The organism is Amycolatopsis sp. NPDC114504, assembly GCF_055633595.1.
The window spans coordinates 165,190-222,113 of sequence record NZ_JBVKDU010000001.1 but is presented as its reverse complement, the minus strand read 5'-3'; the positions used below and the strand labels follow the sequence as shown (position 1 = coordinate 222,113).

Genomic DNA, 56,924 nt, shown 5'->3' with positions numbered 1-56,924 from the left:
GGATGAGCGCGACGGCCGCGGCTTTGACGGCGGTGGGTTCGGTCGGCGGGAGTGTGGCCGTGAGAACACTGCCGAAGAACGCGGCGGCTTTCGGGTTGGTCAGGTTGCTGACCACGCCGCGGCGGAAGTGGTTCGGATTTTGCGTGACGGGTTCGTGGTTCGCCGTCTCCTCCGCGGCTTCCGGTCGGCGGGCCCGCAGCCACAGCCGCACGCCGAGCCAGGCGAGATAGCCACCGCAGACGACGCGCAGGCCGGCGGCCAGCCAGGGCGCCCGAGCCAGCAGACTGCCCAGCCCGAAGACGGCAACGGCGGCCAGCACCCCACCGGCGGCGACGACCCCGACCGCGACGGCCACCGCGGCCCGCCGGCTCCCGGCCGCGGCGGTGTGCGCGATGAGCACGAAGTTGGGCCCGGGGGAGACGGCCGCGGGAAGGTAGGCCAGCAGCACGGTCCCCAGGGTGGCAGCGGGGGTCACAGGTTCAGCCTGACACGGCGGCCGGCAGCGCCCGCCCCGGCCTGGCAAGGGGCACCGCGCCTTGCGGTCCTGCCGGCTCAGTGCCCGGTGAACGGCACTGCTTGTGCGGCCCGGCCCACTCAGCTCCGAGAAACGCCGGAGGTCACGCCGCGCGGCCGCCCCCGCCGACCACCTGGTCACGCATCGTCCGCAGCGCCTGGTGGTCCACTGTGGACGGGTCGGCGGCGAGCCACTCGCCGATCTCGTGCAGGAACTCCTCCGGCGTCATCGGCGCCGCGGGCAGGTCGCCCGGGTCGGCCGTGGTCAGGTCGCCGCTGCGGCTCGGGTACACGATCATCGCGCCGCGCAGTGCCACGCCCGGTAGCAGGTCGCGGTAGGCGGCGAGGCTTTCGGCGAGCCGGCTGCCGCCGCCGCGGAACGGACGGCCGTTGCGCAGCAGCCTGCCGTCCTCGGCCGTCTCGTAGTGGCCGGGCAGCCACAGCTTCGACTCGATCAGCACCAGTCGCTTCCCGCACAGCACCGCGTGGTCGACGTCGGCGAAGACCGAGCCCGGCCAGGCGAGTCCGTGGAAGATCCGCGCGCCGGGCAGCCGCGTCAGGTAGGTCTCGAGCAGGTCGGCGGTGAGCCGCTCGGCCAGCTCGTCGCGCTCGGTGCCGGGCGACCCGAACACGGTGCGCCCGCCGAACTCCTCCGCGTACGCGTCGCGCGCCTTGTTCGCCCGCAGGTACCCGCGGGCCAGGCGCTGGACGAGCAGCGCGGTGCCGGCGGTCAGCAGCAGCCAGACGATGAGCACCGGCGTGCTGAACCCCACCCCGCTGACCAGCGGCAGCAGCACGAGCACCATCCCGCCGACCGCGGCGACCACCGGCGTGTGCCCGGGCCCGCGACGGCGCCCGTGACGCATCCGCGTGTCCTCACCGGCGAAGTGCCACCAGCTCAGGTCTTCGGCGTCCAGGTCGGGCAGGTCGGGGACGAAGCCGGGCTCGTCCCCGAAGCGCCGCCGGGCCCGCGGCCGGACCGGCACGGCCACCACGGTCGCGCCGCCGGAGTCGTAGCGCGCCCGGGCGACGGGGTCGCTCAGGACGTCGTAGGCCTCGCGGAGCAGCCGGAACGTGCCGACGGTCCCGCCGCCGTCGGGGTGCATGGTCTTCGCCAGCCGGCGGTAGGCCGTCTTGACGTCGGCCGCCGTGGCGGTTCGGCGGACGCCGAGCACCTCGTAGTAGTCGACCTCGGGCACGCGGGCGTTCACCTCCGGATGGCTGCGCGAAGACTTTATGGGACCGGGTTTCCGGGCCGGCCACCGCCTCGGCGGCGCGTCGGGGTGATCCTCCTCCGGCGCAGGTCAGTGCGGTGTCAGGAGTTCTATCGCCGACGGCGGGCGATTCGCACACCCGGTTCGGCGACGCCGCTGGGGCGCGTGACGGGGCTCCGGACGGGGGTTCCGGCGCGTTTGCCGTGGTCCGCGAGTGTCCATTGAGGACTTTGTGTCACCCGGAAGTGTTGTCGCGGCGCGAAACGTCGGGATCGCGGTGACGTTTCGTAGCCGGATTTCACCCAAAGGGAGGGGAACAGGTGTTCGAGTCCGCGGCTAGGATGGAGGCATGTCCACGGCACTCCCCAGACGTGACGGGCCCACCGCCACCCCACCTCGGCAGCGGGCCCGTCACCCCCGTCACCGCTCGCGCAGCAGGAAGCGCTGCAGCTTCCCGCTCGCGTTGCGCGGCAGCGCGTCGATGAACCGCACCCGGCGCGGGTACTTGTACGGCGCCGCAACGGCTTTGGCGTGCTCCTGCAGGGCGTGCACGAGGTCCGGACCCGCGGTGACGCCTTGTCGCGGCACGACGAAGGCGGTCACGACGGCGCCCCGGTCCGGATCGGGTGTGCCGACGACCGCGCACTCGTCGACGTCCGGGTGGCTCAGCAGCACCTCTTCGACCTCGGGAGCGGCGATGTTGTAACCGGAGGAGACGATCATGTCGTCGCTGCGCGCCACGAACCGGAAGTAGCCGTCGGGTTCGCGGAGGTAGGTGTCGCCGGTGATGTTCCAGCCGTCGCGGACGTAGTCGGCCTGTCGCGGGTCCTCGAGGTAGCGGCAGCCGGTGGGGCCTCGCACGGCGAGCAGCCCGGGGGTGCCGTCGGGCACGGGCGAGCCGTCGATGTCCAGGACGGCGGCGCGGAACCCGGGTACGACGGTGCCGGTCGTGCCGGGGCGGGCGGCGTCGTCGGCCGCGGAGATGAAGACGTGCAGCATCTCCGTGCTGCCGATGCCGTCGATGAGCGGGCGGCCGACGAGGTCGCGGTACCGCTCGGCGACGGTGGCGGGCAGCGCCTCGCCCGCGGAGACGGCTCGGCGCACGCCCTTGAGGAGAGGGCCGTCGCCGGAGCCGAGGATCGCGCGGTAGGCGGTCGGCGCCGTGAACAGCACGGTCACCGACCGCTCGGCGACGATCGAAGCCAGCTCCCGGGGTGTGGCGCGCTCCAGGAGGAGCACGGACGCGCCGGCGTGCAGCGGGAAGACGAGGAGGCCGCCGAGGCCGAAGGTGAACGCGAGGGGAGGGGTGCCGCAGAAGAGGTCGTCCGCGTCGGGTCGCAGGACGTGCCGGGAGAACGTGTCGGCGATGGCGAGCAGGTCGCGGTGGAAGTGCATCGTCGCCTTGGGGGTCCCGGTGGTGCCGGAGGTGAAGGCGAGCAGGGCGACGTCGTCGGCGGCGGTCGGCACGTCGTCGAAGGTCGCAGGGTGCCGCGCGCAGCGTCCGGCGAGGTCGGTGCCATAGGAGACGGCGGGCAGCCCGGGCGGCAGCTCGTCGAGCAGACGCTCGTCGCACAGGGCGACGGCCGGCCGGGCCCGGTCGACGATCTTGTCGAGCTCGTGGCGGCGCAGCATCGGCATCGTGGAGACGGCGACCGCGCCGGCCTTGAGGACGCCCAGCCAGCAGGCCGCCAGCCACGGCGTGTTGGTGCCGCGCAGCAGCACGCGGTTCCCGGGGACGACCCCGAGTTCGTCGGTGAGGACGTGCGCGATCCGGTTGGCGCGCGCGAGCACGTCGCCGTAGGTCCACGTCTCGTCAAGCGAGCGCAGGCAGGGCCGCTCGGCGCCGAAGCGCTCGACGGCGCCGTCGAGCAGGGCGGTGGCGGCGTTGAGCCGGTCGGGGTAGTGCAGCTCGGGGAGGTCGAAGACGAGCCGCGGCCACTGCTCCCCGGGCGGCAACCGGTCCCGGCAGAACGAGTCGGTGTGAGCGCTGGGAGTAAGCCTCATCGCAGCTCCTCGGATCGACTTCGACCCTGGGAAACGTAGCACTCGTTGCGACCGTCGAGAAGACGCTATGCCGCACCGATGACGGCGGCGACGAGGAAGCGATATCACTCCGTGACTTCACCCCGCGGGCGGCGCGACGGAGGCATCCGGCTGGTTGGCGCGGCGCAACGCGTCGGCGACGAAGCCGTTCGCCTTCAGCTCTTCGACCAGTTCACGCAGGAACGCGATGGTCGAAGGCTGCCGCGCCGGCGTGGTCCCGACGGCCTGCTGGATCTGCATGAACCGTTCCGAAACGACCCGCGTGCCAGGGTGCGCGGAGACATAGGCGGTCATCGGCTGCCGAATCCCGGCAGCGACGTCCAGGCCCTGCTCTTCGAAGGCGACGACCCCGTCCGAGCCACGCACGATCGTCGCGTGCGCAAGGGTCCGCGTCAGGAAGAGGTCGTAGGCCGACCCTTCCTTCACGCCGATCCGGACGCCCGGCCGGTCGACGTCCGCAGGCGAGCGAAAGGGCGAATCGTCCGGAACGACGTACACGCCTTCGATGACGACATAGGGCGCGGTGAAGGCAACCGAGGCCGCACGCGCAGGCTCGATCGCCAGAAAACAGAGATCGGCGGCACCCGAGGTCAGAGCCTCGAAAGACTTCCGTGCGGCATCAAAGCAGACGAACTCGACGGGCACGTCAAGCCGCGCGGCAACCTCACGCGCAAGATCGACGGTGACACCCCCGGGCGCCTCCGGAGTCCCGTGGGCAAGCACCGGATTCCCAAGGTTGACGGCGGCACGCAGCACCCCGGTGGGCGCGAGGTCAGCGGAAAGATCTCCCATGAGGGGCGAGGGTAACGCCGCAACCAGCACCGGGCGCCCGAGTGTCGCTCACACCACCACGTGGCGAAAGCCGCTCGCGCAGCCGACCGGCCGCAGGTCAGCCACACCACCCGGCGCTGCGGGCGTTGCTCACACCACCGGCTGGGCGGCGCAGGTTCGTCGCGGCACTCGGCGCGGCGAGCAGTGCTCACCCGGCCGGCCGCCGCGGCGAAAGTCGCGTTCGCCACGTCGCCCGGCGCGGCGAAAGTCGCTCGCGCAGCCGGCCGGGCGCGGGGTCGCCCACACAACCGGTGCGGCGAGCATTGCTCACACCACCGGCCGACCGGGCGCGGCGAACCTCTTTCACTCCACCGGCGGCCGATCCATCGTCCCCAGCTCGAAGACCGTCTCCTGGTGATAAACCTCGCCCGGCCGGAGCACCGTGCTCGGGAAGTCCGGCCGGTTCGGTGAATCCGGGAAGTGCTGCGCCTCCAGCGCGAACCCCGCGCCGGGAGTACCGAGGTAGTTACCCGAATAAAACTGCAGACCCGGCTCAGTAGTCCACATCGTCAGCAACCGGCCGGACGTCGGCTCCCAAGCCCGCGCGGCGAACGGTGCCCCCTCGTCGAGGACCCAGTTGTGGTCGTAACCACCCCCGATCACCAGCTGTGGGTCGGGATCGCCGATGCGGGCGCCGATCGCCGAGGACCTGCGGAAGTCGAACGGCGTACCGATGACCGGCACCGGGCCGCCGGCCGGGATCAGGTTCTCGTCCGTCGGGCAGTACGACTGCGCCGCGATCGACAGCGTGTGGTCGTACACCGACCCGGCGCCCGCCAGGTTCCAGTACGTGTGGTTCGTCAGGTTGACCACCGTCGGTGCGTCCGTCGTCGCGCGGTACGTCAGGTGCAGCCGCGCGTCGAGGCGGTACGTCACCTCCGTCGTGAGCCGGCCGGGGTAGCCCTGGTCGCCGTTCGGGCTTACCAGCGTCAGCCGGACTCCGTCCGGGAGCGGGGTTGCCGACCACATCCTCGTGTCGAACCCGGACGGGCCGCCGTGCAGGCTGTTCTTCCCGTCGTTCGCCGGCACGCGATGCAGGACGCCGTCGAGGGCGAACGTGCCGCCCGCGATGCGGTTGGCGAAGCGGCCGATCAGCGCGCCCAGGAACACCCGGGCCGCGCCCGGCCGGTTGTTCGCCACGTACCCCTCGAGGTCCGGGTAGCCCAGGACGACGTCGGTGCCGTCCGGGGTCTCCACCGACTGGATGACGCCGCCGTAGTCGAGCACGCGGACCGTGAGCCCGCCGGGCCGGGACAGCGTGTAGCGGTGGACGTCGGTGTCGCCGACGCGGCCGAAGAACTCGCGGGTGAGTTCGGTGTGCGTCATCGACAGGCCCCTCCGCCAACGCTGTTAGCGCTAACAGCATGCGGGAGGACGCACCGCACGGTCAAGGGTCAGTGCTCGCCCGGCGGCGGCGTGCCCAGCAGCTGGTGCGCCCGCAGGGCCATCTGGATCTCCAGCCGCCGCGCCGGATCGCTCAGCCGGTCGCCGAACAGGCCGCTCAGCTGGCTCACGCGGTAGCGGACCGTCTGCGGGTGGACGCCCAGCGCCTGCGCGATGTCCGGCGTGTTCCCGTTGTGCTCCAGCCAGCTCAGCAACGTCTCCGCGAGACGGACCTGCTGCTTCACCGTCAGGCCGGCGAACGGCGACAGGGTCTTCGCCGACAGCTGGTCGAGCAGGAACCGGTCCAGCAGCAGCCAGTGCGTCGCCAGGTGGTCGGCCGTGTGCGTCACCGCGTGGTCGCCGAGCAGGCCGCGGCGGACGAGATCCAACGTTCGCCGCGCCCACAGTGCCGACGTCGCCGCGTCGGCCGGCCGGACCCGGGGGCCGACGGCCGCGCGCCAGCCCGGCAGCCGGCCTTCGAGACCCCGCAGGTCGCGGTCCGGGTTCGGGGTCAGCAGGCAGGGCTCGGTGCCTTCGAGGTCGAGCAGGACGTCGTCGGCGACCTGCGGGGCGGGCGTCAGGTGCTGTTCGCTGCGCGGGTCGAGCGCGACGACCGTGACCCACTCCGGCATGGTCCACTTCGCGGCCTTCGCCATCGTCGCGATCGTCGCCGGGGACGACGGCGGGCTGGCCAGGAGGAGCTCGAGCAGCCGGCGGCGACGGCGTTCGAGCGTGCCGGTCGCCATCGCCTGCGCCAGCGTGTACCCCTCGACCGAGTGGGACGAAATCTCTTCCACATAAGCGAAGATCGCCTCCGCGCCGACGCACAGCACGGCCGCCGGGAAGCGGTGGGCCTGACCCAGCTCCGCCACGTACCGCCACGCCGCGCGCCCGCCCGCGCGGTAGGCGGCCTGGAGCGAGTTCAGGCTGCCGCCGTCGTGGTGAACGCGCTTTCCGACCTCACGGAACAACTTCGGCCAGTTGTCCTCTGTGGACGGTGCCGCGTCGATGCTGTCGATGCAGCTGAGCACGGCCTGCTCGATCGCCAGCACGATCATCTTCCCGAACTCGCCCTCCAGGGGCTTGGCGTACTCGGGCACGGCCCGCTGGATCTCTTCGAGGATCCGCCGGGCGAGCGGGTCGGCGTGCGGCCGGAACCGCCGCGCGAGCTCGGTGGGCAGCGAGCCCCAGAGCTGGTGGGCCCGGCCGGTGCCACGGGGGTGCGGGACGGTGATCGTCCGGGTCATGGCCACCCCTTTTTCCGCATCGTCGCGAAGGTCATGAACGCACACGAAAACGAGATTGGCAACTGCCGGGCCTGCGTCCGGACCCGGTTCTGTCATGCCGGGACCAAGGGTCGCACACGTCTTTGTCACACGGTCGACAAGCGGGGAGAACACTCACGGCCGCAAGGGTTTCCGAAATGGGATTTGTGTTCCCGGCCCGTATCTTCGCGGACCATTCCGTTGTTAGCGTGATCAACAATCGGTTGCGGAAGGAGAGCGGGATGACGGCCGTCGTTTCGTGGTCTTTCCGCTGGTCCGGCGTGGTGGTCGCGGTGTGGCTGACCGCGCTGGCGGGGCTCGTCGCGGCCGTCGTGCAGATCGGCGCGGACTTCCGCGACACGGTCGACCTGCCGGCCGCGGACAGCACCGCCGCCGCCCGGCTGCTGCACAGCGCCGGCACCGGGGAACGCGTCGTCGTCCGCGTGCCGGACGGCCCCGTCGACACCGGCACCGGCCGCGCCCGGCTCGACGCCTTCGCCGCCCGGCTGGCGGCGTTACCGCACGTCGTGGCCGTCGGCCCGCTACCGGGCGAGGTGTCGGACGACCGGCGGACGGCGGTCCTGCCCGTCCGGTTCGACGCGTCCGCCGCGGACCTCGGCCAGGGCCCGGCGGACGCCTTCGCCGACGTCGTCCGGGACGCCGGCGACCTCACCGCCGGGGCGTCGGGGGAGCTCGCCGCGATGACGGCGGCCGCGCCGGACCTGGGCAACGCCGCGTTCGGCCTGCTCGCCGCGGCCCTCGTGCTGCTGGTGACGTTCCGTTCGGCGGCGTGCGTCCTCCTCCCGGTCCTCACCGCGTCGGTGTCCGCCGGCTGCGCGCTGGCCGTGGTCACGCTGCTGTCGCACGTCATGACCGTCCCGAAGATCAGCACGGAGATCGCCGCGCTGCTGGGCCTCGGGGTCGGCGTCGACTACGCGCTGTTCGTGCTCACCCGCTTCCGGCAGGGCCGCCGCGAAGGCGCGGAACCCGCGCGGGCGCTGGCCGTCGCGGCGGCGACGTCGGGCCGCAGCGTGGTCTTCGCCGGGATCACCGTCTGCGTCTCGCTGGCCGGGATGCTGACCGTCGGCCTGCCGTTCCTCGACGGGATCGCCGTCGCCGCGGCGGTTTCCGTGCTGCTCACCGCCTTGGCGGCGCTCACCCTGCTGCCCGCGTTGCTGCGGCCGGTCGCCGCGCGGATGCGGATCCCGGCGGAGGGAAGCGGCCGCCGCTGGGCCCGGCTCGCGCGGTCGGTGACCGGCCGGCCGGGCCCGTACACGCTCGCCGCGCTGCTGGTCGTGGCCGTGCTCGCACTACCGATGACCGGCCTGCGCCTCGGCGTCCCCGACGCCGCCCTCGACCCGCCCGGCAGCATCACGCGGACCGCCGCCGAGCTCTCGCACGACGGCTTCGGCCCGGGCGCCGACGCTCCGCTGCTGGTGGTGGGCACGGGCGACGCGGCACTGGGCACGCTGCGCGAGGCACTGCTCGCCCACGCCGACGTCGGCCCGCCCGCGACGCTCCCCGGTGGCGGCCGGCTGCTCACGGTCACCCCGCGCACCGCGCCCGGCGACCCGGCCACCGGCGAGCTGCTGGCCTGGACCCGGGCGATGGCCACGACGATCGCCGGGCCGGACACGCACGTCGGCGGGCTCGTCGCGGCCCGGGCCGACTTCTCCGCGGCCATCACCGCGCGGCTCCCGCTGTTCCTCTTCAGCGTCGTCGGCATCTCGGTGCTGCTGCTCGCCTGGGTGTTCCGCAGCGTCGCGATCCCGCTGACGGCGGCGGTGATGAACCTGCTGACCGCGGCCGCGACGACGGGCGTGGTCGTGTTCGCCTTCAGCGGACCGATCGAGCCGTACCTGCCGGTGTTCCTCTTCGCCGGGCTGTTCGGCCTGTCGATGGACTACGAGGTCTTCCTCATCGCGCGCGTCCAGGAGGCGTGGCGCCGCCGCGGTGACACGCGGGCCGCGGTCGTCGACGGCGTCGCGGCGACCGGCCGGACCATCACCGCGGCCGCGCTGATCATGGCGCTGGTGTTCGTGGCGTTCGCCTTCGTGGACGCCCGCGTCGTGCGCGAAGCGGGGGTGGGGCTGACCGCCGCGGTGCTCCTCGACGCGGTCGTCGTCCGGTGCGTGCTGGTCCCGGCGGTGATGGCGTGGCTCGGCGAAGCCAACTGGTGGTTCCCGCGGCGCTCGCGCGTCCCGGCCGCCCGCGAGCTGGCCGGGAGCGCGCGATGACCCGGCGGACCCTGGTGCTGATCGCGCTCGGCGCGTTCGTCACGACCCTCGACAACACCATCGTCGCGGCCGGCGCGCCCTCGATCGCCCGCGACCTCGGGCTGGACCTCGGGACGCTGTCATGGGTCGCCCTCGGCTACATGCTCCCGTTCGCCGGCCTGCTCCTGGTGGCGGGCACGCTGATCGACCGCTGGGGCCGTCGCCCGGCACTGCTGGCCGGGCTGCTCGCGTTCGGGATCGGCGCGGCCGCCGGTGGGCTGGCCGGCTCGGTCGGGCTGCTCGTCGCCGCCCGCGTGCTGCAGGGCGCGGCCGCCGCGTTCCTGGTGCCCGGCCTGCTGAGCCTGCTGCGGTCGAACCTCGACGCGCGGGGCCGGACGCTCGCCGCCGCCGTGTGGACCGCGTGCCTGGCCGCCGCGCTCGCGCTGGGTCCGGCGCTCGGCGGGCTGCTGAGCGAATACCTCGGCTGGGCCTGGATCTTCTTCGTCAACCTGCCGTTCGTGGCGGCGATGCTCGCCCTGCTGCCGGGGACGGTGCCGGCCGGCCGCGAACCACCGGGGCCGCGCCTGGCCGCCGGGGCGATGGCCATCGTGACGGCGGGCCTGGTCCTGCTCACCGCGGCGCTCGTCGAACTGGGCGAGGACGCGCGGACCGGGATCGTCCTGCTCGTCGCGGGCACCGCGCTCGGCGTGGCGTTCGTGCTCCGGGAACGTCGCGCGTGCGACCGGCTGGTGCCGGCAGACCTGACCGGCAACCGGGTGTTCGCGGGCTCGCTCGCCGTGCAGGTGCTGTGGGGCCTCGGGATCTCGGGCATCGTCTTCTTCACCCCGTTGCTGCACCAGGAGTTCCTCGGCCTCGACCCGGTCGTGGCGGGGTTGCCGCTGGCGCTGGTCGCGGTCGCGGTGGTGGCCGCGACGCCGCTGGTCCCGTGGGCGGTGGCGCGGTTCGGTCCACACCGGACGGTCGCGGCCGGGCTCGCGGTGGTCGCCGGCGGACTGCTCGCCCTCGCCGTCGTGAACCACGTCCCGGCGATCGTCCCGCGGGTGCCCGGGCTGGTGCTGATCGGGGCCGGTTCGGCGTTCACGACGCCGTTGACGTCGCACGCGCTGGAAGTCGTGGCGGAACGGCGGTCCGGCCTGGCGTCCGGGCTGCTCACGGCGTCCCGCGAGCTGTCGAGCGCGCTCGGTGTCGCGCTGATCGGCGCGGTGCTGACGATGGTCCGGGCGGTGCGGCTCGACGCGGGCGCGACGCCGGGGCCGGCGTTGGCCGCGGGCTACACCGCCGGTCTCCTCGCCGCGGCCGGGCTGACGCTCACCGGCGCGCTGCTGGCGGTGCGCGTGGTGCGGAGCCCGTCCGCCGTGACCTCGTCGCCGCGTGACAAACGCGCGGTGCCGTAATCCGTGTGCCGGTGAGCATCGGAATTCCCTTGATTGACAACCGACCGGGAGCAGCTATTCACTGCGCCGGCAAACGCTATCTGCGAGGAGCCATGGAAACCATTTCCCAGCCGGTTCCCGTCACCGGGGAAACCGCCGCCGACCGCGCCTCACTGGCGACCCTGCTGGGCCGGTGGGCGCGGGTGCTCGGCGACGAGGTCGCCCTGACCCACCTCGACCATCGCGGCAGCGCGGACGCCCGGGCGGTCACGCTCACCTGGCGCGAGCTCGACGACCGCGTCAGCGCCGTCGCCGCGCGGTTGAGCGGGATCGCGGTCCCGGGAGACCGGGTGGCGGTGCTCGCCGGGCAGTCCGCCGAGTACGTCGTCGCGTTCCTCGGCGCGATCCGGGCGGGGCTGGTCGCCGTGCCGCTGTTCGCCCCCGGCCTGCCCGGGCACGCGGGCCGGCTGACCGCGACGCTCGCCGACTGCGCCCCGCGGGTCGTGCTCACCACGACCGAAGACCTCGGCGCGGTGCGCGATTTCCTCGCGAACTCCCCGCCCGCCGTGATCGCCGTCGACACGCTGACCCCGGCCGGTCCGCGGGAATGGCCCGCGCCGGATCCCGAGGCCATCGCGTACCTGCAGTACACGTCGGGCTCCACCCGCTCGCCCGCCGGGGTCGTGCTGACCCACCGGAACGTCCTCGCCAACGCCCGCCAGGCGTGCACCGCGTACGGCGTCGAGAGCCGCGCCACCTCGGCGGTCAGCTGGCTTCCGCTCTTCCACGACATGGGCCTGATCCTCGGCATCGGCGCGCCGATGGTCGGTGGCATGGCGTCGGTGCTGATGGACCCGCTGGCGTTCCTCGAGCGGCCGTCCCGGTGGCTGCGCGCGCTCTCGGCCAGTCCCGGCGCGATCAGCGCGGCGCCCAACTTCGCTTACGCCTACTGCGCTTCCCGCGTTTCCGAAGCCGAGAAGAGCTACCTGGAACTGAGCCGGGTCGTCTCGCTGATCAACGGCAGCGAGCCGGTGCTGCCGGCCACGATCGCGAAGTTCCAGGACGCCTTCGCCGAGTGCGGGCTGCGGCCGGAGGTCCACCGGTCGTCCTACGGGCTGGCCGAGGCCACCGTGCTCGTTTCCGTTTCGGACGCCGGAAAACCGGCTCGCCAGGTCACGTTCGACCGGGACCGGCTCGCCGCCGGGTTCGCGGAGCCGGCCGCGTCCGGGTCGACCCTCGTTTCGTGCGGCCGCCCGGCCGGGCAACGGGTGCGGATCGCCGACCCCGGCACCGGCGAACCCCTCGACGTCGGCGAGGTCGGCGAGATCCGGGTCAGCGGCCCCAACGTCGGCCGCGGCTACTGGGGCCGCGACTCGACCGCCACCTTCGGCCTGCCTCCGCTCGACCCGGACACCGGCGACGGCTGGCTGGCGACCGGGGACCTCGGCGTCGTCTTCGACGGCGAGCTGTACGTCACCGGCCGGCTGAAGGACCTGGTCGTCGTCGACGGCCGCAACCACTACCCGCAGGACATCGAGCAGACCGTGGAAGACCATCCGGGCGTCCGGCCGCACTCGGCGGCGGTCTTCGCGATCGCCACCGGCGACGGGGAAGCCGCGGTCGTCGCGCTGGAACGGGCCAAAAACTCGGAGGCCGACGTCACCGAGGTGACGGCCGCGCTGCGGGCGGCCGTGTCGGCCGGGCACGGCCTGCGCCTGCACGACGTCGTGGTACTGGCACCCGGGGAGGTGCCCCGGACGTCCAGCGGCAAGATCAGCCGGGCGCACTGCCGGGTGTCCTACCTGGACGGTTCGCTGGCCGCGCGGCGGCTCGCATGACGACGGACGCGGTGCGCGCCTGGCTCCTCGCCCGGCTCGGCCCGGTGGACCCCGACCGGCCGCTGAACGAGACGGGACTGTCCTCTCGGGACGCGACGGCGCTGGCGGCCGATCTCGGGCAGTTCGTGGGCCGTCCCCTGGACGCGACTCTTGTCTGGCAGTACCCGACGGTCACTGCGTTGTCCTCCTATCTGTCCACAGGGGACACTTCGGTCGTCTTGCCGCTCGAGAGCGCTGTCGAGGAGCCGATCGCGATCGTCGGCCTCGGCTGCCGGCTGCCCGGCGGCATCGACTCGCCGGAGGCGTTCTGGCGCTTCCTCGACGCCGGGGGCGACGGCATCGGCGACGTCCCCGAAGGGCGCTGGGAGACGTTCGCGCCGGCCGCGGATCTCGCGGGACTGCCATTGCGGGGCGGGTTCCTCGACGACGTCGCCGGGTTCGACGCGGAGTTCTTCGGCATCACCCCGCGCGAGGCCGAAGCGATGGACCCGCAGCAGCGGATCCTCCTGGAGGTGGCGTGGGCGGCGCTGGAGCACGCCGGGATCCCGCCGTCCGGGCTGCGCGGCAGCCGGACCGGCGTGTTCGTCGGGCTGTCGGCGACCGAATACGGCTCTCTGACGATGACCGACGTCGGCGGGGTCGACGTCTGGTCGGGCACGGGCGCGGCGGCGAGCATCGCCGCCAACCGGCTGTCGTACCTGCTCGACCTGCGCGGGCCGAGCCTGACGCTCGACACGGCGTGTTCGTCGTCGCTGGTCGCGGTGCACCAGGCGATGCAGAGCCTGCGCCGCGGCGAGAGCGAGCTCGCGCTGGCCGCCGGGGTGAACGTCCTGCTCTCGCCCGGCATCACCGCGGGCTTCCACCGCGCCGGGGTGCTGGCCGCGGACGGGCACTGCAAGCCGTTCGACGCGGGCGCGGACGGCATCGCGCGCGGCGAGGGGTGCGGGGTGGTCGTGCTGAAGCCGCTGCGGGCGGCCCGCCGCGCGGGCGACCGGGTGCTGGCGGTGCTGCGCGGCAGCGCGGTCAACTCCGACGGCCGGTCCAACGGCATGACGGCCCCCAATCCGCTGGCGCAGGCCGACCTGTTGCGCTCGGCTTACGCGTCTTCGGGGGTCGATCCGTCCGGTGTGGACTACGTCGAGGCGCACGGGACGGGCACACCGCTGGGGGATCCGCTGGAGGCCGGCGCACTGGCGACGGTGCTCGGGCGCGAGGGTGATCGTCCGCTGCTCCTGGGGTCGGTGAAGAGCAACCTGGGCCACCTCGAAGGGGCGGCCGGCATCGCGGGGCTGCTGAAAGTGGTGCTGGCGATGACCCACCGGCGGCTGCCGCCGAGCCTGCACTTCCGGGAGCCGAACCCGCACATCGACTTCACCGGGCTGCGGGTGGTGACGTCGGGCGTGGAGTGGCCGCGCTACTCGGGGACGGCGCGGGCCGGGGTGTCGGCGTTCGGCTTCGGCGGGACGAACGCCCACGTGGTGCTCGAGGAGTGGCCGGCGGCGTCGTTCCCGGTGAAGGCGCCGGGGATCGAGGGCCCGTCGGTGTTCGCGCTGTCGGCCCGGTCGGCGGAGGCGCTGCGGGCGCGGGCGGGCGAGCTGGCGGACTGGGCCGAGACGTCGGAGGTACCGCTGGGAGCGGTGGCCTCGACGCTGGCCCACGGGCGCGAGCACCTACCGGTCCGCGGCGCGGCGGTGGGGGAGAGCCGCGACGAGGTGGTGGCGGGGTTGCGGGAGCTGGCCGCGGGCCGCGGCATCACAGGCGACCCTCGCGGGCCTGCGGTCGGCGGAATCGGCGGGATCGGTGAGCCGCCTGCCGGCGATCGTGGGGTGGCGCGTGGCCCGGCCGCCGGTCGTGGGGTGGCGCGCGGCCCGGCTGCCGGGCGGGGCGTCGCCGGTGCGGGGAGCGGGAGCGGCGGGCAGGTCGCGTCGACGGCGGACCCGGGAGTGGTCTTCGTCTTCTCCGGCTACGGCTCCCAATGGCCCGGCATGGGCCGCCGGTTCCTGCGCTCCGAACCCGCCTTCCGCGCCGAGGTCGAGGCGCTCGATCCCGCTTTCCACGCCGAAACCGGCGCCTCCCTCCAAGACCTCCTCGAACGCGAACCCGACGACCTAGCCACCACCCAGCTCGCCCTCTTCGGCATGCAGCTCGCCCTGGCCGGGCTCTGGCGCGCTCACGGTGTCACGCCCGTCGCGGTCCTCGGCCACTCCATGGGCGAGGTCGCCGCGGCCGTCGTCGCCGGGGCGCTGGACGTCGCCGATGGCCTGCGCGTCATGAGCACCCGGGCCCGGCTGCTCGCCGAACTCGACCAAAGTGGTGACGGCGCCATGGCGGTCGTCGAACTGACGCCTGCCGAACTGGCGAAGTTCCCCGAAGTCACCGTCGCCGTGTACGCGTCGCCCAGCCAGTGCACCGTCAGCGGGGCCGCCGACCAGGTCGACGCTCTCGTCGAGCACGCCGAAAGCCTCGGCAGGCTCGCCCGGCGGCTCCCGGTCGGCGGGGCCGGGCACTCCGCCGCCGTCGACGCCGTGCTCGACCGGTTCCGCGCCGAGCTGGAAGTTCGGCCGAAGAGTCCGCAAATCCGTTGCTACACCACAGTTCTCGACGATCCGAACGAGACTCCCGCGTTCGACGTCGAGTACTGGGCGGCGAACCTGCGCCGTCCGGTGCGGTTCAGCCAGGCCCTCGCCGCCGCGGCCGGGGACGGGCACACCGTGTTCGTCGAAGTGTCCCCGCACCCGGTCGCCCTCGCCGCCGTCGAGCAGACCACCGGTGAACCGGGCCTGCCCTCCGCGAGCCGCCGGATCGACGAACGGACCGCGTTCCTCACCAGCCTCGCCCGGCTGCACGTCCGCGGCCGCGCCGGCGCGCTGGTCGCCCGGCCGCGGACGGCGCCGGTCGACCTACCGGGCCCGGTCTGGCGGCACCGGCGGTTCTGGCCGAAGCGCCGCACCCCGGCCCCGGGCGGCCACCCGCTGCTCGGGGTCCACATCGAGCACCCCGGCGGCCACCTGTGGCGCGGCGACGTCGGCGTCGAGCCGCTTCCGTGGCTCGCCGACCACACCGTGCGCGGGACGCCGGTGTTCCCCGCCACCGGCTTCCTCGAACTGGCGCTCGCCGCCGCGCGCACCGGGCGGATCCGCGACCTCGAACTGCGGGAAGTCCTGGCGCTCGACGAGCACACCGAGGTCACGTCCAGTGTCACCGGCACCGAGTTCAGCGTCCACGCGAAGTCCGCGCAAGGTGAGTGGGTCCGGCACGCCACGGCCCGGATCGACACGGGCGGCACGCCGTCGGCACCGTTCGGCGAGGTCGGCGGCGAGCCCCTGGACCTGTACCGCGTCCTGAGCGAGCTGGGCCAGGACTACGGTCCGGCCTTCCGCGGCCTGCGCCGCGTCACCGCCTCCGCGGGTAAGGCGTCGGCGTCGATCGCTCTGCCCGACGCCGATCATCCCGCCTACCTGCTGCACCCCGCCCTCGCCGATGCCTGCCTGCACGCGCTCGCCGCCGCCGTCGGGGACGCGGACGCCCTCTACCTCCCGCTCACGATCGGCGAGGTGGTGCTCGCCGGCGAACCCCGTGACGGCGTCCGCGTGGACGCCGTCCTCACGTCGAAGGACCCCTCCGGCGACGGCCTGCTCGGCAGCGTCCAGCTCGTCGACGCCGACGACGCCGTCCTGGTGGAGTTCCGCGACGTCTACTGCCGCCGGTTCCGCGACGCGGCCCTGGACCGCCTGCTGTACGAGGCGGCCTGGCAGCCCGCCGACCTGCCCGCCGGGGAACGGGACGGCCGCTGGATCGTGCTGTCCGAAGAGGACGACGCCCTCGTCACCGCCCGGCTCGGCGACCGGGCCGCCTTCGCGAAGCAGCTGAGCGACGGCGACGCGACCGCGGTCGTCGTCCTGCTCGGCGGCGAGGCCACCCCGGATCCCGGGCGGGCCGCACGACTGGTCGCGACGCTGTCCGAGGTCGTCGCCGAACTGGCCGAACTGCCCGCGCCGCCCAGGTTGTGGCTGGTCACCACCGGGGCGCAGAGCGTCGAACCCGGCGAACGCGGCGACCCCGACCTGGCCGCGCTGCGCGGGCTCGTCCGCGTGCTCGCCTTCGAACACCCCGAACTCCGGGTGAGCGTGGTCGACTTCGACGCCGGCCCGGACCCGGCCCGGCTGTGGGCCGGCCAGCTGCGCGAGGAGGTCCGCGCGGACGGGCCGGACGACGAGGTCGCCTGGCGTGAAGGCGTCCGGCACGTGCGGCGGCTGGGCCGTCCCGAGCCCGGTGACGCGGTGCGCGAGCCGGTCCGCGACGGCGCCTACGTCATCACCGGCGGGCTCGGCGGCCTCGGCCTGGTCGCGGCGAGGTGGCTGGCCGAGCGCGGCGCGACGCGGGTGGTGCTGAACAGCCGCCGCGCCGCTCCCGCGCCGGACCTGGGGATCGACGTCCGCGTCGTGGCCGGCGACCTCGCCGCGCCCGGCACGGCCGAGGCACTGGTCGCGGCGGCCGTCGACGGCGGGGTGCCGCTGCGCGGGGTGCTGCACGCCGCCGGCGTCCTGGCCGACGGTGCCGCGATCAGCCTGGACCCGGGTGCGCTCGACGCGGTCTGGCGGCCGAAGGCGCTGGGTGCGTGGCGGCTGCACGAGGCGACCGCCGGGCACGATCTCGACTGGTGGCTGGTGTATTCGTCGGCGGCCGCGCTGTTCGGCTCGCCCGGACAGGCCGCGTACGCCACGGCGAACGCGTGGGCCGACGGCCTGGTCGCGTGGCGCCGGGCCCAGGGCCTCCCGGCCGCGACGATCGGGTGGGGCGCCTGGGGTGAGGTCGGCGCCGCGGCCGGGTCGCGCAACCCGGTGCTCGAGCCGCTCGGCACCGAGGAAGCGCTGTCGGCGCTGGACGTCGTCCTCGCGCGCGACCGGGCGGCGACCGGCGTCGCCCGCGTCAACGCCGAAACGGTGCTGGAGCTGTTCCCGCGCCTGGCGGACCGGCCGTTCTTCGGGCTGTTCGCGCCGCGGACCGGACCGTCCACTTGGGACGGTATGGCAGCGCTGCGAGCCGGACCGGCCGACAAAGCGAGAAAGGCGATCGCCGACCACCTGGCCGGGCTCGTCGCGGGGCTGCTGGGCTACGCCGAAGTCGAACGGGACGTGCCGCTCACCCGGCTCGGCCTCGACTCGCTGTCGGCGATGCGCGCCCGGGGTGCGGTGGAACGCGACTTCGGCCTGCCGCTGCCGATCCCGTTGCTCCTGCGCGGCGCCAGCCTGGCCGAGCTGGCCGGCCACCTCGCCGAGCAGGCCGGCTTCGGACCGGCGAAGGCCGAACCGGTCACCGCCGGGCCGCGTGACCCCGCCGAGCGGTGGGTCGCCCGCCACTGGCGAGCCGAGCTGGGCGGCCCGGAACCGGGTGTGCACGACGACTTCTTCGCCGTCGGCGGCGATCCCGAACGCGCGCGGCGGCTGCGGGCGGTGTTCGCGGAGCAGCTGGGCGCGGTGCCCGCGGTGGACCGGCTGTTCGCGACGCCGACGGTCGCGGCGATGGCCGACCTGCTGCGCGCGGAGCTGGAAGGACACGGCGGCGGCCCGGTGCGGCTGCTGCGCGACGGCGTCGGTGAGCCGGTGTTCCTGTTCCACCCGGCCGGCGGCCCGACGAGCGTGTACCGCGAGCTGGTCCGGCTGCTGCCGGAGGGACACCCGGTGTACGGGCTCGAGCGGATCGACGACGAGGACACGGTCGAGGCCAAGGCCACGTGCTACGTCGAGCTGATCCGGGAGATCCAGCCGCAGGGCCCGTACCGGCTGGGTGGCTGGTCGTTCGGCGGCTGCCTGGCGTACGAGACAGCCCGGCGGCTGGACGGCCCGGTCGACCTCGTGTTCCTGATCGACACGATCCTGCCGCTGCCGGCGGCGGGCAAGCCGGCGGACCTGCTGCTGGACCGCTTCGACCGGTTCGCCGAGCACGTGTCGCGGACCTACGGCGTCCCGTTCGCGATCCCGCGCGAGGACCTGGCCCGGCTCGACGAGGACGCCCAGATCCGCTGGGTCCTCGACCGGCTGACCGAGAAGGTCCCGGACCTCGGCGCCGGCGTCCTGCGCCACCAGTACGAGTCCTATGTGGACGCTCGCGTGGCCGAAAGGTACACGCCGGAACGGTACGACGGGCGGGTGTTGTTGCTGCGCGCCCAGGACCCGCACCCGTTGACGACCACTTTGGACCCGCGCTACCTGCGCACGGACGACACCCTGGGCTGGGACGAGTTCTGCCCCGAGCTGGAGGTGGCCCGGGTCCCGGGCGACCACGTCTCGATGATCGACCCGCCGCACGTGGCGGCGCTCGGCGCGGCACTGGCCGCCCGGCTCGGAGTGGGGGTGCGGTGATGGACGAGCTCACGCCGACGACGGCGTTCCGGATCGCCGATCTCGAGGCGCGCCAGGACGAAGCCGTCCGGATCGCCGAGAAGCGGGCCGTCGACCGGCAGCACGCCAAGGGCAAGCTCACCGCCCGGGAGCGGATCGCGCTGCTGCTCGACCCCGGCTCCTTCGTGGAGCTCGACCAGTTCGCGCGGCACCGGTGCGGCGAGTTCGGGATGGACGCCAACCGGCCCTACGGCGACGGCGTCGTCACCGGGCACGGGACGGTCGACGGGCGGCAGATCTGCGTCTTCTCGCAGGACTTCACCGTCTTCGGCGGCAGCATGGGCGAGGTCTCCGGCGAGAAGGTCCTCAAGGTGATGGACCTGGCCATGGCGCTGGGCTGCCCGGTCGTCGGGATCAACGACTCCGGCGGCGCGCGCATCCAGGAAGGCGTCGTCTCGCTGGCCTACTACGCCGAGCTGGGCCGGCGCAACGCGCACGCGTCCGGGGTCATCCCGCAGATCTCGATGATCATGGGCCCGTGCGCCGGCGGGGCCGTCTACGCGCCGGCCATCACCGACTTCACCGTGATGGTCGACGAGACCTCGCACATGTTCGTCACCGGGCCGGACGTCGTGCACGCCGTCACGGGCGAGCGGGTCACCGCGCAGGAACTGGGCGGCGCGGCCGTGCAGAGCGAGGTCGCCGGCAACGCCCACCACCGGGCCGCCGACGAACAGGACGCCATCGAGTGGGTGCAGACGCTGCTCGCGTACCTGCCCGCCAACAACCTCGACCCCACCCCGGAGTACGCCGACGACACCAGCCCCGTCGTCACCCCGGCCGATCTCGAGCTCGACCGGCTGGTGCCCGACTCGCCGAACCAGACCTACGACATGGCCGAGCTGATCGCCGCGCTGGTCGACGACGGCGAGTACACCGAGGTGCACAGCGCCTTCGCGGCCAACATGATCTGCGCGTTCGGCCGCGTCCAGGGCCGCACGGTCGGCATCGTGGCCAACCAGCCGCGGCACCAGGCCGGCGTCCTCGACATCGACGCGTCTGAGAAGGCCGCCCGGTTCGTGCGCTTCTGCGACGCCTTCTCGATCCCGCTGCTCACCCTGGCCGACGTCCCCGGCTACCTGCCGGGCAGCGACCAGGAACGCGGCGGCATCATCCGCCGCGGCGCCAAGCTGATCTACGCCTACTCCGAAGCCACCGTGCCGAAGGTGACGGTGGTCGTCCGCAAGGCCTACGGCGGTGGCTACGCGGTGATGGGCTCCAAGCACCTCGGCGCCGACGTGTCCCTGGCCTGGCCGACCGCGGAGATCGCGGTGATGGGCGCGGAGGGTGCGGTGCAGGTGCTCTACCGGCGCGAGCTGGCGGAGCTCCCGCCGGAACGCCGGGCCGCGGCGCGAAGACGGCTCACCGAGGAGTACCGCAAGCGCCACACCGGCCCGTACCTGGCCGCCGAGCGCGGCTACGTCGACCAGGTCGTGACGCCGTCGCAGACCCGGCTGCAGGTCGCGCGCGCCCTGCGCACGCTGCGGACCAAACGGCAGACCCTGCCGGCCAGGAAACACGGAAACATCCCCCTGTGAAGGAGACTTCGATGAGAGCCACCCTGCTGATGCTGGCCGTCGTGGTCCTGCTCGCCAGTGGCGTCACCGCCGCCCAGGCGAGCCCCGCCGTGGCCGACGACGGCGCGAAGGTCGTCCAGGAGACCTGGCTCGACGCCCGGACCGTGGACCTGAAGATCGACTCGCCGGCACTCGGCACCACCGGGATGGTCCGGCTGATCGTGCCGACCGGCTGGGCCGCGCAGCCCACGCGGACGTGGCCGGTGCTGTTCCTGCTGCACGGCTGCTGCGAGCCCGTCGACTACAAGTCGTGGGACCAGTTCACCGACGTGAAAGCGTTCACCGCGGCCAAGGACGCGCTCGTCGTGATGCCGACGGACGGGCCGGCCGGGATGTACACGAAGTGGTGGAACTTCGGGCTGTCGAGCAAGCCCGACTGGGACACGTTCCACACCGCGGAAGTGCGCCAGATCGTCGAACGCGGCTACCACGGCGGCACGCGACGGGCGATCGCCGGGCTGTCGATCGGCGGCTACGGCGCGCTCGCGTACGCCTTCCAGCACAAGGGGATGTTCGCCGCGGCCGCGTCCTACAGCGGCGTGCCGAACACGCTCTACCCCGGGATCCCGGTCTGGATCATCGGCATCCTGGCCCGCGCCGGGATCTTCAACTACCTCAACCTCTGGGGCGACTCGTTCGGGATGCAGCCGATCTGGTCCTCGCACAACCCGTACGACCACGTCCAGGACCTGCGCGGCACGGCGCTCTACATCTCCTGCGGCAACGGGCAGACCGGGCCGCTCGACCCGCCCGGGCAGTCCGACGTGCTGGAACCGTCGGCGCTGATCTCGTCCCGGAGCTTCACCGACAAGCTGCAGCAGGCCGGCATCCCGGCGACCGTCGACTACTACGGCCCGGGCACGCACAGCTGGCCGTACTGGCAGCGGGCCCTGCACAACTCGTGGCCGGTCCTGGCCGGCGCGCTGGGCCTCCCGGCCTGAGCGTTCCCCCTTCCCCGATGGAGGTTGTGGTGAAGTCCGTCCCTTTGCGACGTTGGGTGTCCGCGCTCCTGGGCATCTCCCTCGCGGCGCTCGGCGTCGTGGCCGCGAGCCCGCCCGCCGGCGCCGCGCCGATCCTGCCCGGCCCGTTCGACGACTCGTTCTACACGCCGCCGTCGCCGCTGCCGGCCGGGAAGCCCGGTGACGTCCTGCGCTGGCGCCCGTCGGTGCCGCTGCTGAACGCCGCCAACGCCGACGCCTGGCAGGTCATGTACCTCTCGACCAACGCCCAGGGCCGGCCGGACGCGGTGACCGGGACGATCCTGGTGCCGAAGGGCAAGGACCCGGCCACCGCGCCGATCGTGGGTTACGCCGTCGGGACGCAGGGCCCGGCGTTCAAGTGCACGGCGTCCAAGGCGATGGAGCGGGGCACGCTCTACGACCAGCCCGCCATCAACGACTCGCTGTCCAGCGGCTACGCGGTAGCGGTGACCGATTACGAGGGCTACTCGCCGACGACCGTGCCGACGTACATCACCGGGCAGTCCATGGGACCCGCCGTCATCGACTCGGTGCGGGCGGCGCAGAACCTGCCGTCGGCTCGCCTGGCGAAATCGGCGAAGGTGATCTTCCAGGGGTACTCCCAAGGTGGCGGCGGATCGATGTGGGCGGGGGAGAAGCAGCCCACCTACGCGCCGGAGCTGAACGTGGTGGGCGTCGTCGCGGGCGGGGTGCCGGCCGACCTGACCGAGGTCGCCAAGGGGCTCGACGGCTACATCGGTTTCGGGTTCCTCGCGTTCGCCGCGGTCGGCCTCGACGCCGCGTACCCGGACCTGAAGCTCGACTCGTTCCTCAACGACACCGGACGGCAGCAACTGGGCGACGCCAAGAAGAACGCGTGCGTCGCGGAACTGCTGCTGAACTATTCGTTCAAGAAGATCAGCGACTACACGACGACGAACCCGCTGGGCACGCCGCAGTGGCAGGCGCGGCTGGCGCAGAACAAGCTGGGCGCCAACCCGCCGCGGGTGCCGGTGTTCCAGTACCACGCGAGCACCGACGAGATCGTCAACACCCCGCAGGCGGAAACCCTGCACCGGACGTATTGCGCCGCCGGGGTCCGGGAACAGTGGCAGACCTACATCTCGGACCACGCCACGGGAATCCTCGCCGGGAACGGGGATGCCCACCAGTGGATCGTCAAGCGGTTCGCCGGTGAGCAGGCCCCGTCCAACTGCTGAGGTGTCAGAACTTGCCCGCGGCGAAGGCGGCGGCGTCGGAGGCGTCGCCGCCATAGCTCAAGTGGGCCAGGAAGTTCGCGCCGCCCGGCTGGCAGACCGGGTCGCCGTCGGCGCAGTAGTCCTTGGTGCGGCTCTGGTAAGTGCCGGTCACCTGACGGCCGAGCGCGCGGATCGGGTTGCCGAACAGCAGCACCGCCGCGACCCGCGGGGCCAGCTCCGCCGGGACGGTCGCGACGATCGGGCCGCCGACGACCGCGCCGTCGCTGCTGACGCCGATCGAGTTGTCCACGACGTTGGCGCCCTGGGAGTAGCCGACCAGCACGAACCGCTGCTGAGGACAGGCCGCGGCCTGCGTTTTGACGTGGTTGACCAGGTCGGTGTTGCCCTTCTGGACCGACGCGGGCTCGCCCAGGTCGGCCGGGTAGTCGACGCGGTAGCCGCTGAGCGTCCGAGGCCGCAGGGCGTTTTGCACGGCCTGGTAGACGGGGTCGCCGACGATGAGGCCCAACGTGCCCGGCTCGAACGTGCCGCGGGCGACCGGCACGTCGACGTCGGTGCACGGCGCCGCCGACGCGACCGGTGCGGTGGCGACGGCGAGCCCGGCGGCGGCGAGGCTGATCGTGACGGCGGAAGAAAGCAGGCGATTCATGGCTGATCCCACCTCTGCTGGGAAACGGAATGTCCGCAAACGCTTTCTCGAAATGCGGGCAAAGGCAAGAGGGTGGTCGATCAGACGGGAATTGTTGTTTCGCCGGTGACAATCGGTCCGATGTGGACGCTCAGGTGGCGCACTGCCCGGCGTCGATGTGGTCCAGCAGGGCGGGGTCGAGACCGCGCAGGGCGGCCATGACGAACCCGGTGGCCAGCTCGCCGGCCGCGATCGGGTCGACGCCGGGGGAGTGGGAGACGTGCATCGCGGCGCGGCCGACCAGGCCCACCATCATCGCGGCGAGCAGGTCGGCGCCGGGACCCGGCGTGCGGCCGTGGGCGAGCAGGTGTTCGCGGATCCGGTCGACCACGTGCGTGGTGACGGTGTCGGCCAAGGCGCGGCGCTCGTTGGACATCTCGTCGACGGCGGAGTCGAACAGCATCCGGAAGCCGGCCGGGTGGGCGCTCGCGTAGCTGAACATGGCCATCACGGCGAGCCGGACGCGTTCTTCGAGGGGGCTGGTGTCCGCCGTTTCGTAGGCGGTGAGCACCCAGGTGCGCACCGCGGCGACCTCCCGCGTCACGGTGGCGCGGAAAAGGGCCGCTTTGTCGCCGAAATGCGCGTAGAGCGTCGGTTTGGTGGAGTCCGCGCGCTCGGCGATCAGGCCCATGGTGGCCTGGGCGTACCCGCGTTCGGCGAACACCGCGCGGGCGGCGTCGAGCAGTTCGTCGTCGGTGGGCCGGGCGGCCGGGCTCCGGCGGGTGCTGGATCGATCAGGGGAACGCGGCCGGCTCATGGAGGTGTACTGTACGGTCCCGCTGCTTTACCGTCGGGTAAAGCTCACCCGCCCCGGGAGGGAACCTGGTGTCCGGCGACGAAGCTCGGCAGCAAGTCCCGGTGACGGGAGAGGTGTTCGGGCGCACGGAACTGGCCGCCCTGATGCGCCCGGCCCTGCCGGCGCTGGTGGACTGGATCGTCCGGGAGGTGTGGCGCGAGGTCCCGGTGTACGCCCGGCACGGCCGCGTCACCCGCCACGGCGTCGAGTGCGCGGTGGCGCTCTTCGTCGATCTGGTCGAGGATCCGCTCGCACCAAGGGATCGGCTGTACGAGACGTGCCGCCGCCTCGGCGCGGGCGAGGCGTACGAGGGCCGGACGCTCGACGACCTCCAGGTGGCGTACCGCATCGGCACGCGCGCGGGCTGGCGCTGGATCATGCGGCTGGGCCGCCGCCACCGGCTGTCGTCGGCGGTGATGGCGCGCCTCGCGGAGATGCTGTTCGGCTACGCGGACGAGCTGGCGCGGATGTCGATCCGCGGGCACCGCGAGGCGCAGGCGGAGCTCGACGGCACGCGGGCGGGCCTGCGCCGTCGCCTGCTGCGGCTGGTGACCGGCCCGGTGCCGGTGACGGACGCCGTCCTCGCCGAACTGGCGGTGGCCGCCGGCTGGCCGGTGCCCGGCGAGGTCGCGGCGGTGGTGCTGGAGTCCGCGGTCGCGCCGTGCTGGGACCTCGACGTCCTGGCGGACCTCGAACCGCCGCGGCCGTACCTGCTGGTGCCCGCGCCGGTCGACCCGCGGTTCCTCGCTTCCCTCGGCGTCCGGGCCGCGGTCGGCCCGCTCGTCGCCCCGGCGGAGTCGGCGCATTCCCTGCGCTGGGCCCGGACGACGTTGCGGCTGGTGCTCGACGGCGCGTTGCCGGACGCCCCGGTGACGTGGTGCGCGGAGCACCTGACGACGCTGTGGCTGCTCTGCGACTCGCCACTGGCCGACCAGGTGGCCCGGCAGGAACTGGCCCCGCTGACGCAGTTCCCGGACCGCACGCGGCGTCGCCTCGGTGAGACTTTGCTGTCGTGGCTGGAGAACGGCGGCAATTCGGAGAAGATCGCGGTGGACCTGTCGGTGCACCCGCAGACGGTCCGGTACCGCGTGCGTCAGCTGAAGCAGGCTTTCGGGGAGCGTCTGGACGATCCCGAGGCGCGCTTCGCGATGCAGGCCGCGTTGCGCGCCTCGGCCCTGCGCGCCCGCGGCACGTGACCGGTCAGGTCGGCCGGGCGCGAGCACGGCGTTCCAGGACACCGACAGCGGCCCGGACCGGGTCGGTCCGGGACCGGGTGAGCAGCCGCCACGCGACCAGCCCCGCCTCCGGCCGGCCGAGGCTGATGGCGCACAGCACCAGGTACCGCTCGGCCATCGCGACCTGCAGCGGGGACCGGGCCGAGGCGCCGGCCGCCCGGAACAGGTCTCGTGCGCGGTCAGCGGCTCCGCCCGGCACAGCCTGGGGAGTCCCGGCGGACAACCGTCACCTCAGTTCTTGACCAGCGGGATGACGGCTTCGGCCAAGGACGTCGTCGGGCGGCCGATGAGGCGGCTCAGGTCGCCGGACGTCGAGGCCAGCTCGCCGTCGGCGATGCCGCGGTCGGCGTCGGCCAGCATGGCCGCGACCGGCTCGGGCAGGCCGGCGCCGACGAGGACCTTCCGGTACTGCTCGACCGGCAGGTCCTGGTAGGTGACCGGCGTCCCGGACGCGGCCGTGACGGCGGCGGCGAGGTCGGCGTAGGTGAACGGCTCGTCGCCGGCCAGCTCGTAAACCCGGCCTTCGTGGCCTTCGCCGGTCAGGACCTCGACGGCCGCTTCCGCGAAGTCGATGCGCGGGACCGCGCCCAGCCGCCCTTCGCCCGCCGCACCGGCGAACGACCCGACGGCGAGCGCCTGGGCGATCGTCTGCGCGTAGTTCTCGGTGTACCAGCCGTTGCGCAGGAACGTGAACGGCACGCCCGACGCGCGGATGAGCTCCTCGGTGGCCTTGTGGTCCGGCGCGAGCGACAGCTTCGTCGTGTCGGCGGCCAGGACGCTCGTGTAGGCGAGGTGGCCGACCCCGGCCTCGCGGGCGGCCGTCACGACGGCTTCGTGCTGGGCGAGCCGTCCCCCGGGCGTGCTGCTCGAGATCAGCAGCACCTTGTCCGCGCCCGCGAACGCCGTGGCGAGGCTCGCGGGGTCGTCGTAGTCGGCGCGCCGCACCTGGACACCCCGCGCGGCGAACTCCGCGGCCTTCTCCGGGTCGCGCACGGCCGCGACGACGTCGGCGCCCTTCTTCAGCAGGCCTTCCACGACCAGGCGGCCGAGCTGGCCCGTGGCACCGGTGACGACGATCATCTGCTTCTCCTCGCTCTGGACTGCTTACCGACAGAGTGTACTAACTTTGAGAAAGTGCAAACTCTTGGTGAGCATCCTCACCTGGGTTTCCGCGATCGGCGAGGTACCGTTGACGGCATGAGCGAGGCGCCGGAGTGGCTGGACGAGCACGGGCAGGTGGTCTTCGACGTGTTCGCGCAGGCGTGCACGTCCCGGGCGACGCTCGAGCACGTCACCGGCCGGTGGGGGATCCTGGCGATGGTCGCGCTCGACGACGGCACGCTCCGGTTCAACGCCCTGCGCCGCCGCGTGTCCGGAGTGAGTGAGAAGATGCTCGCCCAGACCCTGCAGGCCCTCGAGCGCGACGGTTTCGTGCACCGCGAAGCCCAGCCGACGATCCCCCCGAAGGTCGAGTACAGCCTGACATCGCGCGGCCGCCGCACAGCGGCCCTGCTGCTGGCCCTCATCCAGGACGTCGAGGGTCAGATGCCCGAGGTCATGGAAGCCAACACGAGGTACGACGCCGCGAAGCGGGACTGACTCCTCAGGGCAGCCGGAGCGCTTCGATCTCGGCGTCGGTCAGCAGCGCCTCGATCAGTGCCGGCGGGCCGGCGACCTTGGTGCCCCACAGGTCGTAGTCGGTGCCCAGGCACCACGAGCGGTCCTCGGTCGCGTCCGACGAGTTTCTCGGGGGCGTGGAACCCGAGCATCGCCGAGCTGAAGCGGGCCAGGCACGGGGTTGCCGGATCGGCGGGACCGTGTTCGTCGAGGACGCCGGTCAGTCGTGTCCACGTTGCCTGGTCGGGCTTCCCTCGGTGGGCGGGATGATGTCGAGCGGCCGGCTGCCGTCTCTCCTGGCCGAGGGGAACTTCGGTGGCCGAGCAGCAGTCCCTCCGGAACAGCGGGATCGCCGGTGCGTTCCGCACAGCGCGGCCGCCGCCAGCCGGGATCCGGGTGTTCGGCCTGGCCCGGCCCGCCGCCCGAAGTGATCGTCACGGCTTCGAGGTCGATGCCCGCGACCAGCGGTCGGACGCCGCTGTCTGCCAGGCGTGCCTGGTGGTGTTCGTGATGAGTCGTGTCCGACGGCCCTTACTCGTACATCGCGTTGAGCACCCAGGCCGCGTCGGGCATCGGCGGAGGGAGGAAGCCGGTGAGGCCGTCGCCGCGCAGCGAGTTCACGCGCTCATGATCCCAGCCTCACCGTCCTTGCCCAAAGTTGGAACGTGTTCTAGTTTTGGACGCGTGAAGACCGATCTCGGCCTGACGGGCACCGTGGTGCTGGTGACCGGCGGCGTCCGCGGCGTGGGCAAGGGCATCGCCGACGTGTTCCTCGCCCACGGCGCCTACGTCGTCGTCTGCGCGCGCCACGAGGCACCCACGAACGCCGACTTCGTCCAGTGCGACGTCCGTGACGAAGCCCAGGTCACCGCACTCATCGACGGCATCGTCGAAAAGCACGGCCGCCTCGACGTCGTCGTCAACAACGCCGGCGGCGCCCCCTTCGCACCGGCGGCCGACGCGTCGCCGCGGCTGCACGACAAGATCGTCCAGCTCAACCTGCTGGCCCCGCTCCTGGTCTCGCAACGAGCCAACGCCGTCATGCAGCGCCAGGACGGCGGCGGCTCCATCGTGATGATCTCCAGCGTCAGCGGCACCCGCGCCTCGCCCGGCACCGCCGCTTACGGTGCCGCGAAGGCCGGGCTCGACAACCTCACCGCCAGCCTCGCCGTCGAGTGGGCGCCCCGGGTGCGGGTCAACGCGCTCGACGTCGGCATGGTGCGCACCGAGCAGGCCCACCTGCACTACGGCAGCGAAGCCGCCATCGAAGCGGTCGGCAAGACCGTCCCGCTCGGCCGGCTCGCCGAGCCGGAGGAAGTGGGTGCGTGCGCCGCGTTCCTGGCCTCGGGCCTGGCTTCCTACGTCTCCGGCGCGACCCTGCGCGTCCACGGCGGCGGTGAGGTCCCGGCGTTCCTCGCCGCGGCCGACGTCAACCAACGGGAGGATTCGTGAGCAGGTTGTGCCAGGACCGGGTGGTCGTGGTGACCGGCGCCGGCCGCGGCATCGGGCGGGCCCACGCGCTCGCCTTCGCCGCCGAGGGCGCGCCCGTGGTGGTGAACGACGTCGACGCGGACGCGACCGCCGGAGTTGTCGCCGAGATCGAAGCGCTGGGCGGGAAAGCCGTCGCGAACACCTCCGACATCGCCGACTGGGCCGGGGCGGAACAGCTGATCGCCACGGCGCTGGAGACCTTCGGCCGCCTGGACGTGCTGGTCAACAACGCCGGGTTCGTCCGCGACCGGATGCTGGTCAACCTCGGCGAAGACGAGTGGGACGCGGTCGTGCGCGTCCACCTGAAGGGACATTTCGCGCCCCTGCGGCACGCCGCGGACCATTGGCGGGCCGAGGCGAAAGCCGGGCGCACCCCGAGCGCGCGCGTCATCAACACGAGCTCCGGTGCTGGGTTGCTGGGCAGTGTCGGCCAGGGCAACTATTCCGCGGCGAAGGCGGGGATCGCCGGCCTGACCGTCGTGGCGGCGGCCGAGCTGGCGCGCTACGGGGTGACGGTGAACGCGATCGCGCCGGCCGCGCGGACCCGGATGACCGAGGCGGTGTTCGCGTCGATGGCGCGTCCGGACGACGGGTTCGACGCGATGGCGCCGGAGAACGTCTCGCCGCTGGTGGTCTGGCTGGGCAGTGAGGAGTCCGCGCACGTCACCGGCCGCGTCTTCGAGGTCGAGGGCGGGAAGGTGTCCCTCGCCCAGGCGTGGCGCCACGGCCCGGCCGTGGACAAGGGCGAGCGCTGGGACCCGGCCGAACTCGGCCCGGTGGTGAAGGACCTGCTCGAGCGCGCGCCCGAGCCCGAACCCGTCTACGGAGCGAGCTGATGGGCATCCTCACCAAGCGCGACGGCCACGTCGAGGTCGTCACGGTCGACTTCCCGCCGGTCAACGCGCTGCCCGTGCAGGGTTGGTTCGACCTCGCCGAGGCCATCCTGAAGGCCGGGAAGGACCCGGACGTCCACGTCGTCGTGCTCCGCGCGGAAGGCCGCGGCTTCAACGCCGGCGTCGACATCAAGGAGATCCAGCGCAGCGCCGGCTACGACGCGCTCGTCGGCGCGAACAAGGGCTGCTACGCGGCTTTCGGCGCCGTCTACGACTGCGCGGTGCCGGTCGTCGCCGCGGTGCACGGCTTCTGCCTCGGCGGCGGCATCGGGCTGGCCGGCAACGCCGACGTCGTCATCGCCTCCGACGACGCCACCTTCGGCGTCCCGGAGGTCGAACGCGGCGCACTCGGCGCGGCGACCCACCTCGCCCGGCTGGTCCCGCAGCACCTCATGCGCACCCTCTACTTCACCGCGCGCACCATCACCGCCGCCGAGCTGCACACCCACGGCTCGGTCTACCAGGTCGTGCCGCGCGCGGAGCTCGACGACGCCGCGCTGGCCATCGCCCGCGACATCGCGAAGAAGGACCCGCGGGTGATCCGGGCCGCGAAAGAGGCCCTGAACGGCATCGACACCCAGCAGGTGCACCGCAGCTACCGGTTCGAGCAGGGCTTCACCTTCGAGCTCAACCTGCTCGGCGCGTCCGACGAAGCCCGCGAGGAGTTCTTGAATGGCCGATAAGCGCACGACCGCCGACGACGTCGCGGCGGAGCTCCGCGACGGCATGACGCTCGGCATCGGCGGCTGGGGCTCCCGGCGCAAGCCGATGGCGCTGGTCCGCGCGATCCTCCGCACGCCCGTGAAGGACCTGACCGTGGTCTCCTACGGCGGTCCCGACGTCGGCCTGCTCTGCGCGGCCGGCAAGGTGAAGCGGGTGGTGTTCGGGTTCGTCACGCTCGACTCGATCCCGTTCGACCCGTGGTTCGGCCGCGCCCGCGAGACCGGCGCGATCGCCGTCACCGAGTACGACGAAGGCATGTTCGGCGCCGCGCTTTCCGCGGCGGCGCAACGGCTTCCGTTCCTGCCGATGCGGGCCGGGCTCGGCTCGGAGGTGATGCGCGCCAACCCGGACCTGCGCACCGTGCGCTCGCCGTACGCCGACGGCGAGGAGCTGGTCGCGGTGCCGGCGCAGCACCTCGACGTCGCGCTGGTGCACCTCAACCGCGCCGACGCCCGCGGCAACGCCCAGTACCTGGGCCCGGACCCCTACTTCGACGACCTGTTCTGCCTGGCCGCCGAGAAACGGTTCGTTTCGGTGGAGAAAGTCGTCGACACGCCCGAGCTGATGGCGGGCGGGCCGGTGCAGTCGCTGCTGCTCAACCGGGGCGCGGTCGACGGCGTCGTCGAGGCGCCGCGCGGCGCGCACTTCACGACGGCCGTGCCGGACTACGGCCGCGACGAACGGTTCCAGCGCCACTACGCGTCCTGCGCGAAGGACCTCGATGCGTGGCCGGGGTTCGTGGACCGGTTCCTCTCCGGTGGAGACGAGCGGTATCTGTCCGAAGTGGACAAGTTCGAGGCGGAGGCGGCATGAGCGCGACCCGGGCCGAGATCGCCGTCGTGGCGGTGGCCGAGCTGTTCCGCGGCGACGGCGAGATCGTCGTCAGCCCGATGGGCCTGGTCCCGCAGCTCGGCGCGAAGCTCGCGCGGCTGACGTTCGAACCCGACCTGCTGATGTCCGACGGCGAGGCGTACCTGGTCACCACCGACGGCGTCGTCGAAGGCTGGCAGCCGTTCCGGAAGATGCTCGACACGATCGTCCCGCACGGACGCCGGCACGTCGTCATGGGCGCCAACCAGGTCGACCGGTACGGCAACCAGAACATCTCCGCCATCGGTGACCACGCGCGACCGAAGAAGCAGCTGCTCGGCGTGCGCGGCGCGCCGGGCAACACCGTCAACCACCGCACCAGCTACTGGGTTCCCCGGCACAGCGCCCGGGTTTTCGTGGACACCGTGGACGTCGTTTCGGGCGTGGGCTACGACAACGCGGCCAAGGCGGGTCCGTCCGCCGAGAAGTTCCACGACGTCCACCGGGTCGTCACCAACCTCGGCGTGTTCGACTTCGCCACGCCCGACCACTCGATGCGGGCGGTGTCGCTGCACCCCGGCGTCACCCGGGACGAGGTCGCGGCGGCGACGACGTTCGAAATCGACTTCGGCAGCGCGGTCACCAGCCGCGAGCCCACGGACGAAGAGCTGCGGCTCATCCGCGAGGTCGTCGACCCGAAGAGCCTGCGCGACAAGGAAGTCCCGGCGTGAAGACCGCGCTTACCGAGCTGGTGGGAGTCGAGCACCCGGTCGTGCAGACCGGGATGGGCTGGGTCGCCGGGCCGCGGCTCGTCTCGGCGACGGCCGAGGCGGGCGCGCTCGGCATCCTGGCGTCGGCCACGATGACCTACCTCGAACTGGAAGCGGCGATCGAGGAGGTCAAGAAGCGCACGGAGAAACCGTTCGGCGTCAACCTGCGCGCCGACGCGGCCGACGCCGGCGACCGCGTCGACCTGCTGATCCGCGAGGGCGTCAAGGTGGCGTCGTTCGCGCTCGCGCCGCGTCAGGAGATGATCGCGAAGCTGCGGGACCACGGGATCGTCGTCATCCCGTCCATCGGCGCCGCCCGCCACGCCGAGAAGGTCGCGGCCTGGGGCGCGGACGCCGTCATCGTCCAGGGCGGCGAAGGCGGCGGGCACACCGGGGGAGTGGCGACCACGCTGCTGCTGCCGTCCGTGCTGGACGCCGTCGACATCCCGGTCGTCGCCGCCGGCGGGTTCTTCGACGGACGCGGGCTCGCCGCGGCGCTGTCCTACGGCGCGGCGGGCGTGGCGATGGGCACCCGGTTCCTGCTGAGCGAGGAGAGCACGGTCCCCGACGACGTCAAGCGCGTCTACCTCGAGCAGGGTCTCACCGGGACGGTCGTCACCCGGCGCGTCGACGGCCTGCCACACCGCGTGCTGCGCACCGACCTCGTCGAGAAGCTCGAGCACACCGGCCGGCTCCGCGGGCTCGCCCAGGCCGCCAGAAATGCACTCCGCTTCCGGAATATCACCGGACTGTCCCCGGTTGCGATGGTCAAAGAAGGCTTCGCGATGAAGCACGGCAATGATCTGACCTGGAGTCAGCTGGTCATGGCGGCCAACACCCCGATGCTGTTGCGGGCGGGGCTGGTCGAAGGCCGGACGGACGCGGGAGTGCTAGCGTCGGGACAGGTGGTGGGCATGATCCACGACCTGCCCACGGTGGCCGAGATCGTCGGGGGCACAGTGGCCGAGGCAGGTGAAATCCTTCGCCGTCTCGGCCGGGAAACGGGAGGATGAGCGTGGCGCTCAAGGTCGGTTACAAGGCGTCGGCGGAGCAGTTCGGACCGCGGGACCTGGTCGAGTACGCGGTGCGTGCCGAAGAGGTCGGCCTCGACTCGGTCTGGGTGTCCGACCACTTCCTGCCCTGGCGGCACGAAGGCGGGCACGCCCCCTGGGCGCTGGCCTGGATGCCGGCGGTCGCCGAGCGCACCAAGCGGGTCCAGATCGGCACGAGCGTGCTGACCCCGACGTTCCGGTACAACCCGGCGGTGATCGCGCAGGCGTTCGCCACGATGTCACTGCTGTCCGGCGGCCGCGTGATCCTCGGCGTCGGGACCGGCGAGGCGCTGAACGAGATCGCCGTGTCCGGGCGCGAATGGCCGGAGTTCAAGGAGCGCTTCGCCCGGCTGCGCGAGTCGGTCAAGCTGATGCGCGAGCTGTGGACCAGCGACAACGTGAACTTCGACGGCGAGTACTACAAGCTCGTCGACGCGCGCATCTACGACCGCCCGGAGCAGCCGGTGCCGGTGTACATCGCCGCGGGCGGCCCGGTGGTGGCCAAGTACGCGGGCCGCTCGGGTGACGGGTTCATCTGCACCTCGGGCAAGGGCATGGACCTCTACACGGAGAAGCTGATGCCCGCGGTGGTCGAGGGCGCGAAGGCGGCGGAGAAGAACACCGACGACGTCGACCGGACCATCGAGATCAAGCTGTCGTACGACCGCGACCACGAGAAGGCGCTGGAAAACACCCGCTTCTGGGCGCCGCTGTCGCTGTCGGCCGAGCAGAAGCACAGCGTCACCTCGGCCGACGAGATGGAGCGGCTGGCCGACGAGCTGCCGATCGAGCAGGTCGCCAAGCGCTGGATCGTGGCGTCGGACCCGGACGAGGCCGTGGCGCAGATCAAGCCGTACCTGGACGCGGGCCTGAACCACCTGGTCTTCCACGGCCCGGGCCACGACCAGGAGCGCTTCCTGACCCAGTTCTCCGAGGACGTGCTGCCGAAGCTGCGCGCTTTGGGCTGAGCCCGAGGGTCGCCCGGCCGGCGCCGCCGGCCGGGCGATCACGGCTCAGTGCACCTCGACGGTGGACTTCACCGCCCGGTCGCCCTTGTAGACGTTGCAGACGGCCGTGCTGGTCTTCCCGACGCGGACCCACGGGCCCGTGCGGTCGTAGTCGATGGCCCACGTGGAGGCGCAGTGGGTCCAGGCGCGGTACTCGCCGGTGCCGTTGGTGCACACGGCCGCCGCGCTCTTCGCGGCGGGATGCGTGACCGTGCAGTCGTAGGGATCGGCGGACGCCGTCCCCGTGCCGAGCGCGAACAACGACGCGCCGAAGAGCGCGGTGACACCCAGCATGCCGATGCGATTCATCGAGTTCTCCCCTGGTCGCACGGCACCGCGGGCGCCGCGCATCGTCGGATTCGGCTCGACCGTAGATCCACTTCTCCCATCGGGAACACGGTCAACCGCGGCCACTGACCGCATCCGGACGGCTCAGGAAAGGACGTCGCCGCCGAGCCGCAGTCCGCCGATGTAGCCGGCCAGGCCGCTGCCGGACCGAGGCGAGCAGCGCGGCCCCGTCGGAACCGGGCCGCACCACGACGGTCGCGCGCAAGCCGACTTCGCTGTGGTCCGCTCAGGAAAGGCGTTCGATGATGGTGACGTTGGCGGTGCCGCCGCCTTCGCACATGGTCTGCAGCCCGTAACGACCCTCGCGGCGCTCCAGTTCGTGCAGGAGCGTCGCGAGGAGCTTCGTCCCCGTCGCCCCGATGGGGTGACCGAGGGCGATGCCGCCGCCGTTGACGTTCACCCGCGAGGGGTCCGCGCCCGTTTCGTCCAGCCACGCCAGCACCACGCTCGCGAACGCCTCGTTGACCTCGAACAGGTCGATGTCCTCGATCGCGAGCCCCGTCTTCCGGAGCGCGTGGGACGTCGCCGGGATCGGGCCGGTCAGCATCCACACCGGGTCCGCCGCGCGGACCGACAGGTGGTGGATGCGGGCTCGCGGCGTCAGGTTGTGCTCCTTCACGAACGCTTCCGACGCGACGAGTGCCGCACTCGCGCCGTCGGAGATCTGGCTGGCCACCGCCGCCGTCAAGCGGGACTCCGGAGCCAACGGCTTGAGCCCGCGCATGCGCTCCAACGACGTGTCCCGGCGCGGGCCTTCGTCCTGCTTGAAGCCGTCCACCGGCGTGATCTCCGCGTCGAACCGTCCGGAGTCGATGGCCGCGAGAGCCCGCTGGTGGCTGCGGAACGCGTACTCCTCCATCGCCTCGCGCGTGATGTCCCAGTGCGCCGCGATCATGTCGGCGCTGCGGAACTGCGACACCTCGATACTCCCGTAGCGCTCCTGCCAGCCCTTCGAACCGGAGAACGGGTCGTCGAAGCCGTACTCGCGCCCGGCCAGCATCGCCGCGCTGATCGGGATGCGGCTCATGTTCTGCACGCCGCCGGCCAGCACGAGGTCCTGCGTGCCGGACAGCACGGCCTGCGCGGCGAAGTGCACCGCCTGCTGGCTCGACCCGCACTGCCGGTCGATCGTCACGCCGGGCACGTGGTCCGGGAACCCGGCCGCGAGCCACGCCGTGCGCGCGATGTTGCCCGACTGCGGGCCCAGGGTGTCCGTGCAGCCGAGGATGACGTCGTCGACGAGGTCCGGGTCGACACCCGCGCGCTCGACGACCGCCTTGATGACGTGCGCGCCGAGGTCGGCGGAGTGCCACCCGGACAGCGCGCCGCCGCGCCGGCCCACGGGCGTGCGGACCGCGTCGAGGAGGAAGGCTTCGGGCACGGGAGCTCCTAGGGGTGCTGGCTGGAGACGGAGACGACTTCGCCGGTGAGGTAGCTCGCGTAGTCGCTGGCGAGGAAGACCATGACGTTGGCGACCTCCCACGGCTCGGCGGCGCGGCCGAACGCCTCCCGTTTCGTGAGGTCTTCCAGGAGTTCGTCGCTGGTCACCTTGGCGAGGAAGGGATGCATGGCCAGGCTCGGCGCGACGGCGTTGATCCGGACGCCGTGCTCGGCGGCGTCGAGAGCCGAACACCGGGTCAGGGCCATCACGCCGGCTTTCGCGGCGGCGTAGTGCGCCTGCCCGGCTTGGGCGCGCCAGCCGATCACCGACGCGTTGTTGACGATCGTCCCGCCGCCGCCCTGGGCGACGAACTGCTTGAGCGCGGCCCGGGTGCACCGGAAAGTCCCGGTGAGCGTGATGTCCAGGACGCGCGACCACTCTTCGTCGGCCATGTCGAGCACGGACTTCGTGCCGCCCAGCCCGGCGTTGTTGACCAGCACGTCGAGGCGGCCGAAGTGGTCCACCGCGCCGTCGATCAGCGCCTGGACCTGCTCTTCCTTCGTGACGTCGCAGGGGAGCGCGTGCACCTTCCCGAGTTCGGCCAGCTCGGCGGCCTTCTCACCGAGGCGCCGTTCGTGCCAGTCGGAGATGACGACACTCGCGCCCTCCTCGAGGCACCGGCGAGCGACAGCCGAGCCGATGCCGGTGCCGGCCGCGGCGGTGACCACGACGACCTTGCCGGACAGCAGGTCGTGGCCGGGTGGGTACTCGGGGATCACGGTCGCGCCTCCCGGGGCAGGCCGAGCACGCGCTCGGCGATGATGTTCCGCTCGATCTCGTCCGAACCGCCGTAGATCGTGTCGGCGCGGGTGAACAGGTACAGCCGCTGGGCGTCGTCCAGTTCGGCACCGCCGGCGACCAGCGACCGCGCGCCGCGGGCCCGCATCGCGAGTTCGCCGAGCCCGCGGTGCCACTGCGCCCAGAGCAGCTTGCCGACGGCGACCTCCGGCCCGGCCGGCCGGCCGAGCGTCCGCAGGGCGTGCGCGCGCAGGACCCGCAGGCCGATCCGGGCGCGCGTGAGGTCGGTCCGCAGCAGCGGGTCGTCGTAGGTGCCGGTGCGCTTCGCCTCGGCGACGATGTCGTCGAGCTCGCGGCGGAAGCCGATCTGCTGGCCGAGCGTCGAGACGCCGCGTTCGAAACCGAGCGTGGCCATGGCGATCTTCCAGCCGTCGCCGGGCTCGCCGACGACCAGCTCGGCGGGTGTGCGGGCGTCGTCGAAGAAGACTTCGTTGAACTCCGACGTGCCGGTCAGCTGCTGGATCGGCCGCACGGTGACGCCGTCCTGGTTCAGCGGCACCAGGAGGTACGACAGGCCGTGGTGGCGCTGCGACCCCGGTTCGGTGCGGGCCACGACGAAGCACCAGTCGGCCACGTGGGCCAGCGACGTCCAGATCTTCTGCCCGTTGACCACCCAGCCGCCGTCGCTCAGCACCGCCGACGTCGAGACGGCGGCGAGGTCGGAACCGGCCCCGGGCTCGGAGTAGCCCTGGCACCACAGCTCTTTGACGGCGACGATCCTGGGCAGGAAGCGTTTTCGCTGTTCGGGCGTGCCGAAGGCGATGAGCGTCGGGCCGAGCAGCTGCTCGCCGATGTGGTTGACGCGCGCGGGCGCGCCCGAGGCCGCGTACTCCTCGTGGAAGGCGACCTGCTCGTCGAGCGACAGGCCGCGCCCGCCGTGCTCGACCGGCCAGCCGACGCACGTCCAGCCGGCTGAGGCCAGGTGCCGTTCCCAGGCCAGGCGCAGGTCGAACGCCTCGTGCTCGCGTCCCGGCCCGCCGAGACCGCGCACCGCGGCGAACTCGCCGGTCAGGTTGTCCGCGAGCCAGCCCGCGACCTCGCGGCGGAATCGCGTCGGTTCCACGCTCGCCTCCTTGCTGCCGGGCCGGTCCGGGACCTAGGGTAATGAGAACACGTTCTAGTTTGTCGGTCCAGAGGAGGGTGTGGTGGGTCAGACCACGATCCCGGCCGTCGTCCGCGATGCCGCCGCGAAGTTCGGTTCGGCGGAGGCACTGGTCGACGGCCCGCTCCGGCTCGGTTTCGACGACCTTCTGGAACGTGTTCAGTCGGTCGCGCGGGCCTTCCTCGCCCGCGGTCTCCGGCGCGGCGACCGCGTCGCGATCACGCTCCCCAACACCCACCACTGGGTCCTGACGGCGCTCGGCGCGCTCTACGCGGGCGCGACCCTGGTGCCGGTCAACACCCGGTTCACCGCCGCCGAGACCGTGGACCTGCTGGTCCGGAGCCGGGCGAAAGCCCTGGTCGTGGCGGCCGACTTCCTCGGCACCGACCGCCACGCGGCGATCGTCGCGACCGGCGTGGACCTGCCCGACCTGGCCACGGTCGTCCGGGTCGCCCTCGAACAGCCGCACCGGCCGGTCGGGGACGCGCTCGGCTGGGACGAGTTCCTCGCGGAAGCCGAGAAGGTGCCTCTCGAGGAAGCCGAGGCGCGCGCCGACGCGGTTGAGCCGGACGACGTGAGCGACATCCTGTTCACCTCGGGCACCTCCGGTCGCTCGAAGGGCGTGCTGTCGGCCCACCGGCAGGTGGTCGGCGTCGCCACCGCCTGGGCGGACTGCGGCCAGGTCACCGCCGACGACCGGTACCTGGTGATCAACCCGTTCTTCCACAGCTTCGGCTACAAGGCCGGGATCGTCGTCGGCCTGCTGACCGGCGCGACGATCGTGCCGCAGGCGGTGTTCGACGTGCGCGCCGCCCTGGACGTGATCGAACGGGAACGGATCTCGGTGCTGCCGGGCGCGCCGACGATCTTCCAGTCCCTGCTGCACGAACAGCGCCGGCCGGACGTGTCGTCCCTGCGGCTCGCGGTCACCGGCGCCGCCGACGTGCCGGCGTCGCTCGTCCGGCGCATGCGCTCCGAGCTGGGCTTCGACATCGTCCTGACCGCGTACGGCCTCACCGAAGCGGTGGTCGTGACGATGTGCCGCCCCGGCGACGACGCGGAGCTCGTCGCGAAGACGTCCGGCCGCGCGACCGCGGGGTTCGAGGTCGCGATCCAGGGGTCGCCTGGCGAAGTGGTCCTGCGGGGCCCGAACGTGATGCTCGGCTACCTGGACGAACCGGAAGCGACCGCGAAAGCCATCGATGACGACGGCTGGCTGCACACCGGCGACGTCGGCGAGCTCGACGACGCGGGCAACCTCACGCTCACCGGCCGGCTGAAAGACATGTACATCTGCGGCGGCTTCAACGTCTACCCGGCCGAGGTCGAGCACGCCCTGACCGAGCTGGCGGGTGTCCGCGACGTCGCCGTGATCGGTGTCCCGGACGAGCGCCTCGGCGAGGTCGGCAAGGCCTTCGTCGTCGGCACCGGCCTGACCGAAGACGCCGTCCTCGCGTTCTGCCGCGAGCGGCTCGCCAACTACAAGACCCCGCGGTCCGTCGCGTTCCTGGACGCGCTGCCCCGCAACGCTTCCGGCAAGGTGCTGAAGCGGCTGCTCAGTGAGGAGAAGGCATGAGCGAAGCCGACGTCGTCCGCTACGAGCGCCGCGGGCCGGTCGCCGTGGTCACCATGAACCGGCCCGACTACCGCAACGCCCAGAACTCGGCGATGACCTACGCCCTCGACGACGCCTTCGCGCGCGCGGTGAACGACGCCGAGGTCAAGGTGATCGTGCTGGCGGGGGCGGGCAAGCACTTCTCCGCCGGGCACGACATCGGCACCCCGGGACGCGATGTGGACGTCAGTTTCGACCGGCGTTCGGTGCTGTGGTGGGACCACACCGACCGCGCCGGCGGCGACCAGCGCTTCGCCCGCGAATCCGAGGTCTACCTGGGCATGTGCCGGCGCTGGCGCGAGATTCCGAAGCCGATGATCGCGAGCATCCAGGGCGCCTGCATCGCGGGCGGGCTGATGCTGGCCTGGGTGTGCGACCTGATCGTCGCGTCCGACGACGCGTTCTTCGCCGACCCGGTGGTGCGTATGGGCATTCCGGGTGTCGAGTACTTCGCGCACCCGTGGGTGCTCGGGCCGCGCGCCGCGAAGGAAGTGCTGTTCACCGGTGAACGCTTCACCGTCCAGCAGGCGAAGGAATGGGGGATGATCACCCGGATCGTCCCGCGCGCCGAGCTGGAGCAGCACACCCTGGAGCTCGCCGAGAAGATCGGCGGGATGCCGCAGTTCGGGCTCGCGCTGGCGAAGAAGGCCGTCAACCAGGCCGAAGACCTGATGGGCCTGCGGTCCGGAATGGACTCCGTGTTCGGGCTGCACCACCTCGCGCACGCCCACAACGCGGAGACGTCGGAAGACTCGCTCGGCGGGCAGTCCGCGCGGTCCATGCGCGACGCGAACAAGGGGGCTTGATGGACCTCGACATCGACGAGGCGTCCGCGGCCTTCCGCGACGAAGCGCGCGCGTGGCTGACTTCGCATGTGCGGACGTTGCCGTCGATGGACACCGCCGAAGGCTTCGAGGCCCACCGCGAGTGGGAGGCCGAACTCGCCGAAGCGCGCTGGTCGGTCGTGTCGTGGCCGCGCGAGTACCACGGCCGGGACGCGTCGATGCTGCAGTGGCTGCTGTTCGAGGAGGAGTACTACGCCTCCGGTGCGCCGGGCCGGGTGAGCCAGAACGGGATCTTCATGCTGGGCCCGACGCTGTTCGCCCACGGCACGCCGGAGCAGCGTGACCGGATCCTGCCCGCGATGGCCCGCGGCGACGAAGTGTGGGCGCAGGCGTGGTCGGAACCCGAGGCGGGCAGCGACATCGCGGCGTTGCGCAGCACGGCGGTGCGGACCGATGGTGGCTGGCGGCTTTCCGGTCAGAAGACGTGGAGTTCGCGGGCGTCCTTCGCCGATCGCGCGTTCGGGCTGTTCCGCACGGATCCGGACGCGCAGCGCCACCACGGCTTGACCTACTTCATGGCCGACCTGCGTGCCGACGGCGTCACGGTCCGGCCGATCCCACAGCTGGACGGCGAACCCGGCTTCGCGGAGATCTTCTTCGACGACGTCTTCGTGCCCGACGAGGACGTGATCGGCGAGGTGGGGCAGGGCTGGCGGGTCGCGATGACGACGGCGAACAACGAGCGCGGCCTGTCCCTGCGCAGCCCCGGCCGGTTCCTCGCCGCGGCGTCCCGGCTCGTGGATCTCTGGCGTGCGCAGGACTCGCCACCGTCCACTCAGGACCGGGTCGCCGACGCCTGGATCGGCGCCCGTGCCTACCAGCTCTACACGTTCGGCACCGTGAGCCGCCTCGCCGACGGTGGTGAGCTGGGTCCGGAGTCCAGTGTGAACAAGCTGTTCTGGTCGCACCTGGACGTCTCGCTGCACGAGACGGCCCTGGACGTGCTCGGCCCGGCCGCCGAGACCGACCGGGACTGGGTCGACGGCTACCTGTTCTCCCTCGCCGGCCCGATCTACGGCGGCACCGACCAGATCCAGCGCAACACGATCGCCGAACGGCTGCTGAAGCTGCCGAGGGAGGCGCGCCGATGAGGTTCCAGCTGTCCCCGGAACAGCGCCAGTTCTCCGCGTCCCTGCACGACCTGCTGGGCGGCGCGGACACCGCGACCGTCGCGCGGGCGTGGGCAGCGGGGTCGCCCGAGCGCGGCCTGAAACTGCTGCGCTCACTGGCCGACCTCGGCGTCCCCGCGCTGCTGGTCGACGAGGAGCACGGCGGGCTCGGCGGTTCCGCGGTCGACCTCGTGGTCGCCTTCGAAGCGCTCGGCTACCACGCCGTGCCCGGCCCGCTGGTCGAGACGGCCGCCGTCGCGCCGTCCGTGCTGACCGGCGACCGGCTGGCCGCGCTCGCCGGCGGTGACCTCCTGGCGACGGTCGTCTCGCCGCCGGAAGTCCCGCTCGCCCTGGACGCCGACGTCGCCGGAGTGGTCCTGGACCTCAACGAAGGCGAGGTCACCGACGTCGGGACCGAGCTGATCCGGTCGGTCGACCCGGCCCGGCGGCTGTTCCGGATCACCGGGACCACCCGGCCCACCGCAGCCGACCCGATCGCGTTCGACCGGGGTGTGCTGGCCGTGTCCGCGCAGCTGCTCGGCGCGGGCCAGTGGCTCCTCGACGCCTCCGTCGCCTACGCGCGGCAGCGCAGTCAGTACGGCCGAGCCATCGGCGAATACCAGGCGGTCAAGCACCTGCTGGCCGACGTCGTGACGCAGCTCGAACTCGCCCGGCCGCTGCTGTACGGCGCGGCCGTCGCCGGGGACACGTTCGCCCGGGACGTCTCGGCGGCGAAGGTCATGGCGGGCGACGCCGCGTACCTCGCGGCACGCACCGCCCTCCAGGTGCACGGCGCCATCGGCTACACCGCCGAACACGACCTCGGCCTGCGGCTGACGAAGGTGCGGGCACTGGCCGGGGCCTGGGGAACCGGGTCGTTCCACCGCGCGCGCGTCCTGGCGGGGCTGCGATGACCGACCCCCTGGAAACCGAGGAAGCGCAAGCACTGCGGGACGCGGTGCGGTCCCTGCTGACCCGCCGCTCGGGCCCGGAGGCCGTGCGGGCGGCCATGGAGTCGCCGCTCGGGTACGACGACAAGCTCTGGGCGACGCTGTGCGAGCAGATCGGCGTCGCCGCCCTCGCGATCCCCGAACACCACGGCGGCGCGGGCGCCGGCCTGGCCGAGGCGTGCGTGGTCCTGGAGGAGCTGGGCCGCACCCTCACCCCCGCCCCGATGCTCGGCTCCGCGGTGCTGTGCGGCTTCGCGGTACTCGGCGCCGGAAATGACGAAGCCTGCGAGCGGCTGCTGCCGGGCATCGCCGCCGGCACGACCCTCGCCGCGCTGGCCTGGGCCGACGAAGCCTGGTCGCCGGGCTTGACCGCGTCGGACACCGGCCTCGACGGCCGCGCCCACTACGTCCTCGACGGTGACCTCGCCGACGTCCTGCTGGCCGTGGCCCGGACGTCCGACGGCGCCGGCCTGTTCGAGGTGCCCCTCGCCGGCGTCCGCCGGGAGCGCGTCACGACCCTGGACCCGACCCGTCGGCTGGCGGTGGTGGAGTGCGCGTCGACCCCGGCGCGGCGCCTCGACGCCGACGGCTTCGACCTGGGGAAACTGCGCGACACGGCGGTCGTCGCCGTCGCCGCCGAACAGGTCGGCGCGGCGGCCCGCGCGCTGGAACTGACGGTGGAGTACACGAAGCAACGCAAGCAGTTCGGCCGGGCGCTCGGGTCGTTCCAGGCGCTGAAGCACCGGATGGCCGACGTGCACGTCCACGTCGAGGCGGCCCGCTCGGCGCTGTACGCGGCACTCGTGGACGGTGACGCCGAAGCCGTGACGACCGCGAAAGTCGTGTGCAGCGAAGCGTTTTCCCACGCGGCGGCGGAGATGGTCCAGCTCCACGGCGGCATCGCGATCACGTGGGAGCACGACGCGCACCTGTACTTCAAGCGCGCCCACGGGACCGCGTGGCTGTTCGGCGATCCCGCGAGCGCGCTCGGTTCCTAGGACAGGTGGTGCCGCTCCTGCAGCCCGTAGACCGGCGTCGGGATGCCTTCCGCGCGGGCCTTCAGCTGCAGCGCCAGGTAGAGCGAGTAGTGCCGGGACTGGTGCAGGTTCCCGCCGTGGAACCACAGCCCGTCCTGCTGGGTGGGCTTCCACATGTTCCGCTGCTCGCCCTCCCACGGGCCCGGGTCCTTCGTCGTCTCCGAGCCCAGGCCCCAGACCTTGCCGACCTTGTCCGCGACCTCCTGGCTGATCAGGTCGGCGGCCCAGCCGTTCATCGAGCCGTAGCCGGTCGCGTAGACGACGAGGTCGGCTTCCAGCTCGGTGCCGTCGTCGAGCTTCACCGACGTCTCGGTCAGCTCGGTGACCTGGCCGTGGGCGAGCTTGACCTGGCCGTCGGCCACCAGGTCCGCCGAACCGACGTCGATGTAGTAGCCCGACCCGCGCCGCAGGTACTTCATGAAGAGGCCGGAGTCGTCGTCGCCCCAGTCGTGCCGGAAGCCGGCGGCTTCGAGGCGGTCGTAGAACTCCTGGTCGCGTTCTTTGATCGCGGCGTACACCGGCTGCTGGAAGGTGTGCATGATCCGGTAGGGGAGCGAGGCGAACGTCAGGTCGGCCTTCTGCGTCGTCATCCCCGCGGCGAGCGCGCGTTCCGAGTACAGGTCACCGAGCCCGAGGTCCATCAGCGAGTCCGACTTCACGATGTGCGTCGAGCTGCGCTGGATCATGGTGACGTCGGCGCCGGCTTCCCACAGGGCGCCGCAGATGTCGAAGGCGGAGTTGTTGGAGCCGACGATCACGGCCTTCTTGCCGCGGTAGGCGTCCGGCCCGGGGTGTTTCGAGCTGTGGTGCTGCTCGCCGCGGAAGCGGTCCTGGCCCGGCAGTTCGGGCACGTTCGGCTTGCCCGACATACCGGTCGCCAATACCAGGTGCTTCGGCTTGAGGGTGACTTCTTCGCCGTCGCGGTCGAGGACGACTGTCCATTCCTTCGCTTCTTCGTCGTAGGAGGCGCTTTGGCAGGTCGTCGACGACCAGTAGTTGACCTCCATGACCTTCGTGTACATCTCGAGCCAGTCGGCGATCTTGTCCTTGGGCGCGAAGACCGGCCAGGTGCGGGGGAAGTCGAGGTAGGGCAGGTGGTCGTACCAGACGGGGTCGTGCAGGCACAGCGACTTGTACCGGCCGCGCCACTGGTCGCCCGGGCGCGCGTACCGGTCGACGACGACGTGGTCCACGCCGAGCTGGCGCAGCCGGGCGCCGAGCGCGATCCCGCCCTGGCCGCCGCCGATGACGACGACGTACGGCTGCCGTGTGGTGCCCAGTTCGTCCGCTTCCGCCTGCCGCGCTTCGGACCACGTGACGCGCTCGCGGTTGACGCCGTGCTCGGCGCCCTTCGGCCGGGTCGTGCCGAGTGGCTCCTCGTGGCCCTTCAGCTCGTAGAGCGTCGTGAGGAAGGTGAACGCGCCTTCGTCGTTCAGCCGCAGGTGCCCGCGCCCGCGGCCGGCCGCCGTCTCGAACCCGATCCACGCCTCGACGATCCCGTTCGCTTCGGTCGGCTCCTCGGTGGCGTGGAAGCCGGTCGCGTCGGCGGTGTCCATCGTCGCGAGGAGCAGGTCCTTGACGCCGTCACGGTTCTCGACGGTCTTGAGGTTCCAGGTGAACGCGATCAGGTCGCGCCAGAACGACGTCGTCGCGAAGAGGGCGGCGGCCCGGTCGGCGTCCCGGGCCGCGAGCGCGGCCTCGAAGTCGGCGAGCCAGCCTTCGACGCGCTGCCGGGCATCGACGGCCGCGGCCGGTTCGAGGGTCTGGGTCATGCGGACCTCCCCGTCTCGGGCACCGTCGTCGTCGGCGGCGCGTTCCCGGCAGCCAACCCCGGCGGGCGGGGTCGGCGGAAGGGTTGCCTCAAGGTTGCATCAGCACGACTTCGACGCCGGGCGCGATCCGGTACGGGCGGGCGAGCAGCAGCCCGCCGACCAGCTTGCGCAGCCGCGACAGCTCCGCCCGGACGGTCACCAGGTGCGTGCGGTCGCCGTAGAGCGTCTCCGACAGCTGCGCCGCCGACACCCCGGCCGGGCCCGCGGTCGCGATCAGCCGCAGCAGGTCGGCCTGCCGCCGTCCCAGCGGGTGCGTCCACCGCGCCGAGCCTTCGACGATCGCACGCGGCGGGTCGAGCTCGAGGGTGAGCCGCAGGGTTTCGCGGTGGCTCGGCCGCAGCAGCCAGCCCCCGGGCACCGGCTCGGGCTCGCACGCCCCGACACCGCGGACCGCGACGGGCACGCCGGGCCGGGGCGCGGCGACGCGGTCGATCCCGGAGACGCCGCGCTGGGCGGCGACCCAGCCGTGGTCGTCGACGACGAGCCCGGTCGTGCTCAGCAGGTGGCCGGACAGCCGGCGCAGCGCTTCGAGCCGCATCTCGTGCCGTTGGCGCAGGACGGCCTCGGCCAGCCGCACCGACGTCCCGACCAGGGCGACGGTCATCGGGTGGACGGTCTCGGCCGGCCCGCTGACGTCGACGATCCCGAGCAGCTCGCCGGTCCGCGGGTCGTGCACGGGGTAGGCGGTGCAGGCCCAGGCGTGGTGCGAGCGCACGAAGTGCTCGGCGGCGAACATCTGCACGGGGGCGGCTTCGGCCAGCGCCGTCCCGATCGCGTTGCTGCCGATGGCGGGCTCCGACCAGGTGGCACCCTCGGTGAAGCCGAGCGAGTCGGCCCGGTGTCGCACGCCGCGCGCGCCCTCGCGCCAGAGGACGACGCCGTCGGCATCGGTGACGACCATCAGGTGATGCGCGTCCTCGGCGACCGACGTCAGCGCACCGCGGAGTTCGGGGAGGACTTCACCGATCCGGCAGCCGGTCCGCCGCCGTTCGACCTCGGCGGTGTTCAGGGGGTCGGGCGCGGGCGGCCGATCGGGATCGACGCCTTGCGCGGCAACCCGGCGCCACGAGCGTTCGACGAGCCGTCGCGGAGCGGTCCGAGGCGCCCGCCCGGCGAGGACGGCATCGTGGATACCGGCGAGCAGCCGAGCATGCCCGGCGACATCGGTGCCGGGCCGGACCGCGCAGACATCGTCGTCCACCGCCACCTCCTGGGCCGGCATCACGGTAACCCGGGGGAGTGGGGGTGGGGCAACCTTCCCGCAACCTCCGGAGGACCCGAGTACCTGGGTGGACGACACGCGTACCCCGCTGGACGACTCGCGTACCTCGCTGGACGACACGCGTGCTTGGGCGAGCGACACGTGCGCCTGAGCGGCCGACTCGCGTGCCTGCACGGACGACGCGTGCATGGGCGGCCGACACGTGGGCTTGGGCGGACGACACGCGTGTCTGGGCGGACGACACGGCGGCCGAGCCCGCCTGCGGCGTCAGCCGGTGAGGCGGGCCGCCGCGCCGGGGAGCTCGCGGTTGGCCTCGTCCAGGCCCGTGGCGACCGTGCGGCACGAGCCGCAGCCCGCGATGTGGTCGGCCACCACGCTCGCCCGGCGCGGGGACAACGCTCCCCGGACCCACGCCCCCATGCGACGGCGGGGCTCGCGGCAGATCGGTTCCTCGGCGTCGGGCACCTGGACCTGCAGGTACGCCTGACGCAACCCCTCCCGCGCCCGCATCGCCAGCGCCGACACGCTGTTCGGCGTCAGGCCCAGCAGCGGCGCCGCCTCCGTCGGCGTGTCGCCCTCGGCCTCGGTCCGCCAGAGCACCGTCCGCCACCGGCCGGGCAGCGTGCAGTACGCCGACCACACGAGCTTCTCGTTCGACCGGTGCAGGGCCAGCTCGTCGGCGCCGCTCGACAGCGTCTCGGGGACCGTCTCGCACAGCTCGACCCGGCTGCGCTGCCGGCCCCACCGCGAGACCAGGTTCCGCAGCGTCACCACGAGGTACGGCCGCAGGTCGCCGTCCGGCCCGCCGCCCGCGTGCACGACGGCCAGCACACGGGCGAACGTCTCGGCCACCAGGTCGTCGCGCTCCGCGGGCTGCCTCGCCCACGCCGCCGCGGTGCGGCGCAACGGTTCGGCGTGCCGGCGGAACAGGGCGCCGCCCGCGTCGAGGTCACCGGCGCGGAGGGAAGCGAGCAGCACGGCGTCCGGCGGCTCCTCGTCGGCGTTCCTCATCGTCACTCTCCGCGACCCGCTGGCACCCAAAGTAAGAGGTACGGCATCGTACGCCATAGCGGCCCGCCGGTACACTCCGGCCGATGACGTCGACGGACCGCCCGCCCGACGGCCGCGCCGCCCGGTGGGCCGGTCAGCGCGACCGCCGTCGGCGTGAATTCGTCGAAGCGGGCCTGCGCGCGATCGCGCGGCACGGGCCCGAGGTGTCCACCGAGCAGATCGCCGACGAAGCCGGCGTCGCCCGCACGCGCCTCTACCGGCACTTCGACGGCGCCGCCGACCTGCAGCACGCGATCGCCGTCCGGGTCGCGGAGCTGATCACTGCGGAGTTCGCGCCGCTGTGGAACCCGAGCGGCACGCCGATGGACCTGATCCGGACGGCGATCGGCGCGCACACCCGCTGGCTGGCCGAGCACGGCTCGCTCTACCGCTACCTGACCCGGCACGCGATCGACGGCGCCCCCGACGTCTTCGCCGACGGCAAGTCCGCGATCGCCCGGCAGCTGACGATCGTGTTCGAGCACTACCTCGGACTGTTCGGAGTGGACACCCGCGTCTGCGAAGCGGTCGCCTACGGGCTGGTCGGCCTGGTGGAGTCGAGCACTTCGCGCTGGCTCGAGAACCCGCGCGGCGTCGACCGCGCCGAGCTGGCGGCGCTGCTGGCGCGCTGGGTCTGGCGGATCGTCGACGACACCCTGCGCGCCGGCGGCCTCGAGCTCGACCCGCACACCGAGCTGGCGGCGGCGAACCTCGGCTGAGCCGTCCACAGTGGACTCCTGGTGCGCGCTCGCGGCCCGGCCCTTACGATCGCGGCAAACACGGGAGCGGGGGAGCGGATGGGCGTCGGCACCTGGGTGGTCACCATCGGCGTCGTGCTGGCGCTGCTCGCGGTCGACCTCGTGCTCGCCGCGCTCCGGCCGCACCGGGTCGGGTTCGCCGAAGCCGTCGCGTGGTCGGTGGGTTACATCCTCGTCGCGGTGGCGTTCGGCGTCTGGCTGACCATGGCCCACGGTGGCGAGCTCGGCACCGAGTACTTCGCCGGGTACATCGTCGAGAAGAGCCTCTCGGTCGACAACCTGTTCGTGTTCGTGATCATCATGACGACGTTCGCCGTCCCGGAGGAGCACCAGCACAAGGTGCTCACGTTCGGGATCATCCTCGCGCTGGTGATGCGAGGGATCTTCATCGTCCTCGGCGCGACGCTCCTCGCGCTGTTCTCGTTCATGTTCCTGCTCTTCGGGCTGCTGCTGATCTACACCGGCGTGCAGCTGTTCCGGCACCGCGACGCCGACCCCGACATCGAGCACAACGTCGTGGTCCGGACGGCCAAGCGGATCCTGCCGGTCTCCGACGCCTACGACGGCGGCCGGCTGCTCACCCGCGCCGGCGGCCGCCGGATGGTGACCCCGCTGGTGGTGGTCCTGGTCGCGATCGGCGGCGTCGACCTCCTGTTCGCCCTCGACTCGATCCCGGCGGTCTTCGGCGTCACCGAGGAGCCGTACGTCGTGTTCGCCGCGAACGCGTTCGCGCTGCTCGGCCTGCGGGCCCTGTACTTCCTGGTGAAGGGCCTGCTCGACCGGCTCGTGTACCTCTCGGCCGGGCTCGCGGTGATCCTCGCGTTCATCGGGGTGAAGCTGATCCTGCACTGGGCGCACGTCGACCTCGACGAGCGCGTCCCGGAGATCGCCACGCCGGTGAGCCTGGCGGTGATCATCGGCGTCCTGGTGGTCGTGACGGTCGCCAGCCTGCTCAAGACCCGGCGCGACCCGGCCGCGAAGGCGCACCCGGGATCGTTGCGAGGGGCGTCAGACCGCGAAGACCTGTGAGTCGTCGGCGAAGGCTTTGAACTCCAGGGCGTTCCCGGCGGGGTCGAGCAGGAACATCGTCCACTGTTCGCCGGCTTGGCCTTCGAAGCGGACGTACGGCTCGATCACGAACTCCGTTCCCGCCGCGCGCAGCCGTTCGGCAAGTGCCTTGAACGCGTCGACCTCGAGGATCAGGCCGAAGTGCGGCACCGGAACGTCGTGGCCGTCGACGGGGTTGTGGACGCGCTGGGGTCGCTCCGGCGCGAGGTGCGTGACGAACTGGTGGCCGTGCAGGTTCCAGTCGACCCAGGTGTCGGCGCTGCGGCCCTGGGCGAGGCCGAGGACCTCGCCGTAGAAGTGGCAGGCGGCGGTGAGGTCGTCGACCGGCATGGCTAGGTGGAAGCGGGGGATGGTCATGTCATGATGTTAACATTACGACATGAGTGCTCAAGTGGCCCCCGCCCGCCGGCGCGGGCTCGCCGACGAGGTCGCCGACCGCATCCGCGACGCGATCTTCGACGGCGCGTACGCGCCCGGCAGCCAGCTGCGCGAGGTCGAGCTGGCGAACGCGCTGGGCGTCAGCCGCGGACCGGTGCGCGAGGCGCTGCTCAAGCTGGACCGCGAAGGGCTCGTCCGCAGCGAGTGGCACCGGGGGACGACGGTGACGTCACTGTCCGAAGTGGACGTCGTCGAGCTGGACAGCCTGCGGGCGGCGCTGGAGCAGCTCGCGGTGGGGCTGGTGATCGACCGCGCTCCCGGCCTGGACGCGGTCGACGCTGCCGTGGCGCGCATGGAACGGGCAGCCGACGCGTACGAGATGGTCCGCCGCGACTTGGAGTTCCACGATGCGATCTACGAAGCGGCCGGGCACCGGCGTTTGGGTGAGGCGTGGCTGGCGATCCGGTCCCAGGTCCACTTGTTCCTGCTGACCCGCATCGGCGTCGACACCGACGGTTATCTGACGGGCATTCCCGCCGAACACCGCCGGCTGGCCGACGCACTCCGGGCGGGCGACCGGGAGGCGGCTCTGGAGCTGTTCGCGACGCACCGGCAGCACGCGTTCGACATCCTCACCGGACGGCCGTCGCCGGGCCTCGCCGAGGAGTGAGGTCGTCGCGGCGCGACATCCGGCGGCCGGGCCGGGGTTGGCCGGGCAGTGCTGGGCTAGTGCGATCGCCCGGTGGCCGAGCTGGGGTGGCGTGAATTCTTGTGGTCGAGCCGGGTTGCGGCGGGCCGGCTTGCGCTGCTGCGATCGTCCGGTGGCCGGGCCGGGGCGGCGTGAAGTCTTGTGGTCGAGTCGGGGCCGCGTGACCTCCGGCCGCCGAGTCGGGCTGGTGCGAGCGTCCGGCCGCCAAGCCTGCCGGCCCAGTGCGTGCGTCCTGCGTCTGAAACCGGCGGGGTCGGCCTTGCGGGACTCCGCGCGGTTCAGCCCGGCAGGTGGGCGGCGATCCCGGCCAGCACCCGGTCCAGCCCAGCCTCGAAACCCCGGTCCTGGCGGTCCGCCGCGTGCGGCAGTTCAGCCTCGATCATCACCCGCGTGAAACGCGGGTACTCGCCGCTGTTCATGATCATCGGGCCGTACTCGCCCTCTCGCTCCATCCACTGGTCGTGGCTGAGTCCCGAACGCCGGGCCGCCTCCTGGTCGGCCAGCTCGCTCATCACGTGGCCGAGGACGAACGCCGACAGCGTGCCCAGCGCGGCGAGCATCTCGTCGGTGCCGAGGTCCATTCCGTCGAACGCCGACAGCGTGCGCTCGCGCCAACGGAGACTGTGGGGGCCGTGGATCGCGCGGCCCGCCGCCACCGTCGGGAGCCACGGGTGTCGCAGACCGACTTCGCGCAACAAGCAAGCGATCGCGCGGAGGCCGTCGCGCCAGCCGGTGGGCAGGGTCGTCTCTTGCAGCTCGGCCATCACCTCGTCGCCCATCAGCTCCAGCACCTCGTCCTTTTTGGACACGTACCGGTAGAGCGACGTCGTGCCGGCGCCGAGCTCGGCCGCGACGCGGCGCATCGAGACGGCGTCGAGGCCTTCGGCGTCGGCGATCCGGATCGCCGCGAGGGCGACGTCGCGCCGGCTGTGGGCGGGCTTCGGGCCGCGGGTGCCGTGCTCGGGACGCAGCCAGAGCGGTGGCTGGTCGTTCGCCGGCACCGCACACCTCCCACGTTGTCGCGAACTTATTGCGAACACTGTACCCAGTTCGCTACCGTGGCACTTACTGAGCACGCTGTTCCGGGTTTTGGGGGCGAAAGATGGACTTCGACGTGGTGGTGGCCGGCGGCGGCCCGGTCGGCCTGCTGCTGGCGGGCGAGCTGCGGCTGGGCGGCGCCCGGGTGCTGGTCCTGGAGCGCGAGACCGAGACACCGCCGGCGCGCTTCGGCTCGATGGGCGCGCGGGCGCTCAACACGCCGTCGGTACACGCGCTGCACCTGCGTGGCCTGCTGCCCGCCGTCGAACGCGCCGCGGCGATGTGGGTCGGCCCGGGCACGCTGCCGCCGCCCGGAGACCGAGCGGGGGACGTCTTCGTCGGGCACTTCGCCGGGATCGGCATCCGGGCCGACCGGCTGAAGCCGCCGGGGCCGGGCGACGAGTTCTTCGGCGCGGGCGTCATCAGCCAGGCCGACCTGGAGGAGATCTTCCTTGCGTGGGCGGACGTCGAGGTCCGGCGCGGCGTCGCGCTGACCAGGTTCGCCGAGGACGACGACGGCGTGACCGTCCACACCGGACAGGGTGAGGTCCGGGCCCGCTGGCTGGTCGGCGCCGACGGCGGGCGCAGCATCGTGCGTCGCCTGGCCGGGTTCGAGTTCCCGGGCGTGGATCCCGTCTTCACCGGCCGGCAGGCGGTCGTCGACCTCGACGCGCCGGACAAGCTCGTCGCGGGCGGCTGGCAGCACGGCGACCACGGCTCGTACGTCGTCGGCGGCTGGGCCGACGGCGACGGGCCGCCGCGCGTGCACACCGTCGAGTACGAGGTGTCCGCCGACCGGGACACGCCCGTGACGGCGGCGGAGATGCAGGCCAGCCTGCGCCGGGTCAGCGGCACCGACGTCGCGGTCACGCGCGTGCACGTCGGCACGCGGTACGCGGACACCACCCGGCAGGCCCCGACCTACCGGCGCGGCCGGGTGCTGCTCTGCGGCGACGCCGCCCATGTGCACTCGCCCGCGGGCGGGCAGGGCCTCAACCTGGGGATCGGGGACGCGGTCAACCTCGGGTGGAAGCTCGCGCTCGTCGCGCGTGGCCTCGCCCCGGAGTCCCTTGTGGACACCTACACGCCGGAACGGCACCCGATCGGCGCGTGGGTGCAGCGGTGGAGCATGGCGCAGACGGCGCTGACTGCCTCGCGCGGACCCCGGGCCGAGGCGTTGTACGGGGTGCTGGCCGACCTGCTCGACACGCCGGACGGCGCGACCCACGTGGTCTCGAGCATCGGCGGCGGCTGGCAGCACTACGACATCCCGGGCGACTTCCCGCTGATCGGCCACCGGGTGCCGGACCTGGCCCTGGACGACGGAACGACGTTGGCGACCCGGTTCCGCGACGGCCGCGCGGTGCTGCTGGACGCGGACACCGCAGCGACGCCGGTGGCGGCGGAGTGGGGGAGCCGCGTCCGCGTGGAGACGGCGCGGCCGTTGGCGTTCCCGGACCAGCGGCTGACGGCGCTGGTCCGCCCGGACGGCTACCTGGCGTGGGCTTCGGTCGGCGACCTGGATGAGCAGGACCTCCGCGAGGCGATGACGACCTGGCTCGGCCCGGCCGGGTAAGCCCACCGCGCGTGGCGCGGGCGGGTGTTGACGGCACCGCCTGCCGGCGCGGATCGTGGGACCCATGGCGACACGCATGGGCGCGCGGTTCACCGGTGACCTCGCCGAACTGCGGTACGAACCGGTGGCCAAGCGCGTCCGCGCCGTCGCGGGTGGACGGACGTTCGCCGACTCGCGGCGGGCGGTGCTGGTCTGGGAACCGAAGAGGGTTGTCCCGTCCTACGCCTTCCCCCTGCCGGACCTCCGCGCGACGCTGACCTCGTCGGACGACGCGTCGGCGCCGGAACACCCGGTCCAGCTCGCCGAAGGCGGCCCGCCGGTCCTCGACCCGCGGACCGCCTTCGCCGTGCACACCTGCCCGGGCGAGCCGCTGACCCTCGACGGCGACGGCGTGACCTTGCCGGGCGCGGGCTTCCGTTTCGCCGACGACGACCTGGCGCAGCACGTCGTCCTCGACTTCGCGGCCTTCGACGAGTGGCTCGAGGAGGCCGAACCGATCGTCGGCCACCCGCGGGACCCGTTCGCGCGCATCGACGTCCGGCGCAGTGACAGCCGGGTGCGGATCGAGGTGGACGGCGTCGTCGTGGCCGACTCGGCCACGCCCCGCCTGCTGTTCGAAACCGGCATCACCACCCGCTACTACCTGCCGCGCGAAGACGTCCGGATGGACCTGCTCACGCCGTCGGACACGCGCACCACCTGCGCCTACAAGGGCCACGCGAGCTACTGGTCGGTCGGCGCGCACCGCGATCTCGCCTGGACCTACGACGAGCCGCTGTCCGACGCGCGGGACATCGCCGGGTACATCGCCTTCCTCACCGAACGCGTGGACGTCGTCCTGGACGGCGAGCGTCTGCCGCGTCCCGTGACGCCGTGGTCATAGCAGCAGGTCATCCGCGCTCCCGATCTCCCGCGCGGCGCCGGTCGACTCCAAGCGCTCCAACGGATCGGCGTCCGGAAGAGCGCCGAACGACAGGCCGGTCAAGTCGGCGATCCGGCGCACCGGCACCTGGTACGTCCGATACGCGCCGTAGTCGAACTCACCCGACGACTCGAGCCCGTGGATGAGCTCCTCCTGGCTCAGCAGGTACGCCGTCGCCGAGAGGGTGCCGTCGGCCTTGACCATCGCGACGACCTTCCAGAACTGGCGCGGCAGCTGCACCCCGCGGTAGCGGTCGTCGTCCTCGGCGAGCACCGGGCCGGTCACCACCGTGACCTTCAGGTCGGCGTTGTCCGCGTTGTTGAGCACGTAGTCCTCGAGCCCGGCCCACGTCGTCTTGTTCTGGTTGAAGTCCTCGTGCTGCGGCGAGCAGTTCGTGAAGTGGAACGTGTCGTCGTTGCCGAGCTGCGCGATGGCGGCCGTCGCGCCCCACGCCGGGTCGAGGCGGCGGACCAGGTGCCCGCGGTCGAGCGGGTTGGCCCGGTAGATCTCCTCGCCGACCTGCTCGCCGGCGTCCACGCGCGGGTCGAGCGACCAGCGGTCGGTCTCGCGGCGCAGGGACTGGCTGGTGCGCCCGTCGATGTTGACGGCCGTGAAGAACGCCAGGCGCCGCACCTTGTTCATGACGACGCTGAAGTGGTGGTACGGCAGGACGTACCGCGGCTCGGCCGTCGCCTGCCGGTTGGTCGCCGCCAGCGCCGCGAGCGCGTCGGACAGAACCGGCAGCGGCACGGTGTGCCCGGGCAGGAAGTCCGGGTCATAGCCCTCGCGGTTCGAGTAGTCCGGGTCGATCCGGATGGTCTCCGGCGCCGTGGGCGGTTCGGCGCGCAGCCGGATGTCGACGGGCATCGTCAGCGTCAGCACCTGCGGAGCGCCGTCGGGCCGGGCCGGTGTGCCGCGCTCGGGCCGGGTGGCGAGCCGGTCGAGCAGAGCCTGCTTCGCCGCGGTGAACCGCTGCCCGTGCAGGAACTCCAGCAGCCGGCTGACGCGGATTCCCTCGTTGAGGAAACCGCCGTACTCCGCGTGGCCCTCGGCCGGGACGCTGGCGTGGTGCAGCGCCACGACCTCCCACTGGTCGTTGAACACCGGCGAGCCCGACGACCCGGGTTCGGTGTCGGTTTCGTAGTGCAGGAACTTCTCGAGGACGTCGACGATCCGATTTTCGCGCAGCGCCACCTGTTTCTTGCCGCCGCGCGGGTGCTGGATGATGGTGACGAAGTCGCCGACGATCGCCTTGCCCTCGCTGCCGATCAGCCGGTTGAACCCGAAGGGCCGCAGTTCGTCCGCGGTCGCCCTGACGGCCACCAGTGCGAAGTCGAGGTCCTCGTCGGCGACGAAGAAGCGGTCCGGGTCGAGCCCGAACGCCCGCACCGGCCGGGGCAGGCCGTCGACGCCGTCCTGGTAGTCGAACTCGATGACACTGGACCCGGCCGTCGCGGCGTCCGGCAGCACGTGGTGGTTGGTGAGCAGCAGATCCGGGGAGATCATCGAGCCGGTGCCGTAGCCGGTGAGCCGGCCGCGGCCGTCGCGGATGTTGACCCGGCCGATCGCGGCCGACGCCGTGACGCCGCCTTCGAGGTACCCCACGCCGAGCAGGTCGTCGGTGAGCACGATCCGTTCGAGGATGGCGCCCGCGGCGGTCATCGCCGCCGGGTCGCCGGCCGCGATCGCCGCCGGGTTCACCGGCCGGACGTCGGGGTAGTACCGGCCGAGCCGGTCGATCCGGGTGGCGACACGGCTGGGCTCGTCGGCCTCGGCGATCCCGCCGGGCTTGCGCAGCAAGGCGATCTTCGCGTGCCGTTCGCCGGTGCGCTCGGCGGCGCGCACGGCCGTGGCCCGCTCCTGTTCGGACTGTCGGTCCGTCGTCACGTCCACGATGCCTCCCCGGCGGCCGGAAACATGGCGTAAGTCGGGTTTCGCCGGGACGCGTTACAGGATTCCGGCCGATTCGGCGAAGATTGTTTTCACACCGACCGAACCGGGAGCACGATCGCCGACGCGTGGGCCGCGTCGTGGTGGACCTCCTGGTCCGCCGCGCGCAGGGTGACCGCCGTGGCGTGGGGCTCCCCGGTACCGGGATTGCGGGCGAAGCGCGGGAACGCGCCGCTCGACACCTGGACGCGGATGCGGTGCCCGCGCCGGAACCGGTGCGCCGTCGGCCACATCCGCACGGTGACGGCGGCCAGTTCGTCAGCTGACGTCAGGCTGACGAGCCCGTCGCAGACGTTGGACGAGTGGCCGTCGGGGTCGACGTCGCAGAGGCGGATGAACACGTCGGCGAAGGGCAGGCTGCTGCGGAACCAGATCTCCGCGCTGACGTCTCCGATGACCTCGACGTCCTCGTCGAGCGCGGCCGTGGTGTAGGTGAGGACGTCGGCGCGGGCTTCGAGGGCCGCGTTGTCGACCCGTCCGGCGTCCGGGGCCATCCGCACCCCGCCGGCCGCGGGTGTCGGGTCCGCCGGGTCGTAGCGGTAGCGATCGGGCTCTGACGCGCCGGGCGCGTCCGCGGCGAGGGTGCCGCCGGGCTGGAGGTGGAACCGTTGCGGCGCATAGCCTTCCGGTGGCCAGGACGTGAAGTCACGCCAGGCTTCCTCGCCCATGACGAACAACCGGACCGGCGCGCGCTCGGGCGGCTCCTCGCCGCGGGCGTGCGCGAGCCCGAACTCCATGGCCTCCCGGACGGTGAGGCCCGCGCCGGCGAGCAGGTCGGGGCGGCCCGCGTGGGTCCAGGGCCCGACCGTCAGCCGGGGCCGTCGTCCCGCGTCCTGCAACGTCCGGAAGTCGCGCAGCTGACCGGGCAGGAAGATGTCGTACCAGCCGCCGATCGAGCTCACCGGCACGGTGACGTCGGCGACGCGCGGCCGATGGTCGATCGCCGCCCACCGGGGGTGGTTTTCGTTGTGCGCCAGGACGTCCTGGATGTAGTCCGAGCGGTGGCCGATCGCGACGACGTCCGCCTGGGCGAGCGGGAGCGTGCCCAGCGCCCGCTCCAGCTTCTTCGCCTGGCCGCGCTGCCGGAGCAGCCCGAACCGCCGCTCCTGGACGGCGACCTGGACGCCCCAGCCGAACGGCGTCTCCAGCGAAAGGCCGTCCTCCCGCAGGAACTCCAGCGTCAGCCCGGACTCGGTGACGTGCGGGATCATCGCCTTCACCTGCGGGGGCAGGCGATCGG

47 protein-coding genes (2 of these 47 only partly in view) are annotated in these 56,924 nt (G+C 72.6%); 26 read left to right on the top strand and 21 right to left on the bottom strand.

The window, feature by feature from the left end:
• The 6 genes from ACZ7PG_RS01095 to ACZ7PG_RS01070 all read right to left on the bottom strand — a co-directional run.
• Positions 1 to 475 carry the 5' portion of a LysE family transporter gene (locus ACZ7PG_RS01095; RefSeq protein WP_470237047.1) on the bottom strand. The gene continues 152 nt to the left of window position 1, outside the view, so the window shows 475 of its 627 coding nt (coding positions 1-475); it begins with the start codon at positions 473 to 475; its stop codon lies off the left edge, out of view.
• Between the two features lie 142 nt (positions 476 to 617).
• On the bottom strand, positions 618 to 1,712 hold the full coding sequence (locus ACZ7PG_RS01090) for a J domain-containing protein (RefSeq protein WP_470237046.1): 1,095 nt from the start codon (positions 1,710 to 1,712) through the stop codon (positions 618 to 620).
• Positions 1,713 to 2,147: 435 nt separating this feature from the next.
• The gene (locus ACZ7PG_RS01085) at positions 2,148 to 3,731 is read right to left on the bottom strand and encodes an AMP-binding protein (RefSeq protein ID WP_470237045.1); all 1,584 of its coding nucleotides are present in this window, start codon (positions 3,729 to 3,731) and stop codon (positions 2,148 to 2,150) included.
• 117 nt (positions 3,732 to 3,848) lie between these two features.
• A complete protein-coding gene (locus ACZ7PG_RS01080) occupies positions 3,849 to 4,562 on the bottom strand; it encodes a transporter substrate-binding domain-containing protein (protein ID WP_470237044.1) in 714 nt (237 codons plus the stop codon).
• Between the two features lie 342 nt (positions 4,563 to 4,904).
• A complete protein-coding gene (locus tag ACZ7PG_RS01075; RefSeq protein ID WP_470237043.1) occupies positions 4,905 to 5,927 on the bottom strand; it encodes an aldose epimerase family protein in 1,023 nt (340 codons plus the stop codon).
• Between the two features lie 68 nt (positions 5,928 to 5,995).
• The gene (locus tag ACZ7PG_RS01070) at positions 5,996 to 7,231 is read right to left on the bottom strand and encodes a PucR-like N-terminal domain-containing protein (RefSeq protein ID WP_470237042.1); all 1,236 of its coding nucleotides are present in this window, start codon (positions 7,229 to 7,231) and stop codon (positions 5,996 to 5,998) included.
• A gap of 260 nt (positions 7,232 to 7,491) precedes the next feature.
• Between ACZ7PG_RS01070 and ACZ7PG_RS01065 the strand changes: the two genes are divergently transcribed.
• From ACZ7PG_RS01065 to ACZ7PG_RS01035, 7 genes are all read left to right on the top strand, one after another.
• On the top strand, positions 7,492 to 9,486 hold the full coding sequence (locus tag ACZ7PG_RS01065; protein WP_470237041.1) for an MMPL family transporter: 1,995 nt from the start codon (positions 7,492 to 7,494) through the stop codon (positions 9,484 to 9,486).
• The gene (locus ACZ7PG_RS01060) at positions 9,483 to 10,880 is read left to right on the top strand and encodes an MFS transporter (protein WP_470237040.1); all 1,398 of its coding nucleotides are present in this window, start codon (positions 9,483 to 9,485) and stop codon (positions 10,878 to 10,880) included. The genes ACZ7PG_RS01065 and ACZ7PG_RS01060 overlap by 4 nt, the downstream gene beginning before the upstream one ends.
• A gap of 92 nt (positions 10,881 to 10,972) precedes the next feature.
• Positions 10,973 to 12,697, top strand: a complete 1,725-nt coding sequence (locus tag ACZ7PG_RS01055) for a fatty acyl-AMP ligase (RefSeq protein WP_470237039.1) — start codon at positions 10,973 to 10,975, stop codon at positions 12,695 to 12,697.
• Positions 12,694 to 19,059: a beta-ketoacyl synthase N-terminal-like domain-containing protein gene (locus ACZ7PG_RS01050; RefSeq protein ID WP_470237038.1), complete on the top strand. Its 6,366-nt coding sequence runs from the start codon at positions 12,694 to 12,696 to the stop codon at positions 19,057 to 19,059. The genes ACZ7PG_RS01055 and ACZ7PG_RS01050 overlap by 4 nt, the downstream gene beginning before the upstream one ends.
• The gene (locus ACZ7PG_RS01045) at positions 19,059 to 20,636 is read left to right on the top strand and encodes an acyl-CoA carboxylase subunit beta (RefSeq protein ID WP_470237037.1); all 1,578 of its coding nucleotides are present in this window, start codon (positions 19,059 to 19,061) and stop codon (positions 20,634 to 20,636) included. Before ACZ7PG_RS01050 ends, ACZ7PG_RS01045 begins: the two co-directional genes overlap by 1 nt.
• An 11-nt stretch (positions 20,637 to 20,647) precedes the next feature.
• Positions 20,648 to 21,616 (top strand): alpha/beta hydrolase, encoded by a 969-nt coding sequence (locus ACZ7PG_RS01040; protein WP_470237036.1) that lies wholly within the window; start codon positions 20,648 to 20,650, stop codon positions 21,614 to 21,616.
• A 29-nt stretch (positions 21,617 to 21,645) separates the two neighbouring features.
• Complete coding sequence (locus ACZ7PG_RS01035) at positions 21,646 to 22,854, top strand: lipase family protein (RefSeq protein WP_470237035.1); 1,209 nt, start codon at positions 21,646 to 21,648, stop codon at positions 22,852 to 22,854.
• A gap of 4 nt (positions 22,855 to 22,858) precedes the next feature.
• On the opposite strand, the gene ACZ7PG_RS01030 is transcribed toward ACZ7PG_RS01035, so the two are convergent.
• Together ACZ7PG_RS01030 and ACZ7PG_RS01025 are read right to left on the bottom strand one after the other, a co-directional pair.
• Positions 22,859 to 23,503 carry a cutinase family protein gene (locus ACZ7PG_RS01030; RefSeq protein ID WP_470237034.1) on the bottom strand — a complete coding sequence of 215 codons (645 nt, stop codon included), beginning with the start codon at positions 23,501 to 23,503 and terminating at the stop codon, positions 22,859 to 22,861.
• A 130-nt stretch (positions 23,504 to 23,633) separates the two neighbouring features.
• Positions 23,634 to 24,299, bottom strand: coding sequence for a TetR/AcrR family transcriptional regulator (locus ACZ7PG_RS01025; RefSeq protein ID WP_470237033.1), 666 nt, complete (start codon positions 24,297 to 24,299; stop codon positions 23,634 to 23,636).
• A 68-nt stretch (positions 24,300 to 24,367) separates the two neighbouring features.
• On the opposite strand from ACZ7PG_RS01025, the gene ACZ7PG_RS01020 reads away from it, so the two are divergent.
• Positions 24,368 to 25,534 carry a PucR-like N-terminal domain-containing protein gene (locus tag ACZ7PG_RS01020; RefSeq protein ID WP_470237032.1) on the top strand — a complete coding sequence of 389 codons (1,167 nt, stop codon included), beginning with the start codon at positions 24,368 to 24,370 and terminating at the stop codon, positions 25,532 to 25,534.
• Positions 25,535 to 25,538: 4 nt separating this feature from the next.
• Here the strand turns inward: ACZ7PG_RS01020 and ACZ7PG_RS01015 are convergent, their stop codons facing one another.
• The gene (locus tag ACZ7PG_RS01015; RefSeq protein ID WP_470237031.1) at positions 25,539 to 25,796 is read right to left on the bottom strand and encodes a hypothetical protein; all 258 of its coding nucleotides are present in this window, start codon (positions 25,794 to 25,796) and stop codon (positions 25,539 to 25,541) included.
• 8 nt (positions 25,797 to 25,804) lie between these two features.
• Positions 25,805 to 26,653 carry an SDR family oxidoreductase gene (locus ACZ7PG_RS01010; protein ID WP_470237030.1) on the bottom strand — a complete coding sequence of 283 codons (849 nt, stop codon included), beginning with the start codon at positions 26,651 to 26,653 and terminating at the stop codon, positions 25,805 to 25,807.
• Positions 26,654 to 26,770: 117 nt separating this feature from the next.
• Here ACZ7PG_RS01010 and ACZ7PG_RS01005 point away from each other — a divergent pair, with 117 nt between their 5' ends.
• The 8 genes from ACZ7PG_RS01005 (at position 26,771) to fgd (ending at position 33,897) form a co-directional block, all read left to right on the top strand.
• Positions 26,771 to 27,172 carry a winged helix-turn-helix transcriptional regulator gene (locus tag ACZ7PG_RS01005; RefSeq protein ID WP_470237029.1) on the top strand — a complete coding sequence of 134 codons (402 nt, stop codon included), beginning with the start codon at positions 26,771 to 26,773 and terminating at the stop codon, positions 27,170 to 27,172.
• 702 nt (positions 27,173 to 27,874) lie between these two features.
• Positions 27,875 to 28,642 carry an SDR family oxidoreductase gene (locus tag ACZ7PG_RS01000; protein WP_470237028.1) on the top strand — a complete coding sequence of 256 codons (768 nt, stop codon included), beginning with the start codon at positions 27,875 to 27,877 and terminating at the stop codon, positions 28,640 to 28,642.
• Complete coding sequence (locus tag ACZ7PG_RS00995) at positions 28,639 to 29,517, top strand: SDR family oxidoreductase (RefSeq protein ID WP_470237027.1); 879 nt, start codon at positions 28,639 to 28,641, stop codon at positions 29,515 to 29,517. Before ACZ7PG_RS01000 ends, ACZ7PG_RS00995 begins: the two co-directional genes overlap by 4 nt.
• Complete coding sequence (locus ACZ7PG_RS00990; RefSeq protein WP_470237026.1) at positions 29,517 to 30,257, top strand: enoyl-CoA hydratase family protein; 741 nt, start codon at positions 29,517 to 29,519, stop codon at positions 30,255 to 30,257. The genes ACZ7PG_RS00995 and ACZ7PG_RS00990 overlap by 1 nt, the downstream gene beginning before the upstream one ends.
• Entirely contained in the window at positions 30,247 to 31,110 is an 864-nt protein-coding gene (locus ACZ7PG_RS00985) for a CoA transferase subunit A (RefSeq protein WP_470237025.1), read from the top strand. Before ACZ7PG_RS00990 ends, ACZ7PG_RS00985 begins: the two co-directional genes overlap by 11 nt.
• Complete coding sequence (locus tag ACZ7PG_RS00980; protein ID WP_470237024.1) at positions 31,107 to 31,838, top strand: CoA-transferase subunit beta; 732 nt, start codon at positions 31,107 to 31,109, stop codon at positions 31,836 to 31,838. The genes ACZ7PG_RS00985 and ACZ7PG_RS00980 overlap by 4 nt, the downstream gene beginning before the upstream one ends.
• Positions 31,835 to 32,890, top strand: coding sequence for an NAD(P)H-dependent flavin oxidoreductase (locus ACZ7PG_RS00975; protein ID WP_470237023.1), 1,056 nt, complete (start codon positions 31,835 to 31,837; stop codon positions 32,888 to 32,890). Before ACZ7PG_RS00980 ends, ACZ7PG_RS00975 begins: the two co-directional genes overlap by 4 nt.
• 2 nt (positions 32,891 to 32,892) lie before the next feature.
• The gene (fgd, locus tag ACZ7PG_RS00970) at positions 32,893 to 33,897 is read left to right on the top strand and encodes a glucose-6-phosphate dehydrogenase (coenzyme-F420) (protein WP_470238975.1); all 1,005 of its coding nucleotides are present in this window, start codon (positions 32,893 to 32,895) and stop codon (positions 33,895 to 33,897) included.
• Positions 33,898 to 33,942: 45 nt separating this feature from the next.
• Here fgd and ACZ7PG_RS00965 read toward each other — a convergent pair whose 3' ends face one another.
• The 4 genes from ACZ7PG_RS00965 to ACZ7PG_RS00950 form a co-directional block, all read right to left on the bottom strand.
• Entirely contained in the window at positions 33,943 to 34,245 is a 303-nt protein-coding gene (locus tag ACZ7PG_RS00965) for a hypothetical protein (protein ID WP_470237022.1), read from the bottom strand.
• Between the two features lie 265 nt (positions 34,246 to 34,510).
• Positions 34,511 to 35,665 (bottom strand): acetyl-CoA C-acetyltransferase, encoded by a 1,155-nt coding sequence (locus tag ACZ7PG_RS00960; protein WP_470237021.1) that lies wholly within the window; start codon positions 35,663 to 35,665, stop codon positions 34,511 to 34,513.
• 8 nt (positions 35,666 to 35,673) lie between these two features.
• A complete protein-coding gene (locus ACZ7PG_RS00955) occupies positions 35,674 to 36,444 on the bottom strand; it encodes an SDR family oxidoreductase (protein ID WP_470237020.1) in 771 nt (256 codons plus the stop codon).
• Positions 36,441 to 37,586: an acyl-CoA dehydrogenase family protein gene (locus ACZ7PG_RS00950; protein WP_470237019.1), complete on the bottom strand. Its 1,146-nt coding sequence runs from the start codon at positions 37,584 to 37,586 to the stop codon at positions 36,441 to 36,443. The genes ACZ7PG_RS00955 and ACZ7PG_RS00950 overlap by 4 nt, the downstream gene beginning before the upstream one ends.
• 82 nt (positions 37,587 to 37,668) lie before the next feature.
• Between ACZ7PG_RS00950 and ACZ7PG_RS00945 the strand changes: the two genes are divergently transcribed.
• The 5 genes from ACZ7PG_RS00945 to ACZ7PG_RS00925 are packed head-to-tail and all read left to right on the top strand — an operon-like array spanning position 37,669 to position 43,142.
• A complete protein-coding gene (locus ACZ7PG_RS00945) occupies positions 37,669 to 39,201 on the top strand; it encodes a FadD3 family acyl-CoA ligase (RefSeq protein WP_470237018.1) in 1,533 nt (510 codons plus the stop codon).
• Positions 39,198 to 40,046: an enoyl-CoA hydratase gene (locus ACZ7PG_RS00940; protein ID WP_470237017.1), complete on the top strand. Its 849-nt coding sequence runs from the start codon at positions 39,198 to 39,200 to the stop codon at positions 40,044 to 40,046. The genes ACZ7PG_RS00945 and ACZ7PG_RS00940 overlap by 4 nt, the downstream gene beginning before the upstream one ends.
• Positions 40,046 to 41,176: an acyl-CoA dehydrogenase family protein gene (locus ACZ7PG_RS00935; protein ID WP_470237016.1), complete on the top strand. Its 1,131-nt coding sequence runs from the start codon at positions 40,046 to 40,048 to the stop codon at positions 41,174 to 41,176. Before ACZ7PG_RS00940 ends, ACZ7PG_RS00935 begins: the two co-directional genes overlap by 1 nt.
• Positions 41,173 to 42,108 carry an acyl-CoA dehydrogenase family protein gene (locus tag ACZ7PG_RS00930; RefSeq protein WP_470237015.1) on the top strand — a complete coding sequence of 312 codons (936 nt, stop codon included), beginning with the start codon at positions 41,173 to 41,175 and terminating at the stop codon, positions 42,106 to 42,108. Before ACZ7PG_RS00935 ends, ACZ7PG_RS00930 begins: the two co-directional genes overlap by 4 nt.
• Positions 42,105 to 43,142, top strand: a complete 1,038-nt coding sequence (locus tag ACZ7PG_RS00925; RefSeq protein WP_470237014.1) for an acyl-CoA dehydrogenase family protein — start codon at positions 42,105 to 42,107, stop codon at positions 43,140 to 43,142. Before ACZ7PG_RS00930 ends, ACZ7PG_RS00925 begins: the two co-directional genes overlap by 4 nt.
• On the opposite strand, the gene ACZ7PG_RS00920 is transcribed toward ACZ7PG_RS00925, so the two are convergent.
• The 3 genes from ACZ7PG_RS00920 to ACZ7PG_RS00910 all read right to left on the bottom strand — a co-directional run bounded on the left by ACZ7PG_RS00920 (position 43,139) and on the right by ACZ7PG_RS00910 (position 47,246).
• Complete coding sequence (locus tag ACZ7PG_RS00920) at positions 43,139 to 44,953, bottom strand: flavin-containing monooxygenase (RefSeq protein WP_470237013.1); 1,815 nt, start codon at positions 44,951 to 44,953, stop codon at positions 43,139 to 43,141. The two genes, ACZ7PG_RS00925 and ACZ7PG_RS00920, sit on opposite strands and share 4 nt — an antisense overlap.
• An 88-nt stretch (positions 44,954 to 45,041) precedes the next feature.
• Entirely contained in the window at positions 45,042 to 46,214 is a 1,173-nt protein-coding gene (locus ACZ7PG_RS00915) for a GAF domain-containing protein (protein WP_470237012.1), read from the bottom strand.
• 288 nt (positions 46,215 to 46,502) lie between these two features.
• Positions 46,503 to 47,246 carry a sigma-70 family RNA polymerase sigma factor gene (locus ACZ7PG_RS00910; protein ID WP_470237011.1) on the bottom strand — a complete coding sequence of 248 codons (744 nt, stop codon included), beginning with the start codon at positions 47,244 to 47,246 and terminating at the stop codon, positions 46,503 to 46,505.
• An 83-nt stretch (positions 47,247 to 47,329) separates the two neighbouring features.
• Between ACZ7PG_RS00910 and ACZ7PG_RS00905 the strand changes: the two genes are divergently transcribed.
• Both ACZ7PG_RS00905 and ACZ7PG_RS00900 read left to right on the top strand, forming a co-directional pair.
• Positions 47,330 to 48,004, top strand: a complete 675-nt coding sequence (locus ACZ7PG_RS00905) for a TetR/AcrR family transcriptional regulator (RefSeq protein WP_470237010.1) — start codon at positions 47,330 to 47,332, stop codon at positions 48,002 to 48,004.
• Positions 48,005 to 48,082: 78 nt separating this feature from the next.
• Complete coding sequence (locus tag ACZ7PG_RS00900; RefSeq protein ID WP_470237009.1) at positions 48,083 to 49,072, top strand: TerC/Alx family metal homeostasis membrane protein; 990 nt, start codon at positions 48,083 to 48,085, stop codon at positions 49,070 to 49,072.
• Here the strand turns inward: ACZ7PG_RS00900 and ACZ7PG_RS00895 are convergent.
• Positions 49,052 to 49,468, bottom strand: coding sequence for a VOC family protein (locus ACZ7PG_RS00895; protein WP_470237008.1), 417 nt, complete (start codon positions 49,466 to 49,468; stop codon positions 49,052 to 49,054). The genes ACZ7PG_RS00900 and ACZ7PG_RS00895 overlap by 21 nt on opposite strands.
• Before the next feature lie 22 nt (positions 49,469 to 49,490).
• Between ACZ7PG_RS00895 and ACZ7PG_RS00890 the strand changes: the two genes are divergently transcribed.
• Positions 49,491 to 50,159, top strand: a complete 669-nt coding sequence (locus ACZ7PG_RS00890) for a GntR family transcriptional regulator (protein WP_470237007.1) — start codon at positions 49,491 to 49,493, stop codon at positions 50,157 to 50,159.
• A gap of 317 nt (positions 50,160 to 50,476) precedes the next feature.
• Here ACZ7PG_RS00890 and ACZ7PG_RS00885 read toward each other — a convergent pair whose 3' ends face one another.
• Positions 50,477 to 51,199 carry a TetR/AcrR family transcriptional regulator gene (locus ACZ7PG_RS00885; RefSeq protein WP_470237006.1) on the bottom strand — a complete coding sequence of 241 codons (723 nt, stop codon included), beginning with the start codon at positions 51,197 to 51,199 and terminating at the stop codon, positions 50,477 to 50,479.
• Positions 51,200 to 51,300: 101 nt separating this feature from the next.
• On the opposite strand from ACZ7PG_RS00885, the gene ACZ7PG_RS00880 reads away from it, so the two are divergent.
• Both ACZ7PG_RS00880 and ACZ7PG_RS00875 read left to right on the top strand, forming a co-directional pair.
• A complete protein-coding gene (locus ACZ7PG_RS00880; protein WP_470237005.1) occupies positions 51,301 to 52,812 on the top strand; it encodes an FAD-dependent monooxygenase in 1,512 nt (503 codons plus the stop codon).
• Positions 52,813 to 52,876: 64 nt separating this feature from the next.
• Positions 52,877 to 53,695 (top strand): DUF427 domain-containing protein, encoded by an 819-nt coding sequence (locus ACZ7PG_RS00875; protein ID WP_470237004.1) that lies wholly within the window; start codon positions 52,877 to 52,879, stop codon positions 53,693 to 53,695.
• Here ACZ7PG_RS00875 and ACZ7PG_RS00870 read toward each other — a convergent pair.
• Positions 53,690 to 55,621, bottom strand: a complete 1,932-nt coding sequence (locus ACZ7PG_RS00870; protein WP_470237003.1) for a DNA/RNA non-specific endonuclease — start codon at positions 55,619 to 55,621, stop codon at positions 53,690 to 53,692. The two genes, ACZ7PG_RS00875 and ACZ7PG_RS00870, sit on opposite strands and share 6 nt — an antisense overlap.
• A 95-nt stretch (positions 55,622 to 55,716) precedes the next feature.
• Positions 55,717 to 56,924, bottom strand: partial view of a CocE/NonD family hydrolase gene (locus ACZ7PG_RS00865; RefSeq protein ID WP_470237002.1) — the 3' portion only. 412 nt of this gene lie beyond the right edge of the window; only the last 1,208 of its 1,620 coding nucleotides appear in the window; its start codon lies off the right edge, out of view; its stop codon occupies positions 55,717 to 55,719.

Bases quoted from the DNA above. Each gene is read 5' to 3' on its own strand.
- ACZ7PG_RS01070 (WP_470237042.1), bottom strand. From the start codon at position 7,231: ATGACCCGGACGATCACCGTCCCGCACCCCCGTGGCACCGGCCGGGCC.
- ACZ7PG_RS01010 (WP_470237030.1), bottom strand. From the start codon at position 26,653: ATGATCGTCGTCACCGGTGCCACGGGCCAGCTCGGCCGCCTGGTCGTG.
- ACZ7PG_RS00925 (WP_470237014.1), top strand. From the start codon at position 42,105: ATGACCGACCCCCTGGAAACCGAGGAAGCGCAAGCACTGCGGGACGCG.
- ACZ7PG_RS00980 (WP_470237024.1), top strand. From the start codon at position 31,107: ATGAGCGCGACCCGGGCCGAGATCGCCGTCGTGGCGGTGGCCGAGCTG.
- ACZ7PG_RS00900 (WP_470237009.1), top strand. From the start codon at position 48,083: ATGGGCGTCGGCACCTGGGTGGTCACCATCGGCGTCGTGCTGGCGCTG.
- ACZ7PG_RS01075 (WP_470237043.1), bottom strand. From the start codon at position 5,927: ATGACGCACACCGAACTCACCCGCGAGTTCTTCGGCCGCGTCGGCGAC.
- ACZ7PG_RS00940 (WP_470237017.1), top strand. From the start codon at position 39,198: ATGAGCGAAGCCGACGTCGTCCGCTACGAGCGCCGCGGGCCGGTCGCC.
- ACZ7PG_RS01045 (WP_470237037.1), top strand. From the start codon at position 19,059: ATGGACGAGCTCACGCCGACGACGGCGTTCCGGATCGCCGATCTCGAG.
- ACZ7PG_RS00990 (WP_470237026.1), top strand. From the start codon at position 29,517: ATGGGCATCCTCACCAAGCGCGACGGCCACGTCGAGGTCGTCACGGTC.
- ACZ7PG_RS00880 (WP_470237005.1), top strand. From the start codon at position 51,301: ATGGACTTCGACGTGGTGGTGGCCGGCGGCGGCCCGGTCGGCCTGCTG.
- ACZ7PG_RS00930 (WP_470237015.1), top strand. From the start codon at position 41,173: ATGAGGTTCCAGCTGTCCCCGGAACAGCGCCAGTTCTCCGCGTCCCTG.
- ACZ7PG_RS01025 (WP_470237033.1), bottom strand. From the start codon at position 24,299: ATGAGCCGGCCGCGTTCCCCTGATCGATCCAGCACCCGCCGGAGCCCG.
- ACZ7PG_RS01030 (WP_470237034.1), bottom strand. From the start codon at position 23,503: ATGAATCGCCTGCTTTCTTCCGCCGTCACGATCAGCCTCGCCGCCGCC.
- ACZ7PG_RS01050 (WP_470237038.1), top strand. From the start codon at position 12,694: ATGACGACGGACGCGGTGCGCGCCTGGCTCCTCGCCCGGCTCGGCCCG.
- ACZ7PG_RS00905 (WP_470237010.1), top strand. From the start codon at position 47,330: ATGACGTCGACGGACCGCCCGCCCGACGGCCGCGCCGCCCGGTGGGCC.
- ACZ7PG_RS00985 (WP_470237025.1), top strand. From the start codon at position 30,247: ATGGCCGATAAGCGCACGACCGCCGACGACGTCGCGGCGGAGCTCCGC.
- ACZ7PG_RS00935 (WP_470237016.1), top strand. From the start codon at position 40,046: ATGGACCTCGACATCGACGAGGCGTCCGCGGCCTTCCGCGACGAAGCG.
- ACZ7PG_RS01005 (WP_470237029.1), top strand. From the start codon at position 26,771: ATGAGCGAGGCGCCGGAGTGGCTGGACGAGCACGGGCAGGTGGTCTTC.
- ACZ7PG_RS01040 (WP_470237036.1), top strand. From the start codon at position 20,648: ATGAGAGCCACCCTGCTGATGCTGGCCGTCGTGGTCCTGCTCGCCAGT.
- ACZ7PG_RS00965 (WP_470237022.1), bottom strand. From the start codon at position 34,245: ATGAATCGCATCGGCATGCTGGGTGTCACCGCGCTCTTCGGCGCGTCG.
- ACZ7PG_RS00890 (WP_470237007.1), top strand. From the start codon at position 49,491: ATGAGTGCTCAAGTGGCCCCCGCCCGCCGGCGCGGGCTCGCCGACGAG.
- ACZ7PG_RS01085 (WP_470237045.1), bottom strand. From the start codon at position 3,731: ATGAGGCTTACTCCCAGCGCTCACACCGACTCGTTCTGCCGGGACCGG.
- ACZ7PG_RS00920 (WP_470237013.1), bottom strand. From the start codon at position 44,953: ATGACCCAGACCCTCGAACCGGCCGCGGCCGTCGATGCCCGGCAGCGC.
- ACZ7PG_RS01055 (WP_470237039.1), top strand. From the start codon at position 10,973: ATGGAAACCATTTCCCAGCCGGTTCCCGTCACCGGGGAAACCGCCGCC.
- ACZ7PG_RS01080 (WP_470237044.1), bottom strand. From the start codon at position 4,562: ATGGGAGATCTTTCCGCTGACCTCGCGCCCACCGGGGTGCTGCGTGCC.
- ACZ7PG_RS00875 (WP_470237004.1), top strand. From the start codon at position 52,877: ATGGCGACACGCATGGGCGCGCGGTTCACCGGTGACCTCGCCGAACTG.
- ACZ7PG_RS00895 (WP_470237008.1), bottom strand. From the start codon at position 49,468: ATGACCATCCCCCGCTTCCACCTAGCCATGCCGGTCGACGACCTCACC.
- ACZ7PG_RS01065 (WP_470237041.1), top strand. From the start codon at position 7,492: ATGACGGCCGTCGTTTCGTGGTCTTTCCGCTGGTCCGGCGTGGTGGTC.
- ACZ7PG_RS01060 (WP_470237040.1), top strand. From the start codon at position 9,483: ATGACCCGGCGGACCCTGGTGCTGATCGCGCTCGGCGCGTTCGTCACG.
- ACZ7PG_RS00910 (WP_470237011.1), bottom strand. From the start codon at position 47,246: ATGAGGAACGCCGACGAGGAGCCGCCGGACGCCGTGCTGCTCGCTTCC.